The sequence below is a fragment of the uncultured Microbacterium sp. genome, assembly GCF_945952435.1.
Lineage (GTDB): Bacteria > Actinomycetota > Actinomycetes > Actinomycetales > Microbacteriaceae > Microbacterium.
In genome coordinates this window covers 1-55,987 of sequence record NZ_CAMFHZ010000007.1, presented here as the reverse complement: position 1 = coordinate 55,987, position 55,987 = coordinate 1, and the positions used below count along the sequence as shown (strand labels likewise).

Below are 55,987 nucleotides of genomic sequence, written 5' to 3'. Positions count from 1 at the left end.
CCGACTGCTACAACCGTTCCAACCCCGGCTACTCGTCGAGCGGCTTCACCAGCGCGGACACCCCGAAGCAGAAGACGTACGATGCGGTGCAGACGGCGAAGGCCTTCGCGGACAACGACATGCCCGCAGGGTGGATGCTCGTCAACGACGGCTACGGCTGCGAGTACACGCCGGATCCCTCCCCGTACGATCCGTCGAATCCCGGAAAGGGGCTCGGCGGCACGGTGCAGGGCATCAAGGACGCGGCCGGCCTGAAGACCGGCCTGTGGACCCAGCGTTCCCTGACGCAGCAGGAGAGCGAGGTCGGCCAGGACGGGATCGCCCTGCGCAAGCTCGACGTCGCCTGGGTCGGTGAGGGATACCGGATGGCCCTGACCGCCTGCGAGAACGCCCACGACGGCATCGAGCAGTACTCCTCCGCCCGCGGCACCGTCCTCATGGTCGAGGGCTGGGCCGGAGCCCAGCGCTGCGGCATGCAGTGGACCGGCGATCACACCGGATCGCTCGACGCGATCCGGTGGGAGGTGCCCGCGATCTCGGGCAGCGCCAACTCGGGACTCGCGTTCACGACCGCGGACGTCGACGGCATCTTCGGCGGATCCCCGGAGAGCTACGTGCGCGATCTGCAGTGGAAGGCGCTCGCCCCCGCGCTCTACTCGATGAGCGGCTGGGCCCCCGTCGACAAGCGCCCGTGGCTCTACGGCGACGCGGCGACGCAGATCAACCGCCAGTACCTGCAGCTGCGGCAGAGACTGATGCCCTACATCTACAGCCTGTCGGCCGACGCCCACCGCGACGGCGTCTCCCCGGTCCGCTCGATGCCGCTGGAGTTCCCCGCCGACCCGGCGTCGTACTCCGCCGAGGCGACGAACCAGTTCATGCTGGGCGGCGACATCCTCGTCGCCCCCGTCTCCAGCCACACCGACATCCGCAACGGGATCCAGCTCCCCGCCGGGTCGAGCTGGATCGACTACTGGACCGGGAAGTCGTACCAGGGCGGGCAGGTCGTGAACGGTTACGCCGCCCCGCTGCAGACGCTGCCGATGTTCATCCGCGCCGGTGCCGTCGTGCCTCAGGGCATCGTCGCCCGCAACGCGAGCCTCGTCCCCGAGGACTCCACGATCACCCTCGACGTCTACCCCAGCGGCAGGTCGACCTTCACTCTTACCGAGGACGACAAGGTGAGCCGGGACTACGCGTCCGGCGCGGCGTCGGTGCAGACGTTCACGGTCGACGCCCCCGCGAAGGACGCCGGCGACGTCGCCGTCACGATCGGCACGCGCACCGGCAGCTACACGGGAATGGCGGCATCGCGCCCGTACCAGCTGGACGTGCACTCGGGCTCCGCGCCCGACGCCGTCCGCGTCGGCGGCACCGAGCTGCCGAAGCAGGCCGACAAGGCCGCCTTCGACGCGGCGCCGAGCGGGTGGTACTACGACCAGGACGCCCCCGGCGGGGTCGTCCATGTCAAGGCCGGACCGGTCGCGTCCACCGACAGCCAGACGGTCACGCTCGTCAACACCTCGGCCGTCGGCGGCAAGGCCTCGGATGCGAGCGCCGCCGAGGTCTCGGTCGCGCTGGACGATCAGGCCTTCCAGGGCCAGGGCACCACCGAGCGCGTGACGTTCCGCAACACGGGCGACCACGCCAAGACGGCGGTGACGCTGGCTCCGAAGCTCGCGGACGGCTGGACCGTCACCGGCACCGGCAGCACGACCGTCGACACCGTCGCCCCCGGCGCCTCCGCGACCGCGGAGTTCACCATCGTCCCCGGCACGGCGAACGCCGGTCTGCAGACGGTCGGTGCGACGGCGACCTACACGGACGCGCAGAGCGGATCCCACACGATCTCGGGCGCCAACCAGATCGACGTCGCCTTCGGATCGCTGGCCGGCGCGTACGACTCCGTCTCCGTGACCACCGTCGCCGGCCGCGCCAGCGGCGACTTCGACGGCGGCGGGGCATCGTTCTCCGCGGAGCAGCTGAAGACCGCCCCGACGCCCCAAGGCGGGGTGAGCCCCGGCTCCACCGTCACGGTCGACGCCGGCACGCCGACGAAGATCGACTACACCTGGCCGAAGGCCGGTCCGGACGTCCCCGATTCGGTGTCGATGAACGGTCAGACCATCGGTCTCACCGGGACCGGCACGCATCTCGCCGTGCTCGCCTCGGCGGCGGCCGGACAGGGAGTGACGCCTGAGCTCACCCTGAGCTATGCCGACGGCACCGTCCAGAAGCAGTCGCTGTTCTTCCCGAATTGGCTCCCCCAGGGCTCCCTCGGCGGCGCCACGGTCGCGATCTCGTCGCTCGGACGCAACAACGCCGCGAACGCGAACTCGCCCGAGTACACGACCTCGACGTACCAGGTGTACTCGAACACCGTGCGGCTCATCCCGGGCAAGCAGCTGAAGGCGGTGACCCTCCCCGTCGCGACGAACGTCAAGGTGTTCGACTGGCAGGTGGCCGACTTCCCGCTGCCCGCGGCGCCCACCGGCGACGTCTTCGCGAGCGACCTCGACTGGGTCTCTGCGACCACGGGCTGGGGCACCGTCGGCAAGGACGTCGCGAACGTCGAGCCGGGCGCCGCCACGGGCGATCCGCTCTCGATCAACGGCACCACTTACACCAAGGGCCTCGGCGTGCACGCGTCCTCGAAGATCACGTACTACCTCGGCGGCCAGTGCACGCGGTTCACCGCGGACGTCGGGCTGCAGGATCCCTTCACCGGCAAGATCATCTTCAGCGTCGTCGGCGACGGCACTCAGCGGTACCAGAGCCGCACCTACGTGCCGGGCTTCGCCGCCGAGCACGTCGACGTCGACGTCACCGGCGTGCAGTACATCGAGCTGAACGTGGATCCGACCACCGCGGGCGCCATCAACGGCGCGCACGGAGACTGGGCCAACGCCGCGTTCCGATGCGCACCGCCGGACACGACGGCACCGACGACGACCGCGACCGTCACGCCGGACGCGGCCGCCTCGGGGTGGTACACGACGGCGCCGAGCGTGGCCCTGGCGGCGACAGACGACGTCGGGGTGACGGCGACGCAGTACCGCTGGACACCGGAAGGCGCCTGGAACCTCTACGACAAGCCGGTGCTGCTCTCGGACGGCGTGACGTCGTTCGGGTACCGCTCGCTCGACGCGGCCGGCAACACGGAGGACGCGAAGACCGTCACGCTGAAGGTCGACACGGTCGCCCCGACCGTCTCGATCGCGGCGGATCGGGGGGCGAGGACGGTGACCGTCACCGGCTCGGACGCGACGTCGGGCATCGATCGCATCGAGTACTCCATCGACGGCGGCGCGACCTGGTCGACGTACGGGGCCGCGCTCTCCGCACCCGAGGGCGGCATCTCCGTCCTCGCCCGGGCCTTCGACAAGGCCGGCAACGTCTCGTCCACGAGCGCGCCGGCGGTGATCCCCCCGGTCGACCAGCCCCAACCCGGCCAGCCGCTCATCGATGCCCCCCGCACCGCACAGGCCGGTTCCCGTGTGGACATCCACCTGCGCGACTTCCCTGCGTCGGCCTCGCTCACGGTGACACTGCATTCCACGCCTGTGCAGCTGGGCGCCGTCGTCGCCGACGGCGACGGCGCGGCGGACCTCGCCGCCACGATCCCTGCGGACACGGAGCCGGGAACGCACACGATCGTCGTGACCTCGGGCGACGAGGTGCTCGCGAGCTCGGCCCTCACGGTCGTGGCCGCCGGCGCTCCAGTCGGCCCGGCGGCGGGACCCTCGACGGCGGTCTCGGCCCTCCCGACCACCGGCGCGGATCCGGCGCCGCTGCTGGGGATCGTCGCCGCCCTGCTCGCGATCGGAGGCGCCCTCGTGGCCCTCCGCCGGCGCCGGCGATCCGCGGACCGGCCGCAGCCGGACGAGGCCTAGACGGACGGGGACGCGGTCGCTAGCTCCGGCCGTGTCCCCCGTCGGTCGTCAGTCCACGAGCAGAGCGGGCTCCTCCAGCACGGCGGCGACGTCGGCGATGAAGCGGCTCATGCCGTCGCCGTCCACGACGCGGTGGTCGAAGGATCCGGCGACCGTCGTGACCCAGCGCGGCCGCACCTCGCCATCGACGACCCACGGCTTCTGGCTGATCGTGCCCATGGCGACGATGCCGGCCTCGCCGGGGTTGATGATCGGGGTGCCGGCGTCCATGCCGAAGACGCCGATGTTCGTGATCGTGATCGTGCCGCCCTGCTGCTCGGCCGGCGTCGTCTTCCCCTCGCGCGCCGTCGCCGTGAGCCGGTTCAGGGCGTGCGCGAGGTCGCGCATGCCGAGATCCTGGGCGTCCTTGATGTTCGGGACGAGCAGGCCGCGCGGTGTCGCCGCGGCGATGCCGAGGTTCACGTAGTGGCGCACGGCGATCTCGGCTCCGTCCGCGGTGTCGATCCAGGCGGCGTTGACCATCGGTGTGCGCCGCACGGCCCAGATGACCGCCCGCGCCATGATGAGCAGGGGCGAGACCTTCACGTCGGCGAAGTCCGGAGAGGCTTTGAGCCGCTTCACGAGCTCCATCGTGCGGGTCGCGTCGACCTCCTTCCAGACGGTCACGTGGGGCGCGGAGTACGCGCTCTGCACCATCGCCGAGGAGGTCGCCTTGCGCACGCCCTTGACCGGGATCGACTCGGTCCGCGACTCATCCGCCCCGATCCGGGCGGGCGACGGCGCGACGCCGCGGGCGAGCCCGACGGGCGCGGCCTGCGGCGCGGGCACCGTCTCCTCCCGGACGTCGCCCCACTCGGGCGTCTGGATGTTGCGGAACACGCTCGCCTGCTCGGCGTGGGCGACGACGTCCTCGCGCGTGGTCTCCCCGTCGGCACCGGTCGGCGTGACCTGCGTCAGGTCGACGCCGAGATCGCGCGCGAGCTTGCGGATCGGCGGCTTCGCGATCACCCCGACGCTCGATCGCACCGGACGCGGCGCCGGACGCCGACGACGAGAGGTCGCCTCGGATCCGGATCCGTACCCGACGAGCACCGACCCCGAACCCTCCTCGGCGGCCGGTGCAGCGGGCGTGGGCGCCGACGTCGGGGCGTCCGCCGTCTCGGAGACGAAGGTGATGATCGGCGTGCCGACGTTTACCGTGCGCCCCTCCTCGACGAGCAGCTCCCCGACGGTGCCCGCATGCGGCGAGGGGAGCTCGACGAGCGACTTCGCTGTCTCGATCTCGCAGATCACGTCGTTCACGGCGACCGCGTCGCCGGGAGCGACCTTCCACGTGACGATCTCGGCCTCCGTGAGCCCTTCTCCGACGTCGGGGAGGGTGAAGGTCTGGGTGCTCATGGTCGGATCCTTTCGGGTCACCCCGTCCTCTCCGCCCCGTCTCTGCCACGACGCAGGAGAAACCTGCGGATACGGCGTCGAGAGGCGCGGATGGGGTTGATTCTCCTGGGTTGTGATCGAGGGTGGAGTGACGGGGGGTGCGGGTCGGGTCGGGGCTGGCGGGCGAATCAGTACGCGAGCGACCGGTCGACCGCCTCGAGGATCCGGTCCGGATCCGGCAGGTAGATCCCCTCGAGCTTGGCGGGAGGGAACGGCGTGTCGTAGCCCGAGACCCGCAGGACCGGCGCCTCGAGGGCGTAGAACGCGCGCTCCATGACGGTCGCGGCGATCTCGCTGCCCAGGCTCACGAACCCCGGAGACTCCTGCGCGTAGACCATGCGGCCGGTCGAACGCACCGAGTCGAGGATCGGACCGTAGTCGACCGGGGAGAGCGAGCGCAGGTCGACGACCTCGCAGCTCGTCCCCTCGGCCTCGGCGAGCGCGGCGGCCTGCAGGAGCGTCGAGACCATCGCCCCGTGACCCACCAGGGTGACGTCGCTGCCCCGGCGGACGATCCGCGAGGCGTGCAGCGGCAGCGCGGGTGCGGTGACGTCCACCTCGCCCTTCGGCCAGTACCGGCTCTTCGGCTCGAGGAAGATGACCGGATCGTTCGAGGCGATCGCCTCCTGGATCATCCAGTACGCGTCGTTCGGCGTCGACGGCGAGACGACGCGCAGGCCCGGGGTGTGCGCGAAGTAGGTCTCCGGGCTCTCCTGGTGGTGCTCGACCGCTCCGATGTGCCCGCCGTACGGGATGCGGATGACGATCGGCATCGACAGCGCACCCTCGTGGCGTGCGGTGATCTTGGCGAGCTGCGTCGTGATCTGGTCGAACGCCGGGAAGACGAATCCGTCGAACTGGATCTCGATGACGGGACGGAACCCGCCCATCGCCAGGCCGATCGCGGTCCCGACGATGCCGGATTCCGCGAGGGGGGTGTCGAGCACGCGCTGCTCGCCGAAGTCGCGCTGCAGGTGCTCGGTGATCCGGAACACGCCTCCGAGCTTTCCGATGTCCTCGCCCATGAGGATGACGCGCGGGTCGTCCTCCATGGCCTTGCGGAGCCCGGCGTTGAGAGCCTTGCCGAAGGGCATGGTCTCGACGCGTGACTCCGCCGTGCCGCCGGATGCCTCTGCAGTGGTGAGGGTCATCGGGATGCCTCGTTCCGGTTCTCAGGGTGGATGGTGGAAAGTGTCGGGCTCGGAGCGGATTCCCGCAGAAGCCGAGAATCGGTCCTGAGAACAGTCACCGACCGCGCCCGCAGGGAGGCCGCGTTCACGCGTCGCCTCCGAACGACGCCTCGTACTGCGCCTGCCAGGCCTTCTGCTCCGCCATCAGCGGGTGCGGCTCGGAGTAGACGTGATCGAAGATCGCGTCCGGGCCTGGCGCGCCGAGCTCGAGAGTGCGCACACGCAGATCCTCCGCGGCCTCCGCGGCCTCGCTCTCGACGTCGGCGAAGAAGGATCCCGCGGCTCCGCGGTTCTCGAGGAACGCGCGCATGCGGGCGATCGGATCGCGTCGTGCCCACTCCTGCTCCTCCGCGTCGCCACGGTACTTCGTGGGATCGTCGCTCGTGGTGTGCGCGCCCATCCGGTAGGTGACGGCCTCGATCGCGCGCGGTCCCAGGCCGGTCCGCGCCTCGTCCAGGGCCCGGCGCGTCACCGCATAGCTCGCGAGCACGTCGTTGCCGTCGACGCGGATCGACTCGATCCCGTAGCCCGTGCCGCGCTGCACGAGCGGCACGCGGGACTGGGTGGACACCGGGACGGAGATCGCCCAGTGGTTGTTCTGCAGGAAGAACACCTCAGGGGTCTGGTAGCTGGCGGCGAACACCATCGCCTCGTGCACGTCACCCTGACTCGAGGCGCCGTCGCCGTAGTAGACCATCACGGCCTCGTCGCGATCCACGTCTCCCGTGCCGCACTTCCCGTCGAAGACGAGGCCCATCGCGAGCCCCGTCGCGTGCAGCGTCTGCGAGCCGAGCACGAGCGTGTAGATGCGCGTCTTGCCGTTGCGGGGATCGGAGGGATCCCAGCCTCCGTTGGCGACGCCGCGCATGAGCTTGATGATGTCGACGGGATCCACACCGCGGATCCGCGTCACCGCGTGCTCGCGATACGAGGGGAAGATCGTGTCCTGCGGTCGGGAGGCGCGGGCCGATCCGACCTGCGCCGCCTCCTGGCCGCGGCTCGGCGGCCACAGGGCGAGTTGCCCCTGGCGTTGGAGGTTCGTCGCCTGGGCGTCGATCGCGCGGATCGCGACCATGTCGCGGTAGAACTGCTCGAGCTCGCTGTCGGGCAGAGCCTCGATCAGCGGGACGTACTCCTCGGCGGCGGGACTCGGGGCGAAGGCGCCGTCGGCGTCGAGGACGCGGACGGTGGCGGAATCGGCGGTCACGTTGTCTACGCTAACCGAGGATTTCCCGTCCGCAGTGGAGAGTCGGTACAAACGATCCCGATCGTCCTGTGACCTTCTCCACCGACGCATGCACGACCAGGGATATCCAGGCCTCCCTCGTATTTATGCCAGGTCGCCCTCGTTTTTTACATGGATGCCCATGCATCTCCTCGGAGGGTCTGGCGGGAGCTCCTGCCCGGTCGATCCGCACGGTCCGGGCCCTCTGCACGTCCGGCGACGCCTGCGCGGTCCGCAGCCGCCAGTACCCTCCGGCACCGTCCGGCAACGCGGGCAGGATCGACACCGCCCGCACGGTCCGGAGCGTCTGCACGGTCCGGCAACGTCGGCACGATTGAGAACGCCCACACGATTCGGCAGAGCCTGCCCGGTCGGGCAATGCCGATACGACTCGGCCGCACACGGCACGGCGGATAGGGCGATCCCACCTTGCGGACGTGGCGACGCCGCGCACGCGTCCCCGGGTTCCCGGGTGCTCGGCCGCTGGGCGGCACGGGGTCCGGGCGGCCCGGATCCGGGATCAGGCGCGCAGGGCGCGGGCGACGGCGAGGACGCGGGGCAGCGAGTCCTCCTCGCCGACCGAGACGCGGATCCCGTCCCCGGGGAACGCGCGCACGATCAGCCCGGCCTCCTCGAACGCGGTCGCGGCCGTCGCCGTGTCGTCTCCCGTCGGGATCCAGACGAAGTTGCCCTGCGCGTCCGGCACGTCCCAGCCCGCGTCACGGAGGCCTGCGACGAGCGCGGCGCGCCGCTGCACGATGACGTCCACCCGGGCACGCAGCTCGTCCTCGGCGTCGAGGCTCGCGAGCGCGGCACCCTCGGCGGCGGACGTCACGGACAGCGGCACGGCGGTGCTGCGCGCGGCATCGAGCACACGCGGGTTGCCGATGGCGTACCCGATGCGGAGTCCGGCCAGCCCATACGCCTTGGAGAAGGTGCGCAGCACGACCACGTTCGGGTGCGTCTCGAAGATGCGCTCGGCCAGCCCGTCGACCGCGTCCGGATCGGTCACGAACTCGGCGTAGGCCTCGTCCAGGACGATGAGCACATCCTTCGGCACCGTATCGACGAAGGACGCGAACTCCGCGCTCGTGACGATCGGACCCGTCGGGTTGTTCGGCGTGCAGACGATCAAGACCCTGGTGCGGTCGGTGACCGCGGCCGCCATCGCGTCGAGGTCGTGTCGGGCGTCGGCGGTGAGCGGCACCTGCACGCCGGTCGCGCCCGCGACGAGCGGCAGGCCCGGGTAGGCCTCGAAGGAGCGCCAGGCGTAGACGACCTCGTCGCCCGCACCGGCGGCGGCCTGCACGAGCTGGTACAGGATCGCGACGCTGCCCGAGGCGACATGGACGGCGTCGGGCGCCACGCCGTAGCGCTCTCCGAGCCGCTCGCGCAGGGCGCGCGCCGTGGCGTCCGGGTACCGGTTGATCGGCGTGGTGCCGGCGAGCGCGGCCACGACGCTCGGCAGCGGCTCGAAGGGGTTCTCGTTGCTGGACAGCTTGAATGCATCGGCGCCCGCCTGCTTCCCCTGACGATACGGCGGCAGGGCCGCGATCTCGGGTCGGATGCGGGGCAGGATCTCTTCGCTCACGGGGTCGAGTCTAGGACCGGATTGTGCGCGCTTTCCCGGCTCACGGTGCCATGATCGGGATCATGAGGTTCCTCATCCGCGTCATCGTGAACGCCTTCGCCATCTGGATCGTGAGCCTGATCCCGGCCCTCCAGGTGGTGGTGACCCCCTATCCGCCCGGCGGCATCGTGCCGCTCATCGTCACGCTGCTGGCGATCGGCCTCGTGTTCGGCCTGGTCAACACGATCATCGGCACCGTGCTGAAGATCGTCGCGCTCCCCTTGTACATCCTCACCCTCGGGCTCATCTCCCTCGTCATCAACGGGTTCCTGCTCTGGCTCGCCGCCTGGATCACAGGCTTCTGGGGTTGGGGACTGAGCGTCGGCGGCTTCGGATGGACGATCGTCGCGGCCCTGCTCATCGCGATCATCAACGCGATCTTCGGCGCCCTGCTCCGCCCGCAGCGCCGTCGGGACCGCACCCGCTGAGCCCGCTCCACGCCCGCCCCGCCGATTCGCGTCCGCTCCCGCCGCCCCGACGCGGCGGACCCCGTGGCCGTCTCTCTGTGCCGCTCGCGGGCCCGCCCCTCGTCACCCGTCACCTCCACGTCGCACCACTGTGTAGTCGGTCGAGGTCATCGACGCACCCTGCAACGCTGCGAAGTGCGCGCGGATCGCATCGAGCCGAGGATCCCCGCTCTCCTCCGCCTGCCGCACCGTGTCCCGGTAGGCATCGTAGAGATGCCCTGGCATGTGGGGATCGGCGCCGTGACCCGGTGCGGCGGTGCGGGTGATGACGAGACTGTCCGCGGATCCCGTACCGCCCGCGGATCCGCCGCCGGCGAGACCCGCCACGGGATCGTCGGTATGTCGCACGGCGACGTGGAGCACATCGTCCGGCAGGACGGGCTCGACCGGGGAGCCGATCGTGAACACTCCCTGCACGTCGAACTCACCGGACTGCGCGATGAGGTCGGTGATCATGCCGCCCTGGGAGTATCCGACGAGATCGACCGGGGTCGTCGAATCGGCGCCGGCGTCGCGCAGCGCGGCGACCGTCGCGCGGTACGGGTCGGATTCGGCGTGATCGAGGTACGCCGTCAGGTTCGAGTTCATGTCCCAGGGCTCGCGGTCGGTGCCGTCGACGCCCGTCGATCGCGTTCCGTCGACGTACGCGACGAATCTCTTGCGCCCGGCGTCGGACGTGTACGTCTCGATCCGCACCTGCGGCGTCTTCGCGTACGGCACCCGCGCGACCGCTTCACCGAGAGAGGTCGGTGCGGATCCGCCGGTGCCGGATCCGGGGCGCAGGGCGACGGACGTCCGCGCCTGTACGAGCACGTCGTTGGGGCCCGGCGCCGCGCCGGGCGGAGCCGTGCCGTTCACGACGACCGGTCGCGTTCCCGTCGTGAGGGGCTGGAGCGGGAGGACGCCGCGAGTCGAACCGACCTCGCGGAGGAGCCCTTCGGCCGTGCGGGTGAGTCCCTGTTCTGCCGTCCGGGCCGTCAGGAGCAGCGTGAAGGCGGCCGGCGAGCAGAAGAGCAGCGCCGCCATCGCGAGTGCCTCCGACGAATGCGGGGGCCGTGCCGAGGGAGAGAACCCCTCGGTTCGATCTCTGTCCCAGGCGATGCGCAGCACCTTCTCGATCGCCGCGAGACGGACGTCCGCACGGAGGAGGTCGTCGATACGCTCTCGCGCCCTGCGCGCGGCGCAGGGATCGGTCGCGTCGAGCAGCGCGAGCCGAGCCCGCAGCTCGGCGACCTCGTAGGCATCGGCCGTCGTCTCCACGGCGCGCGCCATCGCGTCCAACGCCGCCTCCGCGTCGGCGAGCTGTGCCGTCAACGTCCATACCCAGGACACCTCGCCGATTCCCGTCTCGTCCGCCGCCGAGACGACGGACAGCTCCTGCCCGGCGAGCTCCACGTCCACGGAGGCGTAGCGGATCCGCATCCCGAAGCCACGCAGATCGTCCGGATCCACCTGGACGATCCCTCCCTGCCCGATCTCGACATCCGATCCCATGCGCTCACCCTTCTCTCAACGTCGCCGCCGCGTCGTCGAGCCGGTGTCGCAGCTCGCGCAGCTCATCGAGACGGGCCTTCAGCTGCTCCCGCAACGCATCGACCGCCCTCGACCGCCACACGCACTCCGCATCGATCGCGCCCAGCGTCGCGATCGCCAGCTCGACGCGATCCCGCGCGCGGTCGCATCGGACGAGCGCCTCGGCGCGTAGCCCGGCGGTCGCTGCGTTCGAGGCGATGCTCCACATGGGAACCACCCTCGCGCAGCACCCGGACGCGCAGAGGCCGGATCCCGCAACCGGTGCACAGCTCCCTCGACAGGGCTGCTGTGGAGGATGGCTGCACGGGAGCGGTCGCGAGGCGGTGCGGCACAATGGGATCCATGACCGAGTCGGATCCGTTCCGCGTGATCTTCGTGTGCACGGGGAACATCTGCCGGTCCCCGATGGCCGAAGCGGTCTTCCGCGACATCGCGGAGAGGCAGGGACTCGGCGAGCACATCCGCTCGACGAGCGCCGGAACCGGCGACTGGCACGTGGGAGAACAGGCCGACCGGCGCACGATCGAGGCCCTGGCCCGGCGCGGCTACGACGGCTCGAAGCACCGTGCGCGACAGTTCACCTACGACTCGTTCGCGGAGAACGATCTCGTCGTCGCACTCGACCGCACGCACGAACGGATCCTGCGGCAGTGGGCGCGTGACGAGTCGGAAGAGGGGAAGGTCACGCTGCTGCTCTCCTTCGAGCACGCGCCGACCGTGCTCGACGTTCCCGACCCCTACTACGCCGACGCCCGGATGTTCGACGAGGTGCTCGGTATGATCGAGAACGCGAGCCGCGGCCTGTTCCGTCAGCTCGAACCCGCCATCCGGCCACCGGCACCCCGCTCCTGACGCCTCGTCCGAGGGTGCCTCGATCAGGAGGTCTCCCCTGACTGCTCAGCTCCCGGCCCAGACGCCCCTCCCGCCGCAACCGCTCAGCCCGTTGGACGGTCGCTACCGGACCGCGGTCGCGCCGCTCGCCGACTACCTCTCGGAGGCCGGTCTGAACCGCGCCAGGGTCGAGGTCGAGGTCGAATGGCTCATCGCGCTCACCGACCGCTCGCTCTTCGGCACGGCCCCTCTCTCCGATGCCGACAAGGACCGCCTGCGCGGCCTGTACCGCGACTTCGGCCAGGCGGAGATCGACTGGCTCGCCGAGAAGGAGGCGGTCACCCGCCACGACGTGAAGGCCGTGGAGTACCTGGTCCGCGACCGGCTCTCGGCCCTCGGCCTGGATGAGATCGCCGAGCTCACCCACTTCGCCTGCACGAGCGAGGACATCAACTCGGCCTCCTACGCGCTCACCGTCAAGCGCGCGGTCGAGCGCGTGTGGCTGCCCGCCCTGCGGGACGTGATCGCCAAGCTCCGCGAGCTCGCGGTCGAGCACGCCGATGCTCCGATGCTCTCGCGCACCCACGGTCAGCCCGCGACGCCGTCGACCATGGGCAAGGAGATCGCGGTCTTCGCCTGGCGACTGGAGCGCGTCGTCGCCCGGATCGAGGCGTCCGAGTACCTCGCGAAGTTCTCCGGTGCGACGGGGACGTGGTCCGCGCATCTGGCCGCAGAGCCCTCCGTCGACTGGCCCGAGCTGGCGCGCGACTACATCGAGGGGCTGGGGCTGGACTTCAACGTGCTGACCACCCAGATCGAGTCCCACGACTGGCAGGTCGAGCTCTACGACCACGTCCGTCACGCGGGCGGTGTCCTGCACAACCTCGCGACCGACATCTGGACGTACATCTCGCTCGGCTACTTCGCGCAGATCCCCGTCGCCGGCGCGACCGGATCCTCGACGATGCCGCACAAGATCAACCCGATCCGGTTCGAGAACGCCGAGGCGAACCTCGAGCTGGCCGGCGCCCTGCTGAACTCGCTGTCGCAGACGCTCGTCACCTCGCGGCTGCAGCGCGACCTGACCGATTCGACCACGCAGCGCAACATCGGGGTCGCCTTCGGTCACTCGTTGCTCGCGCTGGACAACCTGCGCCGGGGCCTGAACGAGATTTCGCTCTCGCGCGACGTGCTGCTCGAAGACCTCGACCACAACTGGGAGGTGCTCGGCGAGGCGATCCAGACCGTGATCCGCGCCGAGGTCGTCGCCGGACGCTCCACGATCCAGGATCCGTATGCGCTGCTCAAGGAGCTCACCCGGGGTCACCGCGTGGGGGCGGCCGAGCTGGCCGCATTCGTGGAGGGACTGGAGATCGGCGACGCGGCGAAGAAGCGCCTCCTCGCGCTGACGCCCGCGACCTACGTCGGCCTCGCGGAGACGCTCGCTAGGTAGTCGGAGACGGACGTACTCGTTCGTGGATCCTCGGCCGTGGATCAGGCGGCCGTTCGTGGGTCCTCGTTCGCGGATCCTCGTTGGCGTATCCTCGTTCGTGGATCCGCCAATATGTCGGACCGTCGTACGTTTTCAGGGCGCGATCTCGGATCCAGTCCTGTCAACGTGCGTCTGGCCGACATATCGGCACAGGTTGGGGAGCGGGATCTGCTGCATCGACGCCGACGCGCCGTCGGCTTGCTGAGGCATCAAGTCTCGGCAGAAGCGGGCACCGACCCCGAGTCAGAACCAGCTCCTGCCCCCGCACCCGGAACCGACCCCGAGTCAGAACCGGCCCCCGCCCCCGACGCTCCGGAATACTGCTCGGCGCGGTCCTTGGGCATGCCGTACACCGCTGCGAGGACCAGCAGCGCGGTTACGGCGGCGGCGATGAACACGCCGGTCGATGCGTGCACCACGGTCGCCGGATCGTGCTCTCCCGCGCCGGCGGCGACGAGCGCGTTCGAGATCGCACCGTAGACCGCGACACCCACCGCGCTGCCCGCCGACCGCGCGAACGTGTTCATGCCCGTCACCGCGCCGCGTTCGCCCCACCCGACCGAGGCCTGGGCCACGATGAGCGTGGGCGCCGCCGTCCAGCCGAGGCCGAAGCCGATGACGAAGGCCACGCCGGCGACCGCGAAAGCGTTCGGGAACGGACCGATGAGCGCCAGCCCCAGGCCGCCGAGCGTGGCGATCGAGGCGCCGATGAGCGCGGTCACCCGGAAGCCGTGTCGCAGGTACAGCCGACCGGCGTTGGCGGCCGACAGCGGCCAGCCGAGGGTGAGCGCCGCCACCGAGAGCCCCGCGAGAAGCGGAGGGACGCCGATCGACCCCTGCAGGTAGGAGGGCGCGAAACTCGTGATCCCGGTGAGGAGCGCGCCGATCGCCAGGGACGCGAGCGTGGTCGTGAGGATGAGCCGCCGCGAGATGAGGCGGAGATCGATGATGGGCTCTTCGGCCCGCCGTTCCACGAGCACGAAGGCGAGGAGGGCGAGGACGCCGACGGCGAAGCACACGATGCCGGGGACGGACAGCCAGGCCCAGGCGTTGCCGCCTTCGAGCACGCCGAGGATCAGGCCGGTGAGACCGATCGTGAGCAGCACGGCGCCCGCGTAGTCGATCCGGTGCGCGCGCTTCTCGATCCGCTCGTGGAAGCACCGCAGCAGCATCCACGCGGCCACGAGGCACAGCGGCACGTTGATGACGAAGATCAGCCGCCAGGCACCGAGCTGCGCGAACAGGCCGCCGAGCGCGGGCCCGACCACCGAGGACACGGCCCAGACGCTCGCGATGTAGCCCTGCACGACCGCGCGCTCCGCCACCGTGTAGATGTCGCCGACGATCGTCATGGCCATCGGCGCGACCGCGCCGGCGCCGAGCCCCTGCACGAGGCGGAAGACGATGAGGGACGTCATGCTCCACGCCACGGCGCACAGGACCGAGCCGACGAGGAAGAGGGCGATCCCGATCAGGATGATGGGCTTGCGCCCCAGAGTGTCCGCGAGCTTCGAGTAGATCGGCACGCTCACGGCCTGCGCGAGCAGGTACACCGAGAACAGCCACGGGAACTGCTGGTAGCTGCCCAGATCGTCCACGACGCTCGGCACCGCGGTCGCGAGGATCGTCGCGTCCATGGCGATGAGGCCCGTGGCCAGCATGAGCGAGAGCAGGACCGGCCCCCGCTCGGAACGGAATCCGACGGCGGCGCGGTCTATGGAGGTGCTCACCCTGCTGACCAGCGCCGAACGGTCCGGGGTTATTCCCCGGTCGGCGTGGCGGGTGCGGATCCGGTGCCCGTGGATCCGGTGGCGGGCTCCGACGGTCCGTCCGCGCCCGGCTCATTGTCGTACAGCACAGGACGATCGTGCGGCTTGGCGAACTCGGCCGGGTCGACGGCGAGGATGAGGATCGAGAGGATCAGCAGCGCCAGGATGAAGATCCCACCGGTCACGATGAACGCGAGGTTCCACGGCGGGATCGCGTGATACGTCCCGTCGGCGACGCTGCGCATCACGTCCTGCGTGAACGCGCCCGTCGCGATGAGCGTGACGGCGCCGGCGAAGACGCCGCACAGGAGCGACAGCCCGACCAGCTGCATCGGACGCATCAGGTCGCGGCGCCGGGTCTTCTCGGTCATGCGGATCCTTCGTTCTCGGCCGGTGCAGCCGGGGCAGCACCGGAGATGTCGTTCGCCGCCCGCTCGCCCGGGCGGATCGCGGGACGCGGGCTCAGCCCCGCGATGCCCAGGAAGACGGCGACGATCGCGGCGTAGGCGCCGAAGAGGCCGACCGCGAGCGTGATGCCGGTGAGCGTGAACGTGCCCGCCTCCGCGATCGAGTAGTTCAGCGCATAGGTGCTCGGCACGCACACCACGGCGACCGCGAGCAGCAGGGAGAGCGCTCCGATGAGGATCGCGTCGCGCGAGCCCTCGACCGCGGCGATCCGCCGTGCCGAGGCTCCTTCCGCGAGAGGCCTCATGCGGCGTCCCCTGATTCCGGCGACGAGCTCGATCACGCCGCTCAGCACGCCCCAGACGACGATGAGCACGAAGAACAACGGCGTCGACCGCCAGGCCGGGACGCCCGCGGCCATGCCGGTGAGCCCGGCGACGACCGCGAGCAGCACGAACGGCCAGCGCCAGCCGGTCGGGGCGACCAGCCACGCGGCGAGCGCGAGCACGAGCGCCGTCACGAGCGCGAAACCGCTGAACACCGCGAGCCCGACCGAGGCGGAGTGGTCGGGCGAGAACGTGATCATGAGCGCCGCGACGGCCGCGAAGAGGGCGCGCGCGAGCTGCACATGACGCAGCGTGAACGTGCGGGTGGCGGGCATGACGGATCCTCGGAGCCGGAGGCGGACGGACCCCGCCAGTCTACGCGCGCGATCTTAGGCGCCCGCTTCGCGCCCCTCCCGCGTGGCCGCGCGTGCGCGCCGCGGACGGCGCGGCTGCAGCTCGCTGAGCAGCGTCCCCGCGACGATCAGCGCGACGCCGAGGATCGCGAAGGGCGGGATCCTCTCGCCCGCGATGCGGCCGACGACCCCCGCCCACACCGGTTCCCCCGTGTAGATGATCGTCGCGCGCGTGGCGGAGACGGACCGCTGCGCCCAGTTCATCGTGAGCTGGATCACGCCGCTCGCCACGCCCATCGCGATCCCGGCGATCAGCCACACCGGGTCGAAGGCGGGGAGCTGCTCGCCGACCGCGGGCATGGTCGCGAATCCCAGCAGAGACGCGACCAGCAGCTGCACCACGGTGAGCCGGCCCACGTCGTAGCGGCCGCCGAACAGGCTGATCAGGATGATCTCCGCCGCGATCGGCACCGTGCTCACGAGGGTCAGGATCTCGCCGGGACCGAACTGCAGACCCCGCGATCCGATGCCCGCGACGAGCAGCAGCCCGACGAACGCGAGCCCCGCGCCGGCCAGGGTCAGCGCCCGCGGCGGTCTGCGCAGGACGAGCCACTGCAGCAGCGGCACGAGCGGCACGTAGAACGCGGTGATGAACGCGCTCGTGGAGGAGTCGATCGTGAGGAGGCCGGCGGTCTGCAACCCGTAGCCGCCGTAGATCGCGGCGCCGATCGCCGCCCCGGCGCCGATCTCGCGCCAGCCGATCCCGCGCAGCGAGCGCCGGAAGACGAACGCGGCGAAGACCGCGGCCGCGAGGAAGCGGATGCCGACGAAGAACCAGGGACCGGAGTGCTGGACCGCCGTGTGCACGACGAGGAAGGTGCCGCCCCAGACCACGGTGATCGCGACGAGGGCCCACTCCTGCCGCGACAGCCCGATCCTGCGCACGGGCCGCCCAGCCTGCTGCGTCATCGTCTCGCGCCGAGCCGCATCAGCGCGCGGTGGCGATCCAGAGCCGCCCTGATCCGCTCGCGCGCACGGTCGCGGCGCGCGTCACGAACACGGCGACGCCCCGGGACACGGCGATCGCATCGGCATCGGCATCGGCATCGGCATCGGCATCGGCATCGGCGAGAGTGAACGCGCCGTCGGTCACGATCGCGAGCGACGGGCCGTCGAGCCGGAGCGTCGCGTCCGCGGTGACGGCGAGGAGCTCGAACGGGACGTCCGCGCCCGAGGCGTGGATCCGCGGCCGGTAGCTGCGCACGCCGTCGGCGAGCTCCACGGGCAGGAGGCGGTCGTCCGCGCTCGGCGCGAACGTCAGGACGCGCTCGAGCTCCGGCACGTCGACGTGTTTCGGCGTCAGCCCGCCGCGGAGCACGTTGTCGCTCGGTCCCATGAGCTCCACGCCGGCGCCGCGCAGATACGCGTGGATGTTGCCGGCCGGGAGCCAGAGCGACTCCCCCGCCGCGAGGGTGATGTGGTGCAGCATGAGCGCGACCGCGATGCCGGGATCTCCCGGATAGGCCTCGGCGAGCCGCGTGACGAGCTCGAACCGGGCGTCTCCCGCGGCAGCCGCGACGAGGACCGCGACGGCCACCTCGGGGCCGGCACCGCCCGCGAGCAGCCAGGAGAAGCCCGCGCGGAGGCCGTCGGATCCCGAGAGCACGTCCCGCCACGGCTGCAGGGCGTCGGATCCCGCCCGCGCGGAGAGGACATCCAGGTCCGCGACGATCTCGTCGACCGGACGGAACCCGCACAGCGCCTCGAAGCCGTCCTCCAGCGCGACGATGAGCTCGGGCTTCGCGAACGGATCCTTGTAGTTGCGGTGCGCCGCCTCGAGCGGCACGCCCCGCGCCTCCTCGTCTGCGAAGCCCGCGGCCGCCTGTGCGGAGGTCGGGTGGGCCTGCAGCGACAGCGGGCCTGCCGCGACGAGGATCTTCAGCAGGAACGGCAGGGTCGCCCCGTTCGCCTGCTCCCATGCGACGAGCGTGGGCCACGGGGCGTCGACCGCGCGTGTGGGGGATCCGGGATGCGCGCCCAGCCACAGCTCGGCCTCCGGGCCGCCGCTTCCCGGCGCGCCCAGGACCTGCGCCACACCGTCCACGCGTCCCCACGCGTACGGTCGCGGGTCGTTGCCGACCTCGACGAACAGGGGGGTCGCGGACGCGCTCATGTCTCTCCGATCGGGACGGCGGGAGGGGATGCTGCCAGCGTACCGATCGGGCCGGCATCGCGAATCCGGTCCATCGGCACCAAGATGGGACGATGAGCCACCGCCCCGCCACCCCCGCCACCGCGGCGCTCCGATCCGCCCGCGACCTGCTGCATGCCCACGCGACCGACTACGCGGGTGCCAGGGAGACGTTCCGCTGGCCGGAGCTGGACGAGTTCAACTTCGCGCTCGAGTGGTTCGACGTCGTGGCGGCCGAGAACCCCGACCGCCCGGCCGTGCAGATCGTCTCCGCCGATCTGTCCAGCCGCACCTGGACCTACGGCGAGCTCTCCCGGCGCTCGGATCAGGTGGCGAACTGGCTGCGCGGGCTCGGCATCCGCCGGGGCGACCACGTGATCGTCATGCTCGGCAACACGATCGACCTCTGGGAGACGATGCTCGGGCTCACCAAGCTCGGCGCCGTCGCGATCCCCACCTCGACGCTGCTCTCCCCCGCGGACCTCGCCTACCGCGCGGAGAAGGGCGAGGCGCGGGCCGTCGTCACGCTCGGCGCGCTGGCGGACCGGGTCGGGGAGCTCCCGGACGAGGTCCTGCGCATCGCGGTCAGAGACGCCCCCGAGGGCTGGCAGGACTTCGCTGACGCGTCGCAGGCGGCCGAGGACTTCGTGCCGGACGGCGCGACGCCCGCGCGGGACACGAGCCTGCTGTACTTCACCTCCGGGACGACCAGCAGGCCCAAGCTCGTGCAGCACTCCCACGTCTCGTACCCGGTCGGCCATCTCTCCACGATGTGGTGGCTGGGCCTGCGCGAGGGCGACGTGCATCTCAACATCTCGTCGCCCGGATGGGCAAAGCACGCCTGGTCGAGCTTCTACTCGCCGTTCCTCGCCGAGGCGACCGTGTTCGTCTACAACTACGACCGCTTCGACGCCGACACGCTCATGGACGTCATGGACCGCCACGAGGTGACGACGTTCTGCGCCCCGCCGACGGTGTGGCGCATGCTGATCCAGGCGGATCTCGGCCGCCTCGCCCACCCTCCGCGCGAGCTCGTGGGGGCGGGTGAGCCACTGAACCCGGAGGTGATCGGCCGGGTGCGCGACGCGTGGGGCGGCACGATCCGCGACGGGTTCGGGCAGACCGAGATGACGGCCTGCGTGGGCAACTCCCCGGGCCAGGTCGTGAAGGACGGGTCGATGGGACGCCCGCTGCCCGGCTATCCCGTGGTGCTCGTGGATCCGGTCAGGGGGGTGGTGGTCGAGGACCCGGACGGCGCCGCTGACGACGGTTCCCCCGCCGAGGGGGAGATCTGCCTCGACCTGTCCGCGGGGCCCCGGGGGCTCATGGTCGGCTACTACCGGGACCCCGAGGCCACGGCGCGCTCGCGCGAGGGCGGGTTCCACCACACCGGCGACATCGCGACGCGGGACGCCGAGGGCTACCTCACCTACGTCGGCCGGGCCGACGACGTCTTCAAGGCCTCGGACTACAAGATCTCCCCGTTCGAACTCGAGTCCGTGCTGCTCGAGCACCCGGACGTCGTGGAGGCGGCGGTCGTGCCGAGCCCCGATCCGACGCGCCTCGCGGTGCCGAAGGCGTACGTCTGCCTGTCCGCCTCCGCGCACGAGGATCCGGCGGCGACGGCCGGATCGATCTTCGCGCACGCCCGCACCCAGCTCTCCCCGCACCAGTGGGTGCGGATCATCGAGTTCGTGCCTGAGCTGCCGAAGACGATCTCCGGCAAGATCCGCCGCGTCGACCTGCGGGCGCGCGAGGCGGAGCGGGTCGCGGCACGGGACGAGACCGCGCAGCACCACGACCGCGACCACCGCTGAGGGCCAGGGGCTCCGGGCTACAGGTCCGCGATCACGATCCTGGTCATGCGGAGCATGCGGCCGTAAACACCGGGTCGCGCGAGCAGCGCGTCCAGGTCGGCGGGGACGATCTGCCAGCTCACGCCGAAGCGGTCCACGAGCCACCCGCACGCCTCGGCATCAGGGACGGCGCTGAGGGCCTCCCAGAGACGGTCGATCTCCTCCTGCCCGTCGCAGCGCACGAGCAGCGAGACCCCTGGTGTGAAGGAAGCCTCCACGTCCTCCGGCGAGGCCATCATGCTCAGCTGCTGCCCGGCGAGGCGGAACTCGGTGTAGACGATCTCCTCTCCCGTGCCCGAGACCACGTAGTCGAGGATCCGTCCGACCTCCGCATCGGGGAAGGTCGAGGTGTACAGCGCGAGGGCCTGCGGGGCCTCGTCCCGGCTGTCGGCGCCGAACGTGAGCATCGGCATGTACCGGGCGATCGGGTCGGCGTCCGGACGAAGGAGCTTGAACTGCCAGCTCACCCCGTACTGGTCCTCGACCCAGCCGTACAGCGGGCTGAACGAGTACTCCCCGATGTCCATGATGACCCTGTCGTGCTCGGCGAGAAGCGTCCAGGCATGGTTGATCCAGGCGCGGGCGGCCTGTTCATCGCCGCCGAACCGGCCGGGATCGACGTTCACCAGGAGTGAGATGCCCGGCGTGGGGCGGTACTCCGCCCCCGCGTTGATGAGCGAGATCCGGAAGTCGTCGTCGAGGGTCACGTCGACGACCACGGGAAGACCCTCGAACCCCTTCTGGAAATCGGGCAGCCCCTCGGTGGGGTACCGCGCGACCACGCGCGACCGTGCGCCGTCGAAGACGGTCTCGTAGAACGCGCCCGCCTCTTCGGCGGTCCGATCGCACCAGATGTTCGGGATGATGCGCTGCGTCATGACGCTCCTCGCGTGGCGGTCGACCCCCCCTGGGACCAGGGTGCCCGTCCTGCCCCGCGGATGCAAGGGTCTGTGCCCGCCGGTCCGTGCCCGCCGTACCGGGCGCGGGGCCTCAGCGCCGGCCGACCCGCGTCCGCGGTCGACGGCGCACCACCCGCACGGGCGCCGTGATGACGGCGTCGACGACCATCGAGCCGTCGGTCGGCCCCACGACGGGGATCGCGGTGGTCGGGGTCACCTCGATCGGGTCCACCGGAACGTGGGCGAGACCGCGGTGCGCGGAGACGTAGGCGGGGATCAGCAGCGCGACCGCGCCGATCCACGCCAGCGGATTGCTGAGCACGACGCCCGTGTACCCGATGAGGGAGCCGAGCAGCACGGCGGCGCCGACGCGCATGACGAGCTCGATCACCCCCGTCACGGTGGGGATCAGCGTGTGCCCGAGGCCCTGGAGCACGCCGCGCAGCACGAACAACACCGCGAGCGCGGTGTAGCTGAGCCCGTTGATGAACAGCATGTGCGCCGACAGCTCGACGACCGCGTCCGATCCGTCTCCGATGAAGAGGCGCACCATGAAGGATCCGAAAAGCACGAGCACCGCGCCGAGGAGGAGAGCGGTCACGACGGCCATCCAGAGCGCTTCGCGCACGCCGCGGCGGATCCGATCGGGGCGACGGGCGCCGAGGTTCTGCGCCGCGTACATCGAGGCGGCGAGGCCGATCGACTGGAGGAAGGCGACGGCGATGCTGTCGACCCGGGACGCGGTCGTGTAGGCGGCGACCGCGTCCGCGCCCAGGGTGTTCAGCGCGACCTGGACCGTGATCGTGCCGATCGCGATGATCGACGCCTGGAAGCCCATGGGAAGGCCGAGGCGGAGGTGCTCGACGATGTCGGCGCGGGTGACGCGCCAGTCCGGCCGGTGCACGTGGAGCACGGGGAGCCGGCGCCACACGTAGAGCAGGCAGAGCGCCACCGACACGGCCTGCGCGACGACGGTCGCAAAAGCCGCTCCGGCGACACCCCACTCGAACACCCCGACCATGAGGATCACCAGGGCGATGTTCAGCGCGCAGGACACCGCGAGGAAGACGAGCGGCGTGCGGGAGTCGCCGATCGAGCGGATCACGGCGGAGAGGTAGTTGAAGAACATCACCGCGCTGCCGCCCGCGAACGTCACCTGCGTGAAGACCGTGGCCTGGTCCAGCAGCACCGGGGGCGTCTGCAGCAGTTCGAGCAGCGGGCGGGCGATGAGCGGCCCCCCGACGGAGATGACGAGGGCCGCGGCCGCGGTGAGCAGGGTGCCGGTCGCGACGGAGCGACGGACCGCGGCGTGGTCGGCGGCACCGTAGGCCTGCGCCGTGGGGATCGCGAACCCGCTGCTGAGACCCCAGGCGAAGCCGATGAGCAGGAAGATCAGGCTGCCCGTCGCGCCGACGGCGGCGAGCGCGTCGACGCCGAGGTGGCGGCCGACGACGATCGCGTCGGCGAACTGGTACAGCTGCTGGACGACGTTGCCGATCAGGAGCGGCAGGGCGAAGGCGAGGATGACGCGCCAGGGGCGGCCGGTGGTGAGGATAGTGGCCATGAGCTCTTCGGGTGACGGGGGTGAGCGCGGAACCGAGCAATCCTATCGAATCGATTCGACCCCTGTCCACACCGGGAGGGAGCAGGATCGCGCAGACCGGCGCCGCGATCCTGCTCCCTCAGGCAGCCGGCTCAGCGGGAGAGCGCCTGCTCCACGTCGGCAAGCAGGTCGTCGACGTCCTCCAGGCCGACCGAGAGCCGCACGACCTCGACGGGGACCGCTGCCTCGGTGCCGCGGACGGACGCGTGGGTCATCGCGTCCGGATAGTTCACGAGCGACTCCACCCCGCCCAGGGACTCGGCGAGCTGGAACACCCGGGTGGACTCCGCGAACCGGCGGGCCGCCTCGCCCGATTCGAGCGCGACGGAGACGATGCCGCCGAAGCCCGACATCTGCCGGGCCGCCCGCTCGTGCCCGGGGTGCGACGGCAGCCCGGGGTAGTAGACGCGGGCGACCCGGGGGTGCGCGTCGAGGAACGCGGCCAGCGCCTGGGCGTTCTCCCCGTGCTGGCGCATCCGCACCGGGAGGGTCTTGATCCCGCGGGTGGTGAGCCAGGCGTCGAACGGGCCGGAGACCGCGCCGACCGCGAACTGGAGGAAGCCGACCTTCTCCGCGAGCTCCTCGTCGCGCAGCACGACCGCCCCGCCCACGACGTCCGAGTGGCCGCCGAGGTACTTCGTCGTCGAGTGCACGACGACGTCCGCCCCGAGGGAGAGCGGACGCTGCAGGGCCGGGGTCGCGAACGTGTTGTCGACCACGACCAGGGATCCGGCGGCGTGACCGATCTGCGCGAGGGCGGCGATGTCCGAGATCCGCAGCAGCGGGTTCGAGGGCGTCTCCACCCAGAGCACCCGCGGCGTGCGCACGGCGACCGCGGCACGCACCGCGTCCGTGTCGCTCATGTCAACGACCTGCACCGTGACGCCCCAGTCCCCGAGCACGCGGGAAAGGAGGCGGAACGTCCCCCCGTACACGTCGTTGCCGAGCAGCACGTGGTCGCCCGGACGCAGGACCGCGCGCAGCAGGGTGTCCTCCGCGGCGAGGCCGGACGCGAAGGAGAAAGCGCGGGCGCCGCCCTCGAGCGCCGCGAGCTGCGTCTGCAGCGCGTCGCGCGTCGGGTTGCCGCTGCGCCCGTACTCGTACCCCTGTCGCAGACCCCCGATCCCGTCCTGCAGGAAGGTCGTCGACAGGTGCAGCGGGGGGATCACCGCCCCCGTGTACGGGTCGGCGGCCTGACCCGCGTGGATCGCCGCGGTGGCGGTCTTGTCGGTCTCGATGCTCATGGTCGGATCCCTTCGGTTCGCCCCGTCGCGGGGCTCGTGCCGGTTCTCGGTGTGGTCGTGGGGGACGGCGCGACGGCGAAGCCGTGCCCGCTCATCCAGTCGTCGTCGTAGAGCTTGTCGAGGTAGCCGCGGCCGTGGTCGGGCAGCAGCACCACGACCACGTCCCCCTCGTCCAGGCGCGCGGCGACCCGGAGCGCGGCGGCCACGGCCATCCCGCTGGAACCGCCGACGAGCAGGCCCTCCTCGCGGGCGAGGCGGCGGGTCATGGTGAAGGCCTCGGCGTCCGAGATCCGCTCGTACCCGTCGACGACGCTCGCGTCGAAGGTGCTCGGGAGGAAGTCCTCCCCGACGCCCTCGACGAAGTAGGGGTGGATCGGGCCGCCGGAGTAGATCGAGCCCTCCGGATCCGCGCCGATCACCCGGACGCGGCCGTCGCTCGCCTCCTTGAGGAAGCGGCCCGTGCCGCTGATCGTGCCGCCCGTGCCGATCCCGGCGACGAAGTGCGTGACCCGTCCGTCGGTGTCCGCCCAGATCTCCGGCCCCGTCGACTCGTAGTGCCCCTGCGGACCGTTCTGATTCGCGAACTGGTTCGGGTTGAACGCCCCGGGGATCTGGGCGGCGAGGCGCGCCGCGACCGCGTAGTACGAGTCGGGATGCTCCGGCGGGACCGCGGTGGGGGTGACGACGACCTCGGCGCCGTAGGCGCGCAGCGTCGCGACCTTCGGACCGTCGAACTTGTCCGGCACCACGAAGACCATGCGGTAGCCGCGCTGGAGGGCGATGAGCGCGAGGCCGACGCCCGTGTTGCCGCTGGTCGCCTCCACGATCGTGCCGCCGGGGGCGAGCCGCCCGTCCCGTTCGGCGGCATCGACGATCGCCCGCGCGATCCTGTCCTTCGCGGAGCCGCCCGGATTGAAGTACTCGACCTTGGCGAGCACGGTCGCCGCGATGGGGCCGCGGTCAGCGGTCGCCGCGGTCACGGAGGAGAGGCGGACGAGGGGCGTCGCGCCGACGAGATCGGCGACATGGCTGGCGTAGCGCACGGAAGGTCCTGAACGGTCGTCGCGCGAGGAGCGCGGAGCTGTCTGTGGTCGTCGAAGGAGCGCGGGAAGGCGCTCAGAGACAACAACGACAGGTCAGGCTCACGGGAACAGCATACGGGTCCTGAGCCGGATCCGCTCCCCCCGGTTCAGGCGCGCAGCAGCGCATCCTCCAGGGCGACCCACGCGAGCATCGCGCACTTCACGCGGGCGACGTAGCGCGAGACGCCGGTCAGCGCCGCCGCGTCGCCGTAGACGTCCTCGTCGAGCTCCATCGCCCCGCGCGAGCGCAGCGCCTCGCGGAAGCCGTCGATGAGCACCGCCGCCTCGGCGCGCTTCTTGCCGACCACGAGCTCGGTGAGCATCGACGCGGAGGCCTGGGAGATCGAGCAGCCCGCGCCGTCCCAGCTCACCGCGGCGATCCGCTCGCCGTCCTCCTCCAGCCGCGCGCGCAGGGTGATCTCGTCGCCGCAGATCGGGTTGCGCTGGTGCGACTCGGCCGTGTGCGGATCGGCACCAGCGCCGTCGGCCGGATCGGGGCCGATCAGCCCCTTGCCGTGGGGGCGCTTCGAATGATCCAGGATCAGCTCCTGGTACAGCTCCTCGAGCCCGCTCATGCGCGGATTCCCTCCACGCCGAAGAAGCCGCGCACCCCGGCGACGGCGTCGAGCATCCTGTCGACCTCGTCCACCGTGTTGTAGAGCGCCGCGGAGGCGCGCACCGACGCGGTGACGCCCAGGCGCGCGTGCACGGGCTCGGCGCAGTGATGGCCGACCCGCACGGCGATGCCGCGAGCGTCCAGGAACTGGCCGACGTCGTGCGCGTGCACGCCCTCGACGACGAACGCCTGCAGGGCGACCCGCTCGGCACCGGGGCCACCCGTGCCGAGCAGGCGCACGCCCTCGATCTCGCCGAGCCCCTCGCGCAGATGCCGCTCGAGGGTCTGCTCGTGCGCGTGGATGCGGTCGAGGCCGATGCTCTCCAGGTAGCGCGTGGCCGCCGCGAGCGCGACCGCCTGCGAGACGGGCTGCGTGCCGGCCTCGAAACGCTGCGGCGGGGGCAGGAACTCCGTGCGCTCGAACGTGACCCGGCTGATCATCGAGCCCCCGGTGAGGAACGGAGGAAGCGCGGCGAGCACCTCGCGACGACCGTAGAGGCCGCCGATGCCGTAGGGGCCCTGCATCTTGTGGCCGGAGAACACGGCGAGATCGACGCCGAGCCCCGGCAGATCCAGCGGCAGGTGCGGCGCGGACTGGCAGGCGTCGAGCACCGTGATCGCGCCGACCTCGCGGGCGAGCGCCACGATCTCCGCCACGGGATTCACGATCCCGAGCACGTTGGAGACGTGCGTGAACGCGACGACGCGGGTGCGGGACCCGATCACCTCGGCCGCGTGGTCGAGGTCGAGGGATCCGTCGTCGCGGATCCGGATCACGCGCAGGACCGCACCCGTGCGGGCGACGAGCTCCTGCCAGGGGATGATGTTCGCGTGATGCTCCGCCTCGGTCACGACCAGCTCGTCGCCGGGGTGCAGGGCGAGGCCGGCGCTGGCGGGCGCGCCGCGGCCGAGGGTCGCGTGGCCGATCGAGGCGGCGACGAGGTTGAGCCCCTCGGTCGCGCCGTGGGTCCAGACGAGGTCGTCCTCGGCGGCTCCCACGAAGCCGGCGACGGCCGCCCGCGCGTCCTCGTAGAGCTCGGTCGCCTCGGCGGCGAGGGTGTGCGCGCCGCGGTGCACGGCCGCGTTCGAGCGTTCGAGGAAGTCGCGCTCCGCGTCGAGAACGATCCGGGGCTTCTGACTCGTGGCGGCCGAGTCGAGGTACGCGAGCGGCGCGCCGTTCACGGACGTGTCGAGCAGCGGGAAGTTGGCGCGGATCGCCATGACGTCGAGGGGTGCGGGTGTCACCCTCCCACGCTACGTCAGCGGCGGGAGGGTGGGACGCGCACGGAGGCTAGGTTAGGCTTGCCTACATCACATTCTCTGACCCGAGGAGATCCATGCCCTCCCCCCGTCTGCGCCGCGGCGCGGCCATCCTCAGCCTCCTGACGGCCGGCGCTCTCGCGCTCTCCGCCTGCTCCACCGCGTCGACGCCCACTGCGTCCGAGTCCGCGTCCTCCGGCGGCTTCCCCGCCACGATCGAGCACGTCTACGGCAAGACGGTCGTCGCGTCGGCGCCGAAGCGCGTCGCCGCGATCGGCTGGGGCAGCGCGGACGCGTCGATCGCTCTGGGCACCGTGCCCGTGACGATCCCGACCTCCACGTTCGGCGACACCGACGGCGACGGCTACCTCGCCTGGACCAAGGACGCCGTCGAGGCCGCGAAGGCGAAGCTCCCCGCCCTGCACGACGAGACCGACGGGATCCCCTACGAGAAGATCTCCGACGCGACGCCCGATGTGATCCTCGCCACCAACTCGGGCCTCAGCAAGCAGGAGTACGACACGCTCACGAAGATCGCACCGACGGTCGCCTACCCGGACCAGCCCTGGGGCACGCCGTGGCGGGAGTCGACGCGCATGGTCGGCGCCGCGCTCGGGAAGTCGGCCGAGGCGAAGAAGCTCATCGCCGACACCGAGAAGGACATGAGCACCGAGATGGCGAAGTACCCCGCCACCCAGGGCAAGACCGGCATGGTGATGTGGGTCGACGCGAAGGATCTCGGGAAGGTGCAGTTCTACACGCCGAGCGACACCCGCGTGCAGTACCTCAACGACCTCGGATTCGCGACGCCGCAATCGATCAAGGATCTCTCCAAGGGCGAGAAGGGCTTCGTCACGACGATCTCCGCCGAGCAGGCCGACAAGCTCGACGCGGACGTCGCCGTGATCTACGTGCAGGGCGGCGACCTCTCCACCCTGCAGAACGACCCGCTGCTGAGTCGCATCCCCGCCGTGAAGAAGGGCGCGGTCGTCCCGATGAACGACGAGGCGCTACTCATGGCGATCTCGGCCCCGACCGTGCTCTCGATCCCGTGGGCCCTGCCGACGTACGCCAGGCTCCTCGGCGAGGCCGCCGCCAAGGCCTGATGCCGCTCACCGCCGTTCCCACGACGCCCGCGTCGGGATCCGCTCGCTCCGTGCGACGGAACCCGACGTGGGCGATCGTCGCGTGTGCGGTGGTCCTCATCGTCGCCGTGCTGCTCTCGCTCGCCCTGGGCGCGCGCCTCGTGCCGTTCGACACCGTCTGGAACGCGTTCGCCCACCCCGACGGATCCACGGATCAGGCCGCCGTGCTCTCGCGCGTGCCGACCACGATCACGGGTCTTCTCGTGGGCGGGGCGCTGGGCATGGGCGGCGCGCTCATGCAGGGCATGGCGCGCAATCCGCTCGCGGATCCCGGCCTGCTCGGCGTCAACGCCGGCGCCGCGCTCTTCGTCGTGGTGGGCATGTCGGTGTTCGGCTGGCAGGCGCCTCTCGCGATCGTCTGGTGCGCGCTGGCCGGCGCGGCGGTCGCCGTCGTGCTCGGCTACGGGGCCGCGGCGGTGAGCCCGGGTGGCGCCACACCGGTCACACTCGCGCTCGCCGGTGCCGCGGTCTCCGCGATCGCCGCGGCCGTGATCACCGGCATCCTGATCGTCGACCAGTCGACCCTGCAGAGCTACCGGTTCTGGCAGCTCGGATCCCTCACGGCCGCGACGTTCTCCTCGCTCGCGCAGCTCTCCGGCTTCCTCGTGCTGGGGGCGGTGCTCGCGATCGCCTGCTCCGGACGGCTCAACGCCCTCGCGCTCGGCGACGACGTGGCGCGGGGGCTCGGCGTGCGGGTCGGTGCGTCGAGGTTCGTCGCCGTGCTCGCCGTCGTCCTGCTGTGCGGCACGGCGACCGCACTCGCCGGGCCGATCGGCTTCGTCGGACTGGCCGTGCCGCACGCGGTGCGCTTCCTCGTCGGGACCGACTACCGCGGGATCGTCCCGCTCTCCGCCGCGGCCGGTGCCGCCTTCCTGCTCGTGTGCGACGTGATCGGGCGGATCCTCGCGCGACCCGGCGTGCTCGAGGTCGGGATCGTGACCGGCGTGCTCGGCGCCCCCGTCTTCATCGCGCTGCTGCGCCGGCGCAGGGCGGTCGGACTGTGAACGCCACGGCCGCCGCCCTCGGCACGAGCCGGCGCAGGGCGATGCGCCGCGACGGCCTGCTCCTCGGCGTCCTCGGCGTGCTCGTGCTCCTCCTCGCGATCGTCGGACTCGTCTTCGGCACCAAGACCCTCCCCCTCGGCGACGTGATCCGGGCGCTGGCAGGCGAGACCGTGCCGGGCGCGAGCTTCGCGGTCGTCGAGCTGCGCCTGCCCCGCGTGCTCGGAGCGCTCCTCGCCGGAGCGGCGTTCGGCCTGGGCGGCGCACTGTTCCAGACCCTGCTGCGGAACGTGCTCGCGAGCCCTGACGTGATCGGCATCAGCGCCGGATCCAGCGCCGCCGCGATCACCGCGATCGCGTTCTTCGGCGCGTCGGGGCTGTTCGTCGCGGGCGCCGCGATCGCCGGGGGCCTGCTCACGGCCCTGCTGATCTGGGCGCTCGCGTGGCAACGGGGCCTCTCCGGGCTGCGCTTCGTGCTCGTCGGGATCGCGGTCGCGGCCGCGCTGCAGGCCGTCATCAGCTACGTGCTCACCCGCGCGGACGTGAAGGCGGCGGAGGAGGCGACCGTGTGGATGGCCGGATCCCTCAACCGCAGCCTCTGGGATCAGCTCGCCCCGACCGCCCCCGCTCTCGTCCTGCTGCTCCTCGGCGCGCTCGTCGCCGCGCGACGGCTGCCCGCGCTGCGGCTCGGGGACGATTCGGCGAGCGCGCTGGGCGTCCGTCCGCAGAGGATCCGCGTCCTGCTGATCCTCTGCGCCGTGCTGCTCATCGCGGTCGCGACCTCGCTCACCGGGCCGATCGCGTTCGTCGCGTTCCTGGCCGGGCCCCTCTCACTGCGACTCGTCCGGCGCGACGCCGCGCTCCCCCTCGCCGCCGCGCTCGTCGGTGCGATCGTGGTGCTCGCGGCGGACGCGGTCGCCCAGCACCTGCTCCCGATCGCGCTGCCCGTCGGCGTCGTCACCGGCGCGGTCGGCGCGCCCTTCCTGCTCTGGCTCCTGATGAGAGGACACACGCGCGCATGAGCTCGCATTCCCTGGAGGCCCGCGATCTGGTCGTCGGGTACGACGGCGCACCCATCATCGACGGACTCGATCTGCGGCTGCCCGCCTCGGGCGTGACGATGATCGTCGGCGCGAACGGCTGCGGCAAGTCGACCCTGCTGCGCACCCTGGCGCGCCTGCTGAAGCCGCACCGCGGCTCCGTGCTGCTCGACGGATCCCCGATCACCGATCGCCCGACCAAGGAGGTCGCCCGGATCGTGGGGCTGCTCCCGCAGGCCCCCGTCGCACCGGACGGCATCAGCGTCGCCGACCTCGTCGATCGCGGCAGGACGCCGCACCGCGGGTGGCTCGGCGGACGCGACCGGCGCGACGACGAGATCGTGGCCGACGCGCTCGCGCAGACCGGGATGGGCGCCTTCGCCGATCGCACGATCGACGAGCTCTCGGGCGGGCAGCGGCAGCGGGCGTGGGTCGCGATGGCCCTCGCCCAGGAGCCGGACATCCTGCTGCTCGACGAGCCGACGACGTACCTCGACCTCGCGCACCAGGTGGAACTGCTGCAGCTGCTCGTGCGGCTCTCCCGCGAGCGCGGCACCCAGGTGGTCATCGTGATGCACGAGCTCAACCTCGCCACCCGGTACGCGGACCATCTCGTCGCGATGCGCGACGGCCGCGTCGTGGCCGAGGGAGCGCCGGGCGAGATCGTCACCGTGGAGCTGCTGCGCGAGGTGTTCGAGCTGGAGGCGGTCGTCGTCCCGGATCCCGTCGCCGGCACGCCGATGGTCGTGCCGGTCGACGTGCATCGCGGCTGAGTCCGCCGGCGCCGCCGGCGCCGCCGTTCCGTTCTCAAGACGGATGGCGCGTCACCCCTCGGATCCGCCCTCCCCGGCCGTCCGAGGAGCATTCGTCCTGAGAACGGGTGAGCGCCGAGCCGGCATCGGTGCGCCCGATCGGGCGGCCGATCGGGCGGGGGCCGAGCCTCAGGGCCGCGAGAGCTCCTCCAGCACCTCGACGACGTGACGATAGGGGCGGCCGGTCGCGCGACTCAGGCCGAGCTCGCACGTGCGGTTCGCCGAGACGTACGCGTCGAAGCCGCCCCGCGCCCGGTCCGCCGCCGCGAGCTCGGCCGCCTCGACCGCGGTCGCGCTCGCGGTGAGCTCCGGGTGCAGCATGCCGCGGTCGCCCGCGAAGGCGCAGCACCCCCAGCCGTCCGGGACGAAGACCTCCTCGGCAACCGCTTCCGCAAGCGTCCGCAGCGCCCCGTTCGCGCCGAGCTGCGTCGTGGAACAGGTCGGATGGACGGCGATCGAGCGGATCCGCTCGCGCACGGTGAGCGCGGGGAGCACCTCGCGGGCGAGGTACGTCGTGGCGTCCTCGATGACGAGACCCGCGTACTCGGGATGCTCGGCGACCGCCTTCTGGAGCATGACGTGCAGCCCCTCCGTGCAGGACGCGGCGTCGCAGACGACCGGCAGGGCTCCCTCCCGACTCGCCTCCCAGAGTGCGGGGAGCACGCGCCTGGTCATCGTGCCGTATCCGTCGAGCTGTCCCTTCGACTTCCAGGGCGTGCCGCAGCACAGGGACCCCGCCTCGGACGGCACGGCGTAGGCGATCCCCGCCCGCTCCAGGAGCACGCGCAACGCCTCGCGGGATCCTTCGCCGTGACCGCCCTCCGGATCCTGCTCGGCCCCGAACATCGTCCCGATGCAGGCGCCGAACAGCACCACGCGCGCGTCGACCGGATCCGCGGGACGCAGCGCCCGCGATCCGCCCCTCGGCAGCCCCGCGTCGTAGCGCGGCACGACGTCGTCGCCGAGCACGGCGCGCGCGGCGATCGTCGCACCCGTCACGAGCGGAGCAGGAAGCGCCTTCGCGATGCTCAGTGCGGCGCCCCCGACGCGCGTGATGGTCCCCCAGCCCTTCGCCGCGACGTTCCACAGACCCTCTTCGACCCGCCCCGCCTCCTCCGCGCGCAGCCGGCGCACGAGGTCGCCCGTGTTGATGTCGACGGGACAGGCCACCCCGCACATGCCGTCCACGGCGCAGGTCTGCACCGCGTCGTAGTCGTAGTCCTGCGCGAGCGCCGCGACGAGCGCCTCGTCCCCCCGCTCCCGAGCGGCCGTCATGTCGCGACGCAGCACGATGCGCTGACGGGGCGTGAGGGTGACGTCCTTGCTCGGGCAGGTGGGTTCGCAGTATCCGCATTCGACGCAGCGGTCGACCTCGTCCTCGACCGTCGCGACGAGCTTGAGATCGGCGAGATACGACGTCGGGTCGTCGGAGAGCACGACGCCCGGGTTGAGGATCCCGTCGGGGTCGATCAGCCTCTTGATCTCCCACATCATCCCGGTGAGCAGATCCCCGTACTGCCGCCGGACGAACGGCGCCATGATCCGTCCCGTCCCGTGTTCGGCCTTGAGCGTGCCGCCGTGCGAGAGGACCAGCGCGACGAGGTCCTCCGTGAACGCCTCGTAGCGACGCAGCGCCTGCGGGTCGTCGAAGCGCTCGTTGACGAGGAAGTGCACGTTGCCGTCCTTCGCATGGCCGAAGATCACGGACCCCTCGTACCCGTGCCGATCGAACAGGGCGGTGAGGCCGTCGCACACGTCGAGCAGCCGGTCGACCGGGACCGCGATGTCCTCGAGCAGCGCGGTCGTGCCCGACGGCCTCGCACCGGCGACGGCGGTGTAGAGGCCCTTGCGCACGGTCCACAGCGCCGCACGCTCCGAGGGGTCCTCCGTCATCGCGGCGGGTCCGGTCAGCGGGAGCCCCGCGAAGTGCGCGAGCGCGACGCCCGTCTCCGCCGCGAGCGTCGCCGCATCACCGGCGTGCACCTCGACGAGGAGCGCGGCGTGGCCTCGGACGTCGATGTCGGCGATCGCCGCTGGGACGGTGCTGAGGCCCTGCGCCACGCGCAGCGACGCCGCGTCCATGAGCTCGATCGTGGCGAGGCCGAGCCCGGTGAGCCCCGGCAGCGCCGCCATCGCGTCGGAGAGCGTGTCGAACACGAGCAGTCCGGTCGAGATCGCCGGCTGGATCGGGATCGTGCGGAACCGCGCCTCGGCGACGAACGCGAGCGTGCCCTCGGATCCGATCACGAGGTGCTCGAGGATCCGGACGGGATCGTCGAAGTCGAGAAGCGCGTTGAGCCCGTAGCCCATCGTGTTCTTGCGGGAGAACTGGCGCGCGACCTCGGCCGCCGCCTCCGGGTCGTCGCGCAGGCGGTCGCGCAGGGCGAGAAGCCCCTCGGCGATCCGCGGGTCGGTGCGCCGCAAGCGCTCGTCGGCGTCGTCCGCGGCGGTGTCCAGGACCGTGCCGCTCGGCAGCACGAGCAGCATCGACTCGATCGTGCGATAGGAGTTCTCCACGATTCCGCAGGCCATGCCGCTGGAGTTGTCGGCCACGACTCCGCCGATCGTGCAGGCGATCTCGCTCGCCGGATCCGGTCCCAGCTTGCGGCCGAAGCGCGCGAGACGCGTGTTCACCTGGCGCACGGTGGCGCCCGACTGCGCGGCGACCCACGTGCCGTCGGGCGCGGTGCGGATGCCCCGGAACGCGGATCGCGTGTCGACCATGACGTCGCCCGTGACCGACTGCCCGGACAGGCTCGTGCCGCCCGAGCGGAAGGTCAGGCTGCGACCCGCCGCGCGCACCGCGTCGAACACCCGCGCGACCGCTGCGGCGTCCTGCGGCACGAGCACCGCCTCCGGTACGAGCAGGTAGTGCGAGGCGTCGTGCGCTCGCGCGTAGCGGTCGATCGGCCGCGAGGCCGTGCGCACGTCCGGACCGAGCAGCCCTTCGTCGAGGACGACGTTCGGAACCAGGGCGGCGGGCATGCGGTCTCCTCAGCGGATCGGGGTGCTTCCAGTATCGACCGAACTCGGGCGTGCGCTCCGCCCCAGCCCCGTCGCACCCCGCCGCACCACCGGCCACCATCGCGTTTCCCTCCCCGTGCCGTCTTTCCCTCCCCTGAACCACGCCACCACGCGGAGGGAAAGACGGCGCACGGAGGGAGAGGCGGCGCGCGGAGGGAAAGATGGAAAGGGCGATTCGCGGAGCGCGGCACCACCGGGCAGAGCGGCGTCAAAGGGCGGCGTCAAAGCGCAGCGTCAGATCACGGAATCCGGATCCGCGGCGCGGAAGACCCCGCCCACGAGCACCGGCACCGTCTCGGAGACGTCGATCTGCGCGGCGAGCGCCACGTCGGCGCCCTGGCCCAGACCCCGCAGCTCGGCACCGCTCGTCGACGCGGTGAACAGGTGTCCGACCGCGCGGGCGAGTCCCGTGTACGACGCGCAGGCGGCCGCCGCCTCGGGCGAACAGGCGTCGATCCCGCGCGCGCCGAGCGCGTCGATCACCGCGCCCGCGGTCAGCAGGTCCTCGACGCTGAAGCGGACGCTTCCGTCGGATCGCACCTCACCGCCCGCGACCACGGCGACGTTCGCCCGACGGCCGAGCGCATGCTGGTGCTCGAGGATCCACCGGGCCACGGCGGAGCGGTTGCGCAGCGACGCCGCGATCACGGGCACGCCGAACTCCGCCGCCGCCGCGGACAGCCGCGAGCCGTTGAACGACGGCACCACCGCGCGCGTGGCGCCGAAGGCCTCGACGTGGGCAGCGGTCAGGCTCGACGGCGACAGGGTCACACCCTCCCCGCCGCGCGGACCGGCCAGGCGGGCGGATCCGAACCCGCCGTGTCCCGCCCGCTCTTCCGCCTCGCTGCGCAGTCCCGCGAACGGCTGCACCTCCAGCCCTTCGGAGACGGCTCGCTCCACGGTCGTCGTGAACGAGATCGCATCGATCACCACGATGACCCCGGCGGTCGGCGCGATCGCGCGCAGTCCCTCCCGCGCCCAGTCGAAGCGCACCTCGTAGTCCTGCTGCAGCGGTCGATCCGGGCTCATCGGGGTCCTCGCGGTGCTCATCACCCGGGAATGCTACCGGCGAGGATCCCCGCGGGATCCCGGATACCCTGGATCCCGCGATCCGCAGACCACCGCACCCGAGGAGGGCGATGTTCGACAGTCCGCTCTCCGCGTCGGCGTACGAGGTGCTCGGCGTCGCGGCCGACGCCCCCGACGAGGATCTGCGTCGCGCGTACCGTCTGCGGCTGCGTGCCACCCACCCCGACACCGGCGGCGAAGCAGCCGTGTTCATCCAGGTGCAGCGCGCGTGGGAGCTCGTCGGCGCCCCGGATCGGCGTGCCGCGTACGATCGCGGACACGGCTTCGCCGACGACGCCGTGTCGGCGGACGCCTGGCACGCCCCGGACGTGCGGGCCGACACCCGTCCGCGGGCCAAGTCGTACGGCGAGGCGGGTGCGCAGCGACGCCGCCTGTTCGTCGCCGAGGTCACCAAGTGGGCGGGCACCGAGGTCGCGGATCCGTACGCTCCCGCGTTCGTGCGCACCGTGCCGCGGGCCCTGCGACGGCTCCTCGCCGACGCCCTCGCCGGGGAGCGCACGGCCCGCACGATCGCCGACCTCGGCATGGGGTTCACGGCCTGGCACGACGTCGCGACGTCCTCCGCCGCGTCGGGGAGCGGATCCGAGGCGACCGACAAGCTGGATCACATCGTGCTCGGCCCGAGCGGGTTGTACGGCCTGACCTCGGCGGATCTCGGCGGGATCGCCCGATTCCGCGGCGGCGAGATCATCGGCCCCGATCCGGATGCGCCCGCCCCGATCACGGCGCTCCTCGGCCGGATCCGCACGGTCGCCCGCGCGGCGGGCGTCCGCTTCACGGGCGGGATCCTGGTGCTGCCGGACGAGGATCTGTACCCGGCGACGTCGCCGCTCGGCACGATCCGCGGGACGCCGGTGGTCGTGGTGCGCCAGAGCGCGCTGCGTCCGCTGCTGCGCGAGGGATTCCCCGGCGCGCGCACGATCGGCGGCACCGAGGTGTTCGACCTGCGCACCCGGATCCGCCATGCGGTCCGCTTCGCCTGAGGGCGCCGGATCCGGCAGGCCCAGCGGCAGGGCGGGACACCCGCGAGCGCTCGTGCCGCGGCCTGCCGCGCACGCCCGCACACGCTCCGCCGGAAGCGACGGATCCGCCGCTCAGACGTCGCGCCAGGCGATCGAGACCGTCTCCCACTCGCGGACGGGCGTCGCGGTCGTCGCCGCGCACGTGCTGAACAGCGGCTCGGACCAGGTCGCGCGCAGGCGCACCCGCACGCTCCCTCGGCGGGACGGTTCCGCCGAGAGCGTCACGATCCGGTCCTCGCCCTCACCCGTCTCCGCGATCGGCGCATAGGCGGCGATCCGGGTCTCGCCGGTCTCCGCGCGCACGGCGGCCTGCGCGGCCTGCACGGTGTGGGCGAAGCAGGTCCTTCCGCGCAGGAGGGCAGGATCCACGAGCCGCTCTTCCGCACGCTCGACGAGATCGAGGGCCGCCGCGGCGGGCACGCGCCCGTACAGCAGCCCGCCGGGCAGTACGAGCATCGTCGCGGCGAACCGGTCTCCGCCGAGATGCGAGCTCTCCCAGATCCGGTCGGGGACGGCCGCCGCGAGCGCGGCGGCGACCGGACGTCCCCGCACGGCACAGCACTGGTCGTGGCGGGCATGGGTGCACACGAGCGCGAGCGGTCCGTCGATCGGCTCGCCGGCCGATCCGTCCAGGGCCACGTCAAGCAGTTCCGCCGGATCCGCGACCACTCCCCCGCGGATCTCCTCCCGCCCCGGCCGGACATCGGCGAGCATCCACTGCACGCGACTCTGCCGACGGCGTTCGTCGGCACGGCGGCCGAAACGACGGATCGCGACCGGACGGATCCCCGCGTGCTCGGCGCGACGCACGAGGGCGCGCCCGATGCCCGGGTCCAGCCCGGAGTCGAGGAACGCGTGCCTCCCCCAGCCGCCGTCGATCTCCACGAGCAGCCAGCGGTCGCCGAGTCCGGCCGTCCCCGCGAGCGGATCCTCGCGGAGGACGGAGAGGTCGCTGCAGCGCGCCCAGTCGGCACGACGAGGCGTCACGCGGCGCTCCGCTTGCGGCACGGTCACCGCCCGATCGGGACGATCACGCCCTCGCGCAGCAGCCGGCGCGCGACGACGAGCGAGGAGGCCGGGTCGAGAGCCGGGAGGGCACCGGCGGCCAGACCGGCCCCCGGACGATGTCCCGTGTCCTGCAGCGCGTGCACCGCCGTGGACGCCTCGACCGGGAGGGACACCGTCGCATGCGGGAGCAGGATCCGCACGAGGTCCGGATCGTCGACCACCCGCGCGCGCAGGCCGTCCCGCCAGCGGACCGCCGTCGACGGGTCGAGGTCGGCGAGCAGGTCGACGGTCGCGAGGGGGCGCACGGGCGCGGGCCGCACCGACGGCACGAACCCGCGCTGCAAGTCGTCCGCCACCGCCCGGTCGTCGACGGCGCCCATCGCGCGCGCCGCGGCGGCGCGGGTCGCGTCGATCACATCGGCGAGGGCGGCCGGGTCCGTGTAGTCCACGCCGAGCGGCAGCGAGCGGCGCAGTTCGACGTCTCCCGCGGCGAGCGCGAGGAGGCGGCGGAGCACGTCGTCGCGGGTCGTCGCGCGCACGCCGATCGTGAGATGGATCGAGGTGCCGCCCTGCGCCACGGCGGAGTGGATCCACCCGCGCGGCAGATAGAGCACGTCGCCCGGGCGGAACACCGCGTCGATGTACGGCTCTCCCCCCGCGCGTTCGCCGACGGCCTCGCGATGGTCGCTCCACGGCTGGTCGGCGAGCGGATCCTCGTGCACCGGCTCATGGATCCGCCAGCGCTTCTCCCCCGCGATCTGGATCACGAACACGTCGTGCGTGTCGTAGTGCGGGTCGAACCCGCGCGAGGACGCGGGGGTGATGTAGGCGTTGACCTGGGCGGGATGGCCGAGGTCCGCGACGAGGGCGCGTGTGAAACGGGCGATCGGCTCCCAGGTGCGGTGCAGGCCCTGCAGCACGAGCGAGGTTCCTGCGGCGAACTCGGCGAGGACCTTCGCCGAGTCGAGCTGGTCGCCGATCTCGGCGCCGAAGCCTCCGGACGAGGTGAACCGGGACGCCGGCAGGACGGAGCCCTCGCGGGCCATCCGCACGAAGGGCGTGCGCAGTCCCCGATCGGCGACGAGCTCGTCGACGGCCGCGGAGTCGAAGAGATCGGAGAAGTCGCCCGCACCGCGGGTCAGCAGCGGCCGGGTGCTCCAGTAGTCGGCGGCGAAGGTCTCGACGTCCGTCGCGGCCGACGGCTCGGCGGATCCGGATCCGAGCAGACGCGACAGCGCGGGCCGGGCGTCGCCCGACCCGCGCTGGGCGTCTGCCGACGTGGGGCTCAAGCCGAGCCGTCCGCGCCGCCGTCGTGTCCGTTCGGGTTCGCGCCGCCGTCCGCGGGACCCTCGCCCGCGGAACCGTCCGCGCCCCCGTCGTGCCCGTTCGGGTTCGCGCCGCCGTCGGCCGGGCCCTCGCCCGCCGAGCCGTCCGCGCCCCCGTCGTGTCCGTTCGGGTTCGCGCCGCCGTCCGCGGGACCCTCGCCGGCACCAGGGCCGGTCGTCGTGATGTCGTCGTCGCTGATACCCATGAAGAACCTCCGCTGGTGGGATGAGTGTTGATCCCGACCCTACGGCGCGGAGGCCGCGGAGGGAATGGGGGTTGACAACACCGCCAGGACCGTCCGCTCAGCGTCCCGCGCCGAGGTGGACGAGCGTGATCCGGATCCGCGCGGCGGTGTCGCCGAGCTCGCCCCGGATCGCGCGACGTGCGGCGCGCGCGACCTGCGCCGCGGGCAGCGTGCCGTCGGTGCCGACGCAGGCCTCGATCTCGGTGATCTCTCCGACGCGCACGGACACGAGGGAGGTATCGGCGCCGACCATCCTGGCACCGGCGCCGACCGCCTCGGCGAACGCGGAGGTCCGATAGATCTCACCGATGCCGGGCAGCAGGGCAAGGGCGCGCTCGATGCGTGCCGCGAGGGAATCGCTCATCGCCGCGTCCCTCCCTCCGCGTGCCCGTGGCGCACGTCGTGCACGACGAGGTCGATCCCGTCCACGACCAGCTCGGTGTGCTGCGCGAGCCGTCGGGCGATCTCCTGGCGCAGCTCGTCCAGCAGATCCGGGATCCTCGTGCCGTAGGGAACGCTGACCTCGACGGTCACGCGTACCGGCGCGCCGATCTCGCCCACCTCGCCGTCCAACCGGCACCGCCCCACGAGGACGCCGGGCACCGCGCTCTCCGCCCCGCGGATGAGCCCGCGGACCGAGCCCTCGGTCATCCCGAGGTCGTCGGTGAGATCGTCGTCCTCCGCGGCGTCGAGCCCGGCGACCGCGGGATCCCCCGCGTCGGTCGACTCCGCACGGGTGCCGACGACCTCGTCCGCCTCGTCGTCGAGCGCGATCGGGATCCTCCGCCCGGCGCGGGCGTCGCGGGCGATCCCCGCCATGATCCGCATGACCCAGTCGTCGTCGACGGCAGGTTCGTCCGCGGTGTCCTGTGCGAGCAGGGCAGGGCCGAGACCCTGCAGGCGCTCCAGCGCCTCCAGGGCGATCCGGCATCCGGCGGACTGCTCGATCGAGGGGTCGACGGGATCCCGACCGGAGTCGAGGTAGTCCACGAGCTCGTCGATCGTGTGCCCGTCCAGATCCTCGGGCTCGAAGCGCGCCTGGATCGGGCCGGCGCGGCCCTCGTCGTCGCTCATCGCCACTCCTCCATCCCTGCGATGATCTGCTTCCGCGCGCGGACCAGGAGCCCTCGCACGGTGCTAACCGGAAGCCGCATCTCCTCGGCGATCTCGTCGTAGGAGCCGCCTCCCACCTCGCGGAGCACCCACGCCTCGCGCTGGGCGTCCGGCAGTCGCGACAGCGCGGCACGGAGGGCGTCCAGCTCCGCACGCCGCTCGGCCCGGTGATCGGGTGCGTGCCCGGCGGGGAGGGGAATCTCCCATTTCTCGACCGCGTCGAGCGAGACCTGCGGCCTCCGTGCGCGCATCTCGTCCACGGCCCGTCGACTCACGATCCGCATGAGCCAACTGCGCACCGCCCCGGGATCCTGCAGCCCCGGCAGCCGGCGCCAGGCCGTCACCCACGTCTCCTGAACGATGTCGTCGAGTCCCGCATCCCCGCTGATCACGCGCCGCGTGTAGGCCCGCAGCAGCGGCGTGTACCGGCGCACGAGCACCCCGAACGCCTCGACGTCGCCGTCCGCGGCGCGCCCCGCGACGGTGCGGTCGTCCGCATCGTCCAGCGCCGTTCCCAGACCCACCTCCGCCATGGCGGATCGCCCTCCCCTGAAGTCATCGGGCGGGCGCCGGATGCGGCGCCCGCCCGATCCTGCTCACTTGTCCTTGTCGAACAGCTTCTTGACGTTCTCGGCCGCGTCCTCGACCGCGTCCTTGACCTTCTCGGCCGCGTCCTTGATGTGGCCCTTGGCCTGGTCCGCGCGACCCTCGGCCGCGAGGCGGTCGTTGCCGGTCACGTCGCCCGCGGTCTCCTTGACCTTGCCGGTGAACTTGTCGCCGGCGGCGTCGGCCTTCTCCTCGAATCCCATCTGCTTTCCTTTCTGTCGTCCGCGCCCGTCGCACGGAGGTCTTGTGTCGGTTCTGGCCGTCTCAGCGGCCGGACGTGGCCCGCGCGATCGACTTCTCGACCTTCTTCGCGAGCTTCTTGCGTCCCTTGCGCGCATCGGGGCTCGTCCAGAGCCGTTCGATCTGATGGCGCAGATCCTCGTAGTTCTTGTCCCGCGACTTGCCGGACTCGACGCCGACGAGATAGGCCGCGACGACGATCACGGCAAGGATCACGATGTTCTTCTTCATGTCTTCCTCCTGTTGTCGAACTCCGGTACGGCCGAGGGCGCCTCGGCGCGGATCAGCGCACCCTCGTCGCGGAACGCAGCCGGTCCCAGCCGCGTCGGTCCGCCAGATGCACCACGATCGGTCTGCGCTCCCCGGCCAGTGCCGCCCAGTCCTCGCAGGCCCGCTGAGCCTGCTCGAGCAGGATCCGCAGCGGCGCTCCGCTGCGCGGCACGACGTGCATCCGCAGCGTCGCCTCGTGGCGGACGTCGCGTCCTCGCACGGTCGCCGACAGGACGTCCGCCCGATCGGCGAGATCGCCGGCGAGGACGGCCTGGGCGACGCCCTCGTCGGCCGTCGTGGCGCCCTGCGGCTCCCGCACCCGCAGAACCGTCCTGAGACGGCCCTGACGTCGCGTCGACAGGAACCAGATCAGCAGGAGGGCCAGCACGAGCGCGGCGACCGCGCCCGCGACGACTGGGCCCTCGATCCGTCCCGTTCCCGCGACGTCGATCGCCCACGGTGCGAAGAAGGCGGTGACGGCGCGGACCGCGTCCGTCACGACGGCGACGACGGGCGTCGCGATCGTGGACGGCAGCAGCGGCAGCGCGATCAGGACGGCTCCGGCGAGCGCCACCAGCCCGCTGAGCAGCAGTACGAGCCTGTTCGTGGTCCTCATCCCACACTCCCTCGTTCGGAGACCGACACCACGGCCGACAGCTCCACGCGGAGGGCGCGCGCCGCGGTCTCCGCCGCGTCCGCCGCGGCTTCCCGATCCAGCGCCACTCCGCTCACGGGGCGCAGATGCACCCGTGCGCGACGGCGGCCGAGCACCACGGAGACGTGCTCCGGCGGCAGTGCGCAGCGGGAGGAGACCGCCCCGGCGAGGGCGTCCGCGACGATCCCGTCGTCCATGACCACCGCGAAGCCCTGCCTCAGCTGGCCTCGGCGCGCGCGGCGCCCGGGGACGACGGCGAGCAGGAGCAGCCCGAGGCCCACGAGGGCCAGCACGACCGCGAGTGCGATCCGCGCTGCGGGCTGATCGAGCACCGGGATCGTCCGATCTGCGATCCCTCCGATCGCCGACGCGAGGCCCGCGTCGAACCGCGCCCAGACGGCGAGGACCACGGCACCGACCACAACGATCAGCACGATCGTCGCGACGAGCACCGCGGGCGCCGTGCGCGATGCGACCAGCTCGTGCCGCAGCATCGTGCGCTCCGCCCTCGGTGCCGCGTCGGCGGGTGCGATGTCGCTCATCGGACCGTCCTCCTCTCCTTCTCCTTCGGGGCGGTGAACCGGACGTCGACGCGCGACAGCCGTCGCCCCGCCAGCCGGTCCATGCCGCCGATGACCGCCTCTCGGACGTCCTCCCCCCGCTCGGCGAGGGTCCGGGCGCCGTGCTCACGGTCCAGAGGGAGGACGACGTCGGCGCGCAACGCGCCGCGGTCGTCCTCCAGATGGACGCTGACCGAGCCCGCGGGAACGTGCCCCGCGCTCGCGACCAGCGTCTCCGACACCCGGCGCAGCGCGCGGGCGGCGATCGTCGTGCGGCCCTGCTCGACGCGCTCGGGCGCCGGAGTGCCGCCGCTCACGACGACCTGCGCCGTCCGCGGAACACCTCGCCGAGGGCGCGGAGATCCAGCCGTCCGTCGAGCACACGACCCACGCCGACGCCGACCAGCATGGCCAGCGCCACGAAGACGCACGCCCAGAAGCCGAACGTCAGCCAGGTCAAAGCGAGCACCGCACCTGCGGCGGCGCCGACGAGGGAGGTGTTCATCGGACCCGCGCCTCCTGCGTCTCGGCGGCCGAGTCGTCATCGGACGGGATGTGGACGTCGTTGATCGTGACGTTGACCTCCGTCACCTCCATGCCGACCAGCTCCTCCATCGCCCGGTAGACGGCCGTGCGCACGGCCGACGCGAGGTCCTGCAGCGCGACGGGGTACTCCGCGACGATCGTGACGTCGACGGCCACCTGGCGCTCCCCCACCTCGACCGAGATGCCCTGGGCGAGGTCCGTCGAGTTCAGGGCGTCGCGGATCGCGCCGACGACGCGTGCGGCGCCACCGCCCAGTGCGTGGACTCCGGGGACCTCGCGCGCCGCGATGCCGGCGATCTTGGCGACGACGCCGTCCTCGATCGTCGTCTTGCCCTTCGCGTCGGTCGCCGCCACGGTCCGGTTCGTGTTCGTGGTGTCGTTCGCCATCTCAACATTCCTCTCTTCGACTCCGCATCCGCTGCGGTTCACCGGTGCGGTGATACAGATAAGTCGGATACCGGATCCGATTCGTCACACATTCGCCGAGATTTTTTTCCCTGGGCGTCCCCGGCATCCGTCACGCGCATCTCACCCGCCGAGCGGGATCGCGATCGCGCCGGGACCGAACACGGCGACCACCGCCGCCAGGACGAGCAGTAGGACGTCGTACTCGGGGCCGCCCTTCTGCGCCCAGTACGTGCTGTGCCACCGGAACACGTGCAGGCCGGTGGTGACGAGCATGAGCAGGATCACTCCGATCGCGGCCCAGCGGGCGAGGATCCCCGAGGCGAGCGAGAGCGCTGCGGCCAGCTCGGCGATCGTCACGAACCACGCCAGAGGAAGCGGCACCGCGTCGTTCTTCGCGAAGGCGGCGACGTCCTTGAGCTTGATCGCCGCCTCGCGGACGAACGCGACGACGAGCGCCGCACGCACGAGCAGCAGCACGATCGCGACGAGCACCGGCGTCGCGCCGGAGGTGATGGCGTCCATCCGCTGTCCCCCTCCCTGACCTCTTTCGCGAGGCTATGCGGACGGGAGCGCCGAGGAGGAGGGGTTGCAGAAGACCGCCGGCTGGGCTATCGCACGGCGGGAGGGGGATGCGCGATCTGCCTGGCTCAGCCGTGCACGCCGGGGCGCGGGCACATCGCCTCGCCGAGCCGCGCTGCACGCGCGCGCAGGCTCCGCGCACTACGGGACGGGCCGCTGATCGCATCAGTAGCGGGGCTGATCGCGGAGTAGCGGGCGCGCCGCCGCCCGGAACGGTCAGCCGGCGAGCGCCGCGGCGAGCTCCTCGGCCGTCGGCGGCATGGCCCCCGCGCGGGCGACGGTGAGGCTCGACGTCGTGGCGGCGACCCGTCCGACCGCGTCGAGGGCGTCCGCGTCGAGGCCCTCCCCTCCGGTCAGGGCGTCCGCATGCGGGAGCAGCGCCGCGATGAGGCCGGACATGTACGCGTCCCCCGCGCCGATCGTGTCCACGGCCGCGGTGCGACGCGCCGGCACCCTCCGCTCCCCGCCCGCCGTGTGCACCACGCTGCCCTCCGCGCCGTGCGTGACCGCGACGAGCCGCGCCCCCTGCGCGAGCAGCCGTGCGGGGGCCGAGGACGGATCCTCGGGATACAGCCACGCCGCGTCCTCGTCGCTGAGCTTGACCACCTGCGCGCGGGCGGCGTAGCGCTCGACCAGCGCGCGCGTCTCCACGACCGAGGGCAGGAGCGCCGGCCGCACGTTCGGATCGAAGGTCACCAGCACGTCGGAGGGAAGGCCCTCGACGAGCGCGAGGACGCCGACCGCCCCCGGCGCGCGCAGCGAACCGATCGAGCCGATGTGCACGACGTCGGCGCGGTCGGTCGGCGGCGGTTGCGGGAAGGTCCAGTCGATGTCGAAGACGTACTCCGCGGATCCGTCGGGCTGGATCCGTGCGAGCGCCGTCGCCGTGCGGTGGGCGCCTGCCGCGGTCCGCGCGACCTCGACGCCCGCCCCGGCCAGGTGCGCGGCGATCGCGGCGCCGTCGGCGTCGTCGCCGAACTCGGTCGCGAAGGTCGTCGGGATGCCGAGACGGGCGAGCCCGAAGGCGACGTTGAGCGGACTCCCCCCGACGTGGCGCACCGGGGCGCTTCCGTCGCCGCGGTCGACGACGTCGATGAGGGCCTCGCCGATCACGAGGACACGGGTGTTCGTCATGCGGGCACGGCCTCCAGCCAGGTCAGGGTCGATCCTCCCCCGACGACGAGCGGGGCGAGGGCGTCGTTGAACTCCGCGCAGTACGACGATCCCACATGCGCCCGGAAGGCCGCATCGTCGGCGTAGGCCTCGTAGATGAAGAAGCGGTTCGGGTCGTCGCGCAGACGATGCGCGTCGAAGCGCACGGTGCCCGGCTCCGCGAGGACCTTCGCGCGATACCCGGCGACGAGCGATGCGACGGCATCGCCCGCGCCGGGGAACGCCCGGAACTCGGCGTAGAGGTGCTTCTCCTCGGCCACGGGATCCGGCCTCACAGGGTCTGCGCGCCGGTCATGATGGCCACGGCCTCGCTCATGGTGTGCGACTGCGGCGTGATGGTGCCCGCGCGCTTGCCGAGGCGCTGGATGTGGATCCGGTCCGCGACCTCGAACACGTGCGGCATGTTGTGGCTGATCAGGATCACGGGCACGCCCGTGTCGCGGAGGCGCTTGATGAGCTCCAGCACCTGGTTGCCCTCGCGCACACCGAGCGCGGCCGTCGGCTCGTCGAGGACGACGACCTTGGATCCGAACGCCGCCGCCCGCGCCACGGCCACCGCCTGCCGCTGACCGCCCGACAGGTTCTCGATCGGCACGGTCACGTCCTGCAGGGTCGAGATCCCCAGGCGGGTCAGCTCGTCGCGGGCGTTCTTGCGCATGGTCTTGGTGTCGAGCATGCGCAGCACCGATCCGAGGGGTCCCGGGCGGCGCAGCTCGCGGCCCAGGTACATGTTGCTCGCCACGTCGAGCGCGGGCGAGACGGCGAGCGACTGGTAGACCGTCTCGATCCCGGCGTCGCGGGCGTCCTGGGGCCGGCGGAAGTGCACCGGCTGCCCGTCCAGCAGCAGCTCCCCGCCGTCCGGGATCTCCGCGCCCGTGAGGCACTTGATGAGGGTGGTCTTGCCCGCGCCGTTGTCGCCGATGATGGCGAGCACCTCCCCGGCGTAGAGGTCGAGGCTGACACCGTCGAGGCCGATGACGTGACCGTAGGTCTTGACGAGCCGCTTCGCCGACAGGACGGGCGTGCGGGTCTCGGTTGCTGAGGCGTTCACTTGCGCACCTTCCGAATCCACTGGTCGATGGAGACCGCGACGATGACGAGGATGCCGACGGCGAGGGTCTGGTAGAGCACGTCCAGCCCGGCGAGGGCGAGGCCGTTGCGGAACACGCCGACGATGAGCGCACCGAGCAGGGTGCCCCACACGTTGCCGCGTCCGCCGAAGAGGCTGATGCCACCGATCACGACGGCGGTGATCGCGTTGAGGTTGGCGTCGACGGCCGCGTTCGGGCTGGAACCGAAGTCGCGCCCGATCTGGATCCACGCGGCCACGGCGACGATCGCGCCGGCGACGAGGTAGACGCTCAGCAGCACGCGGTTCACCCGGATGCCGCTCAGGCGCGCGGCCTCCTTATCGTCGCCCACCGCGTAGACGTGGCGCCCCCAGGCCGTGCGCCCCAGCGCGAAGGCGATCACCACGTAGAGCACCAGCATGAGCAGCACCCCGAACGTGACGTCGACGCCGATGTGGAACGTGCTGCCCGTCCACGTGATGATGTCGGGCAGCTTGTTGCCCTGCACGGTCGCACCGTTCGAGAGCAGGAGCGTGAGGGCCGTGAAGATGCTCAGCGTCCCCAGCGTCACGATGAACGGCGGCAGGTTCAGCCGGGTGACGAGCATGCCGTTGATGAGGCCCGTCACGAGACCCGTCACGAGACCGATGAGCAGGGCGAGGATCCCGGGGACGCCCATGCCGGCGGCGGCGTTGCCGATCACAACCGAGCTGAGCACCATCGCGGCGCCGACCGAGAGGTCGATGCCGGCGGTCAGGATCACGAGCGTCTCCGCGACGCCGAGGGTGCCGATCACCGCGACCTGCTGGGTGATGAGCGAGAGGTTGTTGGGGGCGAGGAAGCGCGGGTTGATCACGCCGAAGACGACGACGGCGATGACCAGGACGATGGCCGGGCTGATCGCGGGGTAGCGGTAGAGGATCGCCCGCACACGCTGGATCGGCGTCTGGCGGTTGAGGAATTCGTCGGCGAGATGCAGCGCCGACGTGGGCGGATCCGCCGGAGCGGTGGTGGTTTCTGACATCTGGTTCTCCCGGAGTCGGGGGTGCGCCGGCGGCGTCGCCGGCGCACCCGAGGTCACTTGCCCCAGCAGGTGCTGGCGGCGTCGGCGGTCGTGATGCTCTCCAGGCCGCTCACGGCCTGGTCGGTGACGAGCTTCTGGCCGGTGCTGAAGAAGTCGAGGCCGTCGGTGGGCTTGGGCTTCTCGCCGCCGCGGGCGATCTTGGCGATGGCCTCCATGCCGAGCGACGCCATCTTCGACGGGTACTGCTGAGCGGTTGCGCCGATGATGCCGTCCTTGACGTAGCCGACGCCCGTGCAGCCGCCGTCGATCGAGACGATCGTCACGTCCTTCTCCTTGCCGGCCGCCTTCAGCGCCTGGTACGCGCCGTACGCGGCAGGCTCGTTGATCGTGTAGACGACGTTGATGTCCGGGCTCTTCGACAGCAGCGTCTCCATCGCCGAGCGGCCGCCGTCCTCGGCGCCCTGGGTCGCCTGGTGACCGACCACCGTGTAGTCGCCGCCCTTGCCCCCGGTGTAGCTTCCGCTCGCGGCCTCGGATCCGTTCTTGCTCTTGTCGGGGACCGCGATGCCCATGCCCTTGAGGAAGCCCTGGTCGCGGTCGGTGTCGACGGTGACGATCTGGTCGCTGAACAGGTCGAGCATCGCGATCGTGGCCTTCTTGCCGTCCAGTTTCGCGGCGGTCCACTTGCCGATCAGCTCACCGGCCGCGAAGTTGTCTGTCGCGAAGGTGATGTCGACGGAGTCGGCCGGATCCGGCACCGTGTCGAGTGCGATCACGTAGAGGCCCGCCTTGCGCGCCTTCGCGATCTCGTTGTTGACGGCCGTGCCGTTGGGTGTGATCAGGATGCCCTTGTCGCCGCGGGAGATCGCGTTCTCGATCGCCTGGATCTGGCTGTCCGTGTCGCCGTCCTTCTTCCCTGCGGCGAGGGTGAGCTTCACGTTGGCCTTCTTCGCGTCGGCCTTGGCCGCGTCCTCCATCGAGACGAAGTAGGGGTTGGTCGTGGTCTTGACGATCAGCGTGACGCCGACCTCGTCGTTCGGACCGACGGTGGATCCGGCGCCCGCGCCGCTCGACGAACAGGCGCTCAGGGAGAGGGCGGCGACGGTGGCGAGAGAGGCCGCGACGGCGAGCTTCGTGCGGCGGGTCATGTGCAGAGGCATCTTTGCTGTCCTTACAGGATCGGGGGTTGCATCATTGGAAACACCCGGGCGGGCCGGCCGCCTGACAACGGTGTCAGGCACAGTTCTACCCCGGGAATCGATAAGGTGCAAGAGCACAGTGAGAAACGAGGCGAGAGTGATGACATCGTTATCGCCGCGTTCCGGCGGACGGGTCACGATCCGGGAGGTTGCGCGCCACGCGGGCGTCGGCACCAAGACCGTGTCGCGTGTCGTCAACGACGAGCCCAACGTCGCGCCGGCGACCGCCGCGCGGGTGCGGGCCTCGATCGCCGAACTGCGCTGGGAGCCGGATGCGCACGCGGCGAACCTGCGCCGCACCACGACCCGCACCCGCTCCCTCGGACTGCTGCTCGGCAGCGTCGCCAACCCGTTCTCCGCCACGATCCACCGCGCCGTCGAGGACGTCGCGATCCATCGGGACGTCGCCGTGTTCGCCTCGAGCCTGGACGACGACCCGGAGCGCGAGCTCGCGGCGATCGAGGCGTTCGTCCGCCGCAAGGTCGACGGGCTGATCCTCACCTCGGTGGCCCAGAGCCAGGCCTACCTCGCCGAGCTGATCCCGCCGAACCTGCCGGTCGTGTTCATCGACCGCGAGCAGTCGGGCTACGACGCGGATCGGGTGCGCTCCGACAACGTCGGCGGCGCGCGCCTGGCGACCCGCCATGTGCTCGGGTTCGGCCACCGACGGATCGCCCTGCTCATCGACCGCCGCGAGATCTGGACCGCGCAGGAGCGCGAGCGCGGATTCCTCGCCGCGCTCGACGAGTTCGGCCTCCCCGCCGAGGCCGCGACGATCGTCGCCGACCTCTCCGACCAGGACGCGGCGGAACGCGCGGTCATGGCCCTGCTCGGGGCGCCGGACGCGCCGACGGCGATCGTGAGCGGGCAGAACCTCATCACGGTCGGCGCCGTGCACGCTCTGCGCAAGCTCGGGCGCCACAACGACGTCGCCCTCATCGGCTTCGACGACATCGAGCTCGCCGACCTGATGGATCCCGGGATCAGCGTCGTCGCGCAGCGTCCGCAGGAGATCGGCCGGCTCGCCGCGGAGCGGGTCTTCGCGTCCCTGGACGCCGGCGCCCGCCTCCCGCACGAGACCACGGTGGTGCCGGTGGACCTCGTCCCGCGCGGTTCCGGCGAGATCCGTCCCGCCTGAGGACCGCCCGATCTCTCAGCCGACCGGGACGATCACGTCCGCGAGCGCGCGACGGGCGCGGATCCGCTCCGCGTTGGGCTCGTCGACCGCGGCGACCCAGGCCCGCGCCGCCTCGGGCGACTTGCCGTACGCGACATGCCGGTCGACGAGCCGCCTGCGCCGCACCGCCTGAGGCACGTCGGCGTACCAGACCTCCGCCACGCTCCGGCGCACGAACGCCCACGGCTCCGTCTCGTCGAGAAGGTAGTTGCCCTCGGTGACGACGAGCGCGGGGCCGGGCGGGATCACCCGGTCCGCCGCGATCGGCTGCTCCAGGGTGCGCTCGAACCCGGGGACGTAGACGGGGTGATCCGTCTCGGCCAGGACGCGGCGCAGGGTCGCCAGGTAGCCCCACCCGTCGAAGGTCTCCACGGCGCCCTTGCGCTCGCGCAGCCCGAGCGCGTCCAGACTCGCGTCGCCCAGGTGGAAGCCGTCCATCGGGAGCCACGCGACGGGGACGCCGCGCTCCCTCAGCGCCGCCAGCACCGCGACGGCGAGGGTGGTCTTGCCTGCGCCGGGCTCTCCCACGATCCCGAGCACGACACGCGCGTCCCGCGCGGCGAGCGCCTGCGCCCGATCGACGAGGCGGGGAGGGAGGAAGGACGGGACGTCGGCGTGGGGTTCTCCGGGCACGGAAGCATTCTCCTCCGTACGCCCGCGTGGCCGCAGGGTCGGGCGGACCAGAGCGAGGACCGCTCAGGCGTCGTCGGCCGGGAACTCGATCGGCAGACCCCGCACGACCACCCAGACGAGGGCCGCGACGACCACGGCCTCGGCCCAGAAGAACGCGGTCATGTCGAGCAGGCACCCGATGGGCGGAGCGCCCGGCGCCGCGTTGCGGAACGCGACGAGGGCGAACAGCGTCGCCGCCATCCAGCCCATGGCCGGCCAGACGAAGCCCCGCCGTCCCCGGGTGATGACGTACGCGGCGATCGCGACGCTCAGCGCCAGCGCCCACATGACGGCGGCCATGAACACGGCGAACGTCCGCGTCCCGAGGGTGCGCTGCATGGTGACCGTGGCCGACGCATCGTCGTCGGCCATGCGGGCCGCGCCGTCGATCGTGAAACCGGCGTCGGACTGGCTGATCGAGAGGGCCGTGGACAGCGGGGTCCCCTCGGACTCCGCACTGACCGCGATGCTCCCCCGGTACGCGTCGAAGGGGTAGGCGGTGGCATCGCCCGCACTCAGCTCCAGCGTCGACGACCGGGGCGCCGGCACGCTCCCCTTCGCGAGCACGATGTCGTCCTCCGAGAGCGCCGGGATGCGCACGACGACGTCGCGACGCAGAGCCCCGTCGTCGGTCAGCGAACGCTCCGGCTCGATCACCCACGTGACCCGCGCCGTGTTCGCCGCCGTGTCGATGCGATCCACCGTCGCCTCGACGTGGATCGCGGCGGAGGAGCGCCCGGGCGATGCCACGACCCGCTCCTCGGTGAACCACCAGGCCAGAGTGCCCAGGACCACGGCGAGCAGGACGAGCGAGACCGCGGCGAGGCTCAGCCGGAGGATCGAGCGCGTGGAGCGGTTCATCGCCTCAGTATCGCGGCGCGACCGCACCGCGTCCGGCACGACCCGCACGTCGACCGGTCCGTCTGCTCCGCTGCGGGCCGCGGGCGGACGCCCTCACAGGGCATCCACGAGGGCCTGGGCGAGGGGGTGCCAGGGTCGCGACGTCGGCCCGGCGAGCACGAGGCGACGCGGCCGAGGCGCGGCGAGCGGGCGCATGACCAGCCCGTCGGGCAGCATGCCGCGCCCCAGCGAGGGGACGATCGCCACGCCCATGCCCTGCTCCACCATGCGGAAGAGCGTGCTCATCTCACGCACCCGATGCGAGAACGCGAACGGGAGGCCCTCGTCCTCGTGCATCCGGCGGACGTGGCGCTCGCACCCGCCGCTCGAGACGATGAGACCGTCCACCTGCAGCTCGGCGAGCGGGATCCCGTCGAGCCCCGCGAGGGGGTGGTCGCGACGGACCACCGCGGCGAACTCGTCGGTCGCGACCAGCTTCCCTCCCGCGGGGTCCGGCGCGGGCTCGACCAGGATCGCGGCGTCCACGACGCCCGCCTCGAGCCATTCCGGCATCTCGTCGTCGTCGCCCTCGTAGATGAGCACCTCGACGTGCGGCAGGCGCGCCGCCCAGAGCGGCAGCAGCTCGGGCAGCAGCCCCTGGCACACGGTCGCGACGGCACCGAGCCGGACGGATCCGGAGACCGATCCGTCCTGCCTCACCGCGCTCTCCAGGGCGGAGACCGACGCGAGCACGGCGTGCGCGTGATCGAGGACGCGGTGGCCGATCGCGGTGAGCGCGAGCACATTGTCGCGTTGGAGGACCTTTCCCCCGAGCTCGCGTTCGAGGCCTGCCACGGCGTGCGACACCGCGGACTGGCTGATCCCCAGCCGCTCTGCCGCGACCGTGAACGATCCGCACTCCGCGACGCTGGTCAGGGCGCGCAGCTGGGCGAGCGTGAGCGCCATCTATCCTCCTCATGCGGTGATGACCGCGATGCATTTGCCTCATGCAAGAGGCGGCTCCGAGACTAGGCCCCATGCAGAGCTCCGGCAAGTCCTCCGCCACCGTCGGCGCGTTCCTCGCCCTGTCGCTCGTCTGGGGTGCGAGCTTCCTTTTCATCAAGGTCGGCCTCGGCGGCCTCTCGCCGGCGCAGGTCGTGCTCGGGCGCATCCTGTTCGGAGCGGCGGCGCTCGCGGTGATCATGCTCGTGACGCGACGCCGCTGGCCGCGCGAGCTGCGCGTGTGGGCACATCTGGCGGTGGTCGGCACGACGTTCTGCGTGATCCCCTTCTCGCTCTTCGCCGGGGCGGAACAGGTCCTCCCCTCCAGTCTCGCCAGCATCTACAACGCCACGACGCCGATTATGACGCTGTTGCTCACCCCCCTCGTGCTCCGCACGGAGCGCCTGGATCGGGCGCGCATCGCGGGACTCGCGATCGGCATCGCGGGCGTCGTCGTGCTGAGCGGACCCTGGCGGCTCATCGGGGACGCCGACCTGAGCACGACGCTGCCCGCCCAGCTCGCCTGCCTCGGCGCGACGCTCAGCTACGGGTTCTCCGGGCTCTACCTGCGCCGCTTCGTCAGCGGGCTGCCCTACGACGCGGTCACCCTCGCCTCCGCGCAGCTCGCGATGGCCGCGCTCGTGAGCCTGCTGCTCGCACCGTTCCTCGCAGGAGGACCCGTGGCGCTGAGCCCGGCCGTCGTGCTGAGCGTCACGGCGCTCGGAGTGCTGGGCACCGGAGTCGCCTACATCTGGTACACCAGGGTGATCCGCGAGTGGGGGCCCGTCCGGGCTTCGACGGTCACCTATCTCACGCCGGTGGTGGGCGTGGTCCTCGGGGTTCTCCTGCTCGGAGAGCACGTGCACTGGTTCGAGCCGGTCGGCGGTGCGATCGTCATCCTGGGCATCCTCACCAGCCAGGGGATGCTGCACCGACGCCTCGCACGGCCGCTTCCTCCCGCGACGCCCGCCGCGAAAGGTCCGGGTGAGCCGGTCGCTCGCTGAGGGATCGGCCCACCCGGATCGCGCTAGCGGGCGACGCTGCGGAATGCCCTCAGGCGCAGGCTGTTGGCGACGACGAACACGCTGGACAGGGCCATCGCCGCGCCGGCGAGCATCGGGTTCAGCATGCCGAGCGCCGCGATCGGGATCGCCGCCACGTTGTACGCGAAGGCCCAGAACAGGTTGCCCTTGATGGTTCCGAGGGTGCGGCGGGAGAGGCGGATCGCGTCGACCGCGGCGCGCAGGTCCCCCCGCACGAGCGTGATGTCGGAGGCCTCGATCGCCACGTCGGCCCCCGTGCCCATCGCCAGCCCGAGGTCGGCCTGTGCGAGCGCGGGCGCGTCGTTCACGCCGTCGCCGACCATCGCGACCACCCGTCCGGAGGCCTGCAGCTCCGCGATCACGGCGACCTTGTCCTGCGGCAGCACGCCTGCGTGCACCTCGTCGATCCCCACCTCGGCGGCGATCCGTCGGGCGACCGCTTCGTTATCACCCGTCAGCAGCACGGGCCGGAGCCCGAGGGCTTCGAGCTCGCCGACCGCCTGGGCGCTCGTCGGCTTGAGCGTGTCCGCGACCACGAGGATGCCCCGCGCGGCGCCGTCCCAGCCCACGGCGACGACCGTCCTCCCTTGGCGCTCGGCCTCGGCCTGTGCCGCGGCGAGCGCCGGGGACGGATGCTGGGACCAGGTCGCGAGGAACGCGGGGCGCCCGACCACGACGGCGTGCCCGTCGACGATGCCCTGCACTCCGAGACCCTCAACGTTGGCGAAGTCCTCCGGCACGGGGAGCGCGCCGACCTCCGCGGCGGCGGCGTGGGCGATCGCCCGCGCGATCGGGTGCTCGGAGGCGTGCTCGAGAGCCCCGGCGAAGCGCAGCAGGTCGCTTCGATCGACCCCGTCCTCCGCGAGCACGTCGACGAGCGTCATGCGTCCGGTGGTGAGCGTGCCGGTCTTGTCCAGGACGATCGTGTCGACCGTCCGCGTCGACTCGAGCGTCTCTGGCCCCTTGATCAGGATCCCCAGCTGCGCTCCCCGCCCCGTGCCGACCAGCAGCGCGGTCGGAGTGGCGAGCCCCAGCGCACAGGGGCAGGCGATCACCAGCACGGCGACGGCGGCGGTGAACGCGGCGGTCGCCCCGAAGCCGGCGATCAGCCAGACGACGAGCGTGACCACGGCGATCACGAGGACGATGGGCACGAACACGCCCGAGATCCGATCGGCGAGGCGCTGCACGGCGGCCTTCCCGGTCTGCGCGTCTTCGACGAGCTTCGCCATCTGGGCCAGCTGCGTGTCGGATCCGATCCGGGTCGCGCGGACGACGAGCCGCCCTCCGGCGTTGACGGTGGCCCCTGCCACGACATCGTCGGCCGCGACCTCGACCGGCACCGACTCGCCGGTGAGCATCGAGGCGTCGATCGCGGAGGACCCCGACACGACGATCCCGTCGGTCGCGATCTTCTCCCCCGGGCGCACGACGAACTCGTCCCCCACCCGGAGCTCCTCGACCGGGATCCGCTGCTCCACGCCGGCACGCAGCACGGCGACGTCCTTCGCACCGAGGGCAAGGAGAGCCCGCAGCGCCGCCCCCGCCTGCCGCTTCGCCCGCTTCTCGACGTAGCGACCGGCGAGGAGGAACGTGGTCACACCCGCGGCGGCCTCGAGGTAGATGTTGCCGGCGCCGTCCGAGCGCGTCAGGGAGAACGCGAACGGATGCACCATGCCGGGCTCCCCTGCCGTGCCGAGGAAGAGCGCGTAGAGCGACCACAGGAAGGCGGCGGAAACCCCGAGCGAGACCAGCGTGTCCATCGTCGCCGCGCCGTGGCGCAGGTTGGTCCACGCCGCGCGATGGAAGGGCCAGGCCCCCCACACGACGACCGGTGCGGCGAGCGCGAGCGACGCCCACTGCCAGTACGTGAACTGGAGAGCGGGGATCATCGCCATCGCGATCACGGGGATCGTCAGTGCGAGGGATCCGATCAGACGCTGACGCAGCGCGGCGAGCTCAGGATCGTCTTGGTGCGCGGGACGATCCGGCACCGGAGCCGTCTCGACGGTCGACGGCAGCGCGGCCGTGTACCCGGTCCGCTCCACCTCGGCGATGAGCAGATCGGGGTCGTAGCCGTCCGGGACGGTCACGCGAGCCTTCTCGGTCGCGTAGTTGACGGTCGCGGTGACGCCGTCGAGCCTGTTGAGCTTGCGCTCGATGCGGTTCGCGCAGGAGGCGCAGGTCATCCCGCCGATCTCCAGCTCGATGCCGGTCGCGGTCATGACGACTCCGCTCTCAGAGCCGGACGGCCGTGTAGCCGGCCTCGTCGACCGCGGCCAGCACGGCGGCGTCGTCGAGGTCGCCCTCGGCGGTGACGACGAGACGGCCGCTCTGCGCACTGACCTGGATGTCCTCGACGCCCGCAATTTCGCCGACCTCCTCGCGCACGGACCTCTCGCAGTGCTCGCACGTCATCCCGGTCACCTGGTACTCGTTGATCGACATCTCTCCGGCCTCCTGTCGGCGCCCGTCCAGGCGCCTCATCGGGTCTGAACAACGATACCCCTCTGGGGTATTCCCTGCCAGTGGGTTCCCGGGCGACGCGATGTGTCGCCCGAGCGACGTCGCTGGTTACGTCACCCCGTGCGTCAGTCCCGCCGCGCGGAGATGCCTGCGGATCGTCGTCGGACTGCAGCCGAGCTCGCGAGCAATAGCAAGTGGCAGCGATGCCAAGTGCCTGCCAACTACCCGTGGAACATGTCAGTTCGGCGTGAAACCCACAGGAACCTACATCAGTTGTGTAGGTTCCCGCTCGAGATGGCGGATAACCCCAGGGATTCCACGCTAGTTGGCG

Annotated in this window: 55 protein-coding genes (1 of these 55 cut by a window edge); 12 read left to right on the top strand and 43 right to left on the bottom strand. The window is 71.8% G+C overall.

Going from position 1 to position 55,987, the window contains the following annotated elements; genetic code table 11:
- Positions 1–3,893, top strand: the 3' portion of a protein-coding gene (locus Q0P88_RS05310) for an NPCBM/NEW2 domain-containing protein (protein ID WP_295011846.1). Its footprint begins 910 nt before the window's first position; only the last 3,893 of its 4,803 coding nucleotides appear in the window; the start codon falls outside the window, past its left edge; the stop codon is at positions 3,891–3,893.
- A gap of 48 nt (positions 3,894–3,941) precedes the next feature.
- Here Q0P88_RS05310 and Q0P88_RS05305 read toward each other — a convergent pair whose 3' ends face one another.
- The 4 genes from Q0P88_RS05305 to Q0P88_RS05290 all read right to left on the bottom strand — a co-directional run bounded on the left by Q0P88_RS05305 (position 3,942) and on the right by Q0P88_RS05290 (position 9,336).
- Entirely contained in the window at positions 3,942–5,291 is a 1,350-nt protein-coding gene (locus tag Q0P88_RS05305; RefSeq protein WP_295011844.1) for a dihydrolipoamide acetyltransferase family protein, read from the bottom strand.
- Between the two features lie 167 nt (positions 5,292–5,458).
- Positions 5,459–6,481, bottom strand: coding sequence for an alpha-ketoacid dehydrogenase subunit beta (locus Q0P88_RS05300; RefSeq protein WP_295011842.1), 1,023 nt, complete (start codon positions 6,479–6,481; stop codon positions 5,459–5,461).
- Between the two features lie 124 nt (positions 6,482–6,605).
- Positions 6,606–7,727, bottom strand: a complete 1,122-nt coding sequence (locus tag Q0P88_RS05295) for a thiamine pyrophosphate-dependent dehydrogenase E1 component subunit alpha (protein WP_295011840.1) — start codon at positions 7,725–7,727, stop codon at positions 6,606–6,608.
- Between the two features lie 538 nt (positions 7,728–8,265).
- Positions 8,266–9,336, bottom strand: coding sequence for a histidinol-phosphate transaminase (locus Q0P88_RS05290; protein ID WP_295011838.1), 1,071 nt, complete (start codon positions 9,334–9,336; stop codon positions 8,266–8,268).
- Positions 9,337–9,398: 62 nt separating this feature from the next.
- Here Q0P88_RS05290 and Q0P88_RS05285 point away from each other — a divergent pair, with 62 nt between their 5' ends.
- Complete coding sequence (locus tag Q0P88_RS05285) at positions 9,399–9,803, top strand: phage holin family protein (protein WP_295011836.1); 405 nt, start codon at positions 9,399–9,401, stop codon at positions 9,801–9,803.
- Between the two features lie 102 nt (positions 9,804–9,905).
- On the opposite strand, the gene Q0P88_RS05280 is transcribed toward Q0P88_RS05285, so the two are convergent.
- Complete coding sequence (locus Q0P88_RS05280; RefSeq protein ID WP_295011834.1) at positions 9,906–11,336, bottom strand: hypothetical protein; 1,431 nt, start codon at positions 11,334–11,336, stop codon at positions 9,906–9,908.
- A gap of 4 nt (positions 11,337–11,340) precedes the next feature.
- Positions 11,341–11,583, bottom strand: a complete 243-nt coding sequence (locus Q0P88_RS05275) for a hypothetical protein (protein WP_295011832.1) — start codon at positions 11,581–11,583, stop codon at positions 11,341–11,343.
- Between the two features lie 134 nt (positions 11,584–11,717).
- On the opposite strand from Q0P88_RS05275, the gene Q0P88_RS05270 reads away from it, so the two are divergent.
- Positions 11,718–12,227, top strand: a complete 510-nt coding sequence (locus Q0P88_RS05270; RefSeq protein WP_295011830.1) for a low molecular weight protein-tyrosine-phosphatase — start codon at positions 11,718–11,720, stop codon at positions 12,225–12,227.
- Positions 12,228–12,318: 91 nt separating this feature from the next.
- A complete protein-coding gene (gene purB / locus Q0P88_RS05265; RefSeq protein ID WP_295011828.1) occupies positions 12,319–13,659 on the top strand; it encodes an adenylosuccinate lyase in 1,341 nt (446 codons plus the stop codon).
- 248 nt (positions 13,660–13,907) lie between these two features.
- On the opposite strand, the gene Q0P88_RS05260 is transcribed toward purB, so the two are convergent.
- Genes Q0P88_RS05260 through manA form a run of 5 tightly spaced genes read right to left on the bottom strand, consistent with a single transcriptional unit; the run spans position 13,908 to position 18,724 of the window.
- A complete protein-coding gene (locus Q0P88_RS05260) occupies positions 13,908–15,428 on the bottom strand; it encodes an MFS transporter (RefSeq protein ID WP_295011826.1) in 1,521 nt (506 codons plus the stop codon).
- A gap of 29 nt (positions 15,429–15,457) precedes the next feature.
- Positions 15,458–15,838, bottom strand: coding sequence for a hypothetical protein (locus tag Q0P88_RS05255; protein ID WP_295011824.1), 381 nt, complete (start codon positions 15,836–15,838; stop codon positions 15,458–15,460).
- Complete coding sequence (locus Q0P88_RS05250; RefSeq protein WP_295011822.1) at positions 15,835–16,533, bottom strand: acyl-CoA synthetase; 699 nt, start codon at positions 16,531–16,533, stop codon at positions 15,835–15,837. The genes Q0P88_RS05255 and Q0P88_RS05250 overlap by 4 nt, the downstream gene beginning before the upstream one ends.
- Before the next feature lie 54 nt (positions 16,534–16,587).
- Entirely contained in the window at positions 16,588–17,520 is a 933-nt protein-coding gene (locus Q0P88_RS05245; protein WP_295011820.1) for a DMT family transporter, read from the bottom strand.
- Between the two features lie 19 nt (positions 17,521–17,539).
- Positions 17,540–18,724: a mannose-6-phosphate isomerase, class I gene (gene manA / locus Q0P88_RS05240; protein ID WP_295011818.1), complete on the bottom strand. Its 1,185-nt coding sequence runs from the start codon at positions 18,722–18,724 to the stop codon at positions 17,540–17,542.
- Between the two features lie 92 nt (positions 18,725–18,816).
- Between manA and Q0P88_RS05235 the strand changes: the two genes are divergently transcribed.
- On the top strand, positions 18,817–20,559 hold the full coding sequence (locus tag Q0P88_RS05235) for an AMP-binding protein (RefSeq protein ID WP_295011816.1): 1,743 nt from the start codon (positions 18,817–18,819) through the stop codon (positions 20,557–20,559).
- 17 nt (positions 20,560–20,576) lie between these two features.
- On the opposite strand, the gene Q0P88_RS05230 is transcribed toward Q0P88_RS05235, so the two are convergent.
- From Q0P88_RS05230 to Q0P88_RS05205, 6 genes are all read right to left on the bottom strand, one after another.
- Positions 20,577–21,476 (bottom strand): VOC family protein, encoded by a 900-nt coding sequence (locus Q0P88_RS05230; RefSeq protein ID WP_295011814.1) that lies wholly within the window; start codon positions 21,474–21,476, stop codon positions 20,577–20,579.
- 112 nt (positions 21,477–21,588) lie between these two features.
- Positions 21,589–23,061, bottom strand: a complete 1,473-nt coding sequence (locus Q0P88_RS05225) for an MATE family efflux transporter (RefSeq protein ID WP_295011812.1) — start codon at positions 23,059–23,061, stop codon at positions 21,589–21,591.
- Between the two features lie 131 nt (positions 23,062–23,192).
- A complete protein-coding gene (locus tag Q0P88_RS05220; RefSeq protein WP_295011810.1) occupies positions 23,193–24,344 on the bottom strand; it encodes a cystathionine gamma-synthase in 1,152 nt (383 codons plus the stop codon).
- Positions 24,341–25,387 carry a pyridoxal-phosphate dependent enzyme gene (locus Q0P88_RS05215; protein ID WP_295011808.1) on the bottom strand — a complete coding sequence of 349 codons (1,047 nt, stop codon included), beginning with the start codon at positions 25,385–25,387 and terminating at the stop codon, positions 24,341–24,343. The genes Q0P88_RS05220 and Q0P88_RS05215 overlap by 4 nt, the downstream gene beginning before the upstream one ends.
- Positions 25,388–25,533: 146 nt before the next feature.
- Positions 25,534–26,001 carry a Fe-S cluster assembly sulfur transfer protein SufU gene (gene sufU / locus Q0P88_RS05210; protein ID WP_295011806.1) on the bottom strand — a complete coding sequence of 156 codons (468 nt, stop codon included), beginning with the start codon at positions 25,999–26,001 and terminating at the stop codon, positions 25,534–25,536.
- A complete protein-coding gene (locus Q0P88_RS05205) occupies positions 25,998–27,263 on the bottom strand; it encodes a SufS family cysteine desulfurase (RefSeq protein ID WP_295011980.1) in 1,266 nt (421 codons plus the stop codon). Before Q0P88_RS05205 ends, sufU begins: the two co-directional genes overlap by 4 nt.
- A gap of 116 nt (positions 27,264–27,379) precedes the next feature.
- On the opposite strand from Q0P88_RS05205, the gene Q0P88_RS05200 reads away from it, so the two are divergent.
- The 4 genes from Q0P88_RS05200 to Q0P88_RS05185 are packed head-to-tail and all read left to right on the top strand — an operon-like array spanning position 27,380 to position 31,261.
- On the top strand, positions 27,380–28,408 hold the full coding sequence (locus tag Q0P88_RS05200; RefSeq protein WP_295011804.1) for an iron-siderophore ABC transporter substrate-binding protein: 1,029 nt from the start codon (positions 27,380–27,382) through the stop codon (positions 28,406–28,408).
- Positions 28,409–28,458: 50 nt separating this feature from the next.
- Positions 28,459–29,451, top strand: coding sequence for an iron ABC transporter permease (locus Q0P88_RS05195; RefSeq protein WP_295011802.1), 993 nt, complete (start codon positions 28,459–28,461; stop codon positions 29,449–29,451).
- Complete coding sequence (locus Q0P88_RS05190) at positions 29,448–30,470, top strand: iron chelate uptake ABC transporter family permease subunit (RefSeq protein WP_295011800.1); 1,023 nt, start codon at positions 29,448–29,450, stop codon at positions 30,468–30,470. Before Q0P88_RS05195 ends, Q0P88_RS05190 begins: the two co-directional genes overlap by 4 nt.
- Positions 30,467–31,261, top strand: coding sequence for an ABC transporter ATP-binding protein (locus Q0P88_RS05185; RefSeq protein WP_295011798.1), 795 nt, complete (start codon positions 30,467–30,469; stop codon positions 31,259–31,261). The genes Q0P88_RS05190 and Q0P88_RS05185 overlap by 4 nt, the downstream gene beginning before the upstream one ends.
- Positions 31,262–31,429: 168 nt before the next feature.
- On the opposite strand, the gene Q0P88_RS05180 is transcribed toward Q0P88_RS05185, so the two are convergent.
- Entirely contained in the window at positions 31,430–34,285 is a 2,856-nt protein-coding gene (locus Q0P88_RS05180; protein WP_295011796.1) for an FAD-binding and (Fe-S)-binding domain-containing protein, read from the bottom strand.
- A 273-nt stretch (positions 34,286–34,558) separates the two neighbouring features.
- Positions 34,559–35,374, bottom strand: a complete 816-nt coding sequence (locus Q0P88_RS05175) for a 2-phosphosulfolactate phosphatase (protein WP_295011794.1) — start codon at positions 35,372–35,374, stop codon at positions 34,559–34,561.
- A gap of 89 nt (positions 35,375–35,463) precedes the next feature.
- Here Q0P88_RS05175 and Q0P88_RS05170 point away from each other — a divergent pair, with 89 nt between their 5' ends.
- Positions 35,464–36,396 (top strand): DnaJ domain-containing protein, encoded by a 933-nt coding sequence (locus Q0P88_RS05170; RefSeq protein WP_295011792.1) that lies wholly within the window; start codon positions 35,464–35,466, stop codon positions 36,394–36,396.
- Positions 36,397–36,507: 111 nt separating this feature from the next.
- Here Q0P88_RS05170 and Q0P88_RS05165 read toward each other — a convergent pair whose 3' ends face one another.
- From Q0P88_RS05165 to Q0P88_RS05075, 19 genes are all read right to left on the bottom strand, one after another.
- Positions 36,508–37,449 carry a sucrase ferredoxin gene (locus Q0P88_RS05165; RefSeq protein WP_295011791.1) on the bottom strand — a complete coding sequence of 314 codons (942 nt, stop codon included), beginning with the start codon at positions 37,447–37,449 and terminating at the stop codon, positions 36,508–36,510.
- Entirely contained in the window at positions 37,446–38,732 is a 1,287-nt protein-coding gene (locus Q0P88_RS05160; protein ID WP_295011788.1) for a cupin domain-containing protein, read from the bottom strand. Before Q0P88_RS05160 ends, Q0P88_RS05165 begins: the two co-directional genes overlap by 4 nt.
- The gene (locus Q0P88_RS05155; protein ID WP_295011786.1) at positions 38,729–38,974 is read right to left on the bottom strand and encodes a BatC protein; all 246 of its coding nucleotides are present in this window, start codon (positions 38,972–38,974) and stop codon (positions 38,729–38,731) included. The genes Q0P88_RS05160 and Q0P88_RS05155 overlap by 4 nt, the downstream gene beginning before the upstream one ends.
- Before the next feature lie 97 nt (positions 38,975–39,071).
- The gene (locus Q0P88_RS05150) at positions 39,072–39,377 is read right to left on the bottom strand and encodes a hypothetical protein (protein WP_295011784.1); all 306 of its coding nucleotides are present in this window, start codon (positions 39,375–39,377) and stop codon (positions 39,072–39,074) included.
- Positions 39,374–40,087 carry a hypothetical protein gene (locus Q0P88_RS05145; protein ID WP_295011782.1) on the bottom strand — a complete coding sequence of 238 codons (714 nt, stop codon included), beginning with the start codon at positions 40,085–40,087 and terminating at the stop codon, positions 39,374–39,376. Before Q0P88_RS05145 ends, Q0P88_RS05150 begins: the two co-directional genes overlap by 4 nt.
- Positions 40,084–40,659 carry an RNA polymerase sigma factor gene (locus tag Q0P88_RS05140; protein ID WP_295011780.1) on the bottom strand — a complete coding sequence of 192 codons (576 nt, stop codon included), beginning with the start codon at positions 40,657–40,659 and terminating at the stop codon, positions 40,084–40,086. The genes Q0P88_RS05145 and Q0P88_RS05140 overlap by 4 nt, the downstream gene beginning before the upstream one ends.
- Before the next feature lie 63 nt (positions 40,660–40,722).
- Entirely contained in the window at positions 40,723–40,935 is a 213-nt protein-coding gene (locus Q0P88_RS05135; protein ID WP_295011778.1) for a CsbD family protein, read from the bottom strand.
- Between the two features lie 61 nt (positions 40,936–40,996).
- The gene (locus tag Q0P88_RS05130; protein WP_295011776.1) at positions 40,997–41,203 is read right to left on the bottom strand and encodes a hypothetical protein; all 207 of its coding nucleotides are present in this window, start codon (positions 41,201–41,203) and stop codon (positions 40,997–40,999) included.
- Between the two features lie 52 nt (positions 41,204–41,255).
- Positions 41,256–41,858 carry a hypothetical protein gene (locus Q0P88_RS05125; RefSeq protein WP_295011775.1) on the bottom strand — a complete coding sequence of 201 codons (603 nt, stop codon included), beginning with the start codon at positions 41,856–41,858 and terminating at the stop codon, positions 41,256–41,258.
- Positions 41,855–42,439, bottom strand: a complete 585-nt coding sequence (locus Q0P88_RS05120; RefSeq protein ID WP_295011773.1) for a hypothetical protein — start codon at positions 42,437–42,439, stop codon at positions 41,855–41,857. Before Q0P88_RS05120 ends, Q0P88_RS05125 begins: the two co-directional genes overlap by 4 nt.
- Positions 42,436–42,774 (bottom strand): hypothetical protein, encoded by a 339-nt coding sequence (locus Q0P88_RS05115; protein WP_295011771.1) that lies wholly within the window; start codon positions 42,772–42,774, stop codon positions 42,436–42,438. The genes Q0P88_RS05120 and Q0P88_RS05115 overlap by 4 nt, the downstream gene beginning before the upstream one ends.
- Positions 42,771–42,962: a DUF2273 domain-containing protein gene (locus Q0P88_RS05110; RefSeq protein WP_295011769.1), complete on the bottom strand. Its 192-nt coding sequence runs from the start codon at positions 42,960–42,962 to the stop codon at positions 42,771–42,773. Before Q0P88_RS05110 ends, Q0P88_RS05115 begins: the two co-directional genes overlap by 4 nt.
- Positions 42,959–43,390, bottom strand: a complete 432-nt coding sequence (locus Q0P88_RS05105) for an Asp23/Gls24 family envelope stress response protein (RefSeq protein ID WP_295011767.1) — start codon at positions 43,388–43,390, stop codon at positions 42,959–42,961. The genes Q0P88_RS05110 and Q0P88_RS05105 overlap by 4 nt, the downstream gene beginning before the upstream one ends.
- A gap of 141 nt (positions 43,391–43,531) precedes the next feature.
- On the bottom strand, positions 43,532–43,933 hold the full coding sequence (locus Q0P88_RS05100) for a DoxX family membrane protein (protein ID WP_295011765.1): 402 nt from the start codon (positions 43,931–43,933) through the stop codon (positions 43,532–43,534).
- Between the two features lie 273 nt (positions 43,934–44,206).
- A complete protein-coding gene (locus tag Q0P88_RS05095) occupies positions 44,207–45,124 on the bottom strand; it encodes a carbohydrate kinase (protein WP_295011762.1) in 918 nt (305 codons plus the stop codon).
- Positions 45,121–45,423, bottom strand: a complete 303-nt coding sequence (locus tag Q0P88_RS05090; RefSeq protein WP_295011760.1) for a putative quinol monooxygenase — start codon at positions 45,421–45,423, stop codon at positions 45,121–45,123. The genes Q0P88_RS05095 and Q0P88_RS05090 overlap by 4 nt, the downstream gene beginning before the upstream one ends.
- Before the next feature lie 11 nt (positions 45,424–45,434).
- Entirely contained in the window at positions 45,435–46,214 is a 780-nt protein-coding gene (locus tag Q0P88_RS05085) for an ATP-binding cassette domain-containing protein (protein ID WP_295011758.1), read from the bottom strand.
- Positions 46,211–47,257: an ABC transporter permease gene (locus Q0P88_RS05080; protein ID WP_295011755.1), complete on the bottom strand. Its 1,047-nt coding sequence runs from the start codon at positions 47,255–47,257 to the stop codon at positions 46,211–46,213. Before Q0P88_RS05080 ends, Q0P88_RS05085 begins: the two co-directional genes overlap by 4 nt.
- A 53-nt stretch (positions 47,258–47,310) precedes the next feature.
- The gene (locus Q0P88_RS05075) at positions 47,311–48,405 is read right to left on the bottom strand and encodes a substrate-binding domain-containing protein (RefSeq protein ID WP_295011753.1); all 1,095 of its coding nucleotides are present in this window, start codon (positions 48,403–48,405) and stop codon (positions 47,311–47,313) included.
- A 151-nt stretch (positions 48,406–48,556) separates the two neighbouring features.
- On the opposite strand from Q0P88_RS05075, the gene Q0P88_RS05070 reads away from it, so the two are divergent.
- Positions 48,557–49,594: a LacI family DNA-binding transcriptional regulator gene (locus Q0P88_RS05070; RefSeq protein WP_295011751.1), complete on the top strand. Its 1,038-nt coding sequence runs from the start codon at positions 48,557–48,559 to the stop codon at positions 49,592–49,594.
- Positions 49,595–49,609: 15 nt separating this feature from the next.
- On the opposite strand, the gene Q0P88_RS05065 is transcribed toward Q0P88_RS05070, so the two are convergent.
- The 3 genes from Q0P88_RS05065 to Q0P88_RS05055 form a co-directional block, all read right to left on the bottom strand.
- Complete coding sequence (locus Q0P88_RS05065; protein ID WP_295011749.1) at positions 49,610–50,266, bottom strand: nucleoside/nucleotide kinase family protein; 657 nt, start codon at positions 50,264–50,266, stop codon at positions 49,610–49,612.
- Between the two features lie 63 nt (positions 50,267–50,329).
- Complete coding sequence (locus Q0P88_RS05060) at positions 50,330–51,166, bottom strand: DUF4436 family protein (RefSeq protein ID WP_295011747.1); 837 nt, start codon at positions 51,164–51,166, stop codon at positions 50,330–50,332.
- A gap of 93 nt (positions 51,167–51,259) precedes the next feature.
- Positions 51,260–52,111, bottom strand: a complete 852-nt coding sequence (locus Q0P88_RS05055; RefSeq protein ID WP_295011745.1) for a LysR family transcriptional regulator — start codon at positions 52,109–52,111, stop codon at positions 51,260–51,262.
- Between the two features lie 71 nt (positions 52,112–52,182).
- Here Q0P88_RS05055 and Q0P88_RS05050 point away from each other — a divergent pair, with 71 nt between their 5' ends.
- Positions 52,183–53,151, top strand: a complete 969-nt coding sequence (locus Q0P88_RS05050; protein ID WP_295011744.1) for a DMT family transporter — start codon at positions 52,183–52,185, stop codon at positions 53,149–53,151.
- A gap of 23 nt (positions 53,152–53,174) precedes the next feature.
- On the opposite strand, the gene Q0P88_RS05045 is transcribed toward Q0P88_RS05050, so the two are convergent.
- A complete protein-coding gene (locus tag Q0P88_RS05045; RefSeq protein ID WP_295011742.1) occupies positions 53,175–55,415 on the bottom strand; it encodes a cation-translocating P-type ATPase in 2,241 nt (746 codons plus the stop codon).
- A 13-nt stretch (positions 55,416–55,428) separates the two neighbouring features.
- On the bottom strand, positions 55,429–55,638 hold the full coding sequence (locus Q0P88_RS05040) for a heavy-metal-associated domain-containing protein (protein ID WP_295011978.1): 210 nt from the start codon (positions 55,636–55,638) through the stop codon (positions 55,429–55,431).
- Between the last annotated feature and the right edge of the window lie 349 nt (positions 55,639–55,987).

Excerpts from the sequence above, each read along its gene's own strand:
- Q0P88_RS05305 (WP_295011844.1), bottom strand. The coding sequence starts at position 5,291 with ATGAGCACCCAGACCTTCACCCTCCCCGACGTCGGAGAAGGGCTCACG.
- Q0P88_RS05300 (WP_295011842.1), bottom strand. The coding sequence starts at position 6,481 with ATGACCCTCACCACTGCAGAGGCATCCGGCGGCACGGCGGAGTCACGC.
- Q0P88_RS05285 (WP_295011836.1), top strand. The coding sequence starts at position 9,399 with ATGAGGTTCCTCATCCGCGTCATCGTGAACGCCTTCGCCATCTGGATC.
- Q0P88_RS05280 (WP_295011834.1), bottom strand. The coding sequence starts at position 11,336 with ATGGGATCGGATGTCGAGATCGGGCAGGGAGGGATCGTCCAGGTGGAT.
- Q0P88_RS05275 (WP_295011832.1), bottom strand. The coding sequence starts at position 11,583 with ATGTGGAGCATCGCCTCGAACGCAGCGACCGCCGGGCTACGCGCCGAG.
- Q0P88_RS05270 (WP_295011830.1), top strand. The coding sequence starts at position 11,718 with ATGACCGAGTCGGATCCGTTCCGCGTGATCTTCGTGTGCACGGGGAAC.
- Q0P88_RS05255 (WP_295011824.1), bottom strand. The coding sequence starts at position 15,838 with ATGACCGAGAAGACCCGGCGCCGCGACCTGATGCGTCCGATGCAGCTG.
- Q0P88_RS05250 (WP_295011822.1), bottom strand. The coding sequence starts at position 16,533 with ATGCCCGCCACCCGCACGTTCACGCTGCGTCATGTGCAGCTCGCGCGC.
- Q0P88_RS05245 (WP_295011820.1), bottom strand. The coding sequence starts at position 17,520 with ATGACGCAGCAGGCTGGGCGGCCCGTGCGCAGGATCGGGCTGTCGCGG.
- manA (WP_295011818.1), bottom strand. The coding sequence starts at position 18,724 with ATGAGCGCGTCCGCGACCCCCCTGTTCGTCGAGGTCGGCAACGACCCG.
- Q0P88_RS05235 (WP_295011816.1), top strand. The coding sequence starts at position 18,817 with ATGAGCCACCGCCCCGCCACCCCCGCCACCGCGGCGCTCCGATCCGCC.
- Q0P88_RS05230 (WP_295011814.1), bottom strand. The coding sequence starts at position 21,476 with ATGACGCAGCGCATCATCCCGAACATCTGGTGCGATCGGACCGCCGAA.
- Q0P88_RS05225 (WP_295011812.1), bottom strand. The coding sequence starts at position 23,061 with ATGGCCACTATCCTCACCACCGGCCGCCCCTGGCGCGTCATCCTCGCC.
- Q0P88_RS05220 (WP_295011810.1), bottom strand. The coding sequence starts at position 24,344 with ATGAGCATCGAGACCGACAAGACCGCCACCGCGGCGATCCACGCGGGT.
- sufU (WP_295011806.1), bottom strand. The coding sequence starts at position 26,001 with ATGAGCGGGCTCGAGGAGCTGTACCAGGAGCTGATCCTGGATCATTCG.
- Q0P88_RS05205 (WP_295011980.1), bottom strand. The coding sequence starts at position 27,263 with ATGGCGATCCGCGCCAACTTCCCGCTGCTCGACACGTCCGTGAACGGC.
- Q0P88_RS05200 (WP_295011804.1), top strand. The coding sequence starts at position 27,380 with ATGCCCTCCCCCCGTCTGCGCCGCGGCGCGGCCATCCTCAGCCTCCTG.
- Q0P88_RS05185 (WP_295011798.1), top strand. The coding sequence starts at position 30,467 with ATGAGCTCGCATTCCCTGGAGGCCCGCGATCTGGTCGTCGGGTACGAC.
- Q0P88_RS05180 (WP_295011796.1), bottom strand. The coding sequence starts at position 34,285 with ATGCCCGCCGCCCTGGTTCCGAACGTCGTCCTCGACGAAGGGCTGCTC.
- Q0P88_RS05175 (WP_295011794.1), bottom strand. The coding sequence starts at position 35,374 with ATGAGCACCGCGAGGACCCCGATGAGCCCGGATCGACCGCTGCAGCAG.
- Q0P88_RS05170 (WP_295011792.1), top strand. The coding sequence starts at position 35,464 with ATGTTCGACAGTCCGCTCTCCGCGTCGGCGTACGAGGTGCTCGGCGTC.
- Q0P88_RS05155 (WP_295011786.1), bottom strand. The coding sequence starts at position 38,974 with ATGGGTATCAGCGACGACGACATCACGACGACCGGCCCTGGTGCCGGC.
- Q0P88_RS05150 (WP_295011784.1), bottom strand. The coding sequence starts at position 39,377 with ATGAGCGATTCCCTCGCGGCACGCATCGAGCGCGCCCTTGCCCTGCTG.
- Q0P88_RS05145 (WP_295011782.1), bottom strand. The coding sequence starts at position 40,087 with ATGAGCGACGACGAGGGCCGCGCCGGCCCGATCCAGGCGCGCTTCGAG.
- Q0P88_RS05140 (WP_295011780.1), bottom strand. The coding sequence starts at position 40,659 with ATGGCGGAGGTGGGTCTGGGAACGGCGCTGGACGATGCGGACGACCGC.
- Q0P88_RS05135 (WP_295011778.1), bottom strand. The coding sequence starts at position 40,935 with ATGGGATTCGAGGAGAAGGCCGACGCCGCCGGCGACAAGTTCACCGGC.
- Q0P88_RS05130 (WP_295011776.1), bottom strand. The coding sequence starts at position 41,203 with ATGAAGAAGAACATCGTGATCCTTGCCGTGATCGTCGTCGCGGCCTAT.
- Q0P88_RS05125 (WP_295011775.1), bottom strand. The coding sequence starts at position 41,858 with ATGAGGACCACGAACAGGCTCGTACTGCTGCTCAGCGGGCTGGTGGCG.
- Q0P88_RS05120 (WP_295011773.1), bottom strand. The coding sequence starts at position 42,439 with ATGAGCGACATCGCACCCGCCGACGCGGCACCGAGGGCGGAGCGCACG.
- Q0P88_RS05110 (WP_295011769.1), bottom strand. The coding sequence starts at position 42,962 with ATGAACACCTCCCTCGTCGGCGCCGCCGCAGGTGCGGTGCTCGCTTTG.
- Q0P88_RS05105 (WP_295011767.1), bottom strand. The coding sequence starts at position 43,390 with ATGGCGAACGACACCACGAACACGAACCGGACCGTGGCGGCGACCGAC.
- Q0P88_RS05100 (WP_295011765.1), bottom strand. The coding sequence starts at position 43,933 with ATGGACGCCATCACCTCCGGCGCGACGCCGGTGCTCGTCGCGATCGTG.
- Q0P88_RS05095 (WP_295011762.1), bottom strand. The coding sequence starts at position 45,124 with ATGACGAACACCCGTGTCCTCGTGATCGGCGAGGCCCTCATCGACGTC.
- Q0P88_RS05080 (WP_295011755.1), bottom strand. The coding sequence starts at position 47,257 with ATGTCAGAAACCACCACCGCTCCGGCGGATCCGCCCACGTCGGCGCTG.
- Q0P88_RS05075 (WP_295011753.1), bottom strand. The coding sequence starts at position 48,405 with ATGACCCGCCGCACGAAGCTCGCCGTCGCGGCCTCTCTCGCCACCGTC.
- Q0P88_RS05070 (WP_295011751.1), top strand. The coding sequence starts at position 48,557 with ATGACATCGTTATCGCCGCGTTCCGGCGGACGGGTCACGATCCGGGAG.
- Q0P88_RS05060 (WP_295011747.1), bottom strand. The coding sequence starts at position 51,166 with ATGAACCGCTCCACGCGCTCGATCCTCCGGCTGAGCCTCGCCGCGGTC.
- Q0P88_RS05055 (WP_295011745.1), bottom strand. The coding sequence starts at position 52,111 with ATGGCGCTCACGCTCGCCCAGCTGCGCGCCCTGACCAGCGTCGCGGAG.
- Q0P88_RS05050 (WP_295011744.1), top strand. The coding sequence starts at position 52,183 with ATGCAGAGCTCCGGCAAGTCCTCCGCCACCGTCGGCGCGTTCCTCGCC.
- Q0P88_RS05045 (WP_295011742.1), bottom strand. The coding sequence starts at position 55,415 with ATGACCGCGACCGGCATCGAGCTGGAGATCGGCGGGATGACCTGCGCC.
- Q0P88_RS05040 (WP_295011978.1), bottom strand. The coding sequence starts at position 55,638 with ATGTCGATCAACGAGTACCAGGTGACCGGGATGACGTGCGAGCACTGC.